The 56,380-nt window shown below is 71.6% G+C and carries 63 protein-coding genes and 1 pseudogene (1 of these 64 running past the window's edge); 41 read left to right on the top strand and 23 right to left on the bottom strand.

Annotated elements, in window-relative coordinates; all coding sequences use genetic code 11:
- Positions 1-145: the beginning of a 2,3,4,5-tetrahydropyridine-2,6-dicarboxylate N-succinyltransferase gene (dapD, locus tag ADK67_RS10950; RefSeq protein ID WP_053716312.1), read on the bottom strand. It extends 827 nt beyond the left edge of the window; 145 of the gene's 972 nt are visible here — the first part of the coding sequence; it begins with the start codon at positions 143-145; its stop codon lies beyond the left edge, outside the window.
- 25 nt (positions 146-170) lie between these two features.
- On the opposite strand from dapD, the gene dapE reads away from it, so the two are divergent.
- From dapE to ADK67_RS10935, 3 genes are read left to right on the top strand one after another with little or no spacing between them, the layout of a single operon-like run.
- The gene (dapE, locus tag ADK67_RS10945) at positions 171-1,250 is read left to right on the top strand and encodes a succinyl-diaminopimelate desuccinylase (RefSeq protein ID WP_053716288.1); all 1,080 of its coding nucleotides are present in this window, start codon (positions 171-173) and stop codon (positions 1,248-1,250) included.
- A 10-nt stretch (positions 1,251-1,260) separates the two neighbouring features.
- Positions 1,261-2,025, top strand: a complete 765-nt coding sequence (locus ADK67_RS10940; RefSeq protein WP_053716287.1) for a TIGR00730 family Rossman fold protein — start codon at positions 1,261-1,263, stop codon at positions 2,023-2,025.
- Positions 2,022-2,558, top strand: a complete 537-nt coding sequence (locus tag ADK67_RS10935; protein WP_231648118.1) for a TIGR00730 family Rossman fold protein — start codon at positions 2,022-2,024, stop codon at positions 2,556-2,558. The genes ADK67_RS10940 and ADK67_RS10935 overlap by 4 nt, the downstream gene beginning before the upstream one ends.
- 6 nt (positions 2,559-2,564) lie before the next feature.
- Here ADK67_RS10935 and ADK67_RS10930 read toward each other — a convergent pair whose 3' ends face one another.
- Together ADK67_RS10930 and ADK67_RS10925 are read right to left on the bottom strand one after the other, a co-directional pair.
- The gene (locus ADK67_RS10930) at positions 2,565-3,608 is read right to left on the bottom strand and encodes a DNA glycosylase AlkZ-like family protein (protein WP_063797562.1); all 1,044 of its coding nucleotides are present in this window, start codon (positions 3,606-3,608) and stop codon (positions 2,565-2,567) included.
- Complete coding sequence (locus ADK67_RS10925) at positions 3,601-3,972, bottom strand: DUF3224 domain-containing protein (RefSeq protein ID WP_053716285.1); 372 nt, start codon at positions 3,970-3,972, stop codon at positions 3,601-3,603. Before ADK67_RS10925 ends, ADK67_RS10930 begins: the two co-directional genes overlap by 8 nt.
- A gap of 294 nt (positions 3,973-4,266) precedes the next feature.
- On the opposite strand from ADK67_RS10925, the gene ADK67_RS10915 reads away from it, so the two are divergent.
- The gene (locus tag ADK67_RS10915) at positions 4,267-4,929 is read left to right on the top strand and encodes a hypothetical protein (protein WP_157620108.1); all 663 of its coding nucleotides are present in this window, start codon (positions 4,267-4,269) and stop codon (positions 4,927-4,929) included.
- A gap of 59 nt (positions 4,930-4,988) precedes the next feature.
- Here ADK67_RS10915 and ADK67_RS10910 read toward each other — a convergent pair whose 3' ends face one another.
- Entirely contained in the window at positions 4,989-6,482 is a 1,494-nt protein-coding gene (locus ADK67_RS10910) for a CocE/NonD family hydrolase (RefSeq protein ID WP_053716310.1), read from the bottom strand.
- Positions 6,483-6,609: 127 nt separating this feature from the next.
- Here ADK67_RS10910 and folP point away from each other — a divergent pair, with 127 nt between their 5' ends.
- The gene (gene folP, locus ADK67_RS10905) at positions 6,610-7,470 is read left to right on the top strand and encodes a dihydropteroate synthase (protein ID WP_053716282.1); all 861 of its coding nucleotides are present in this window, start codon (positions 6,610-6,612) and stop codon (positions 7,468-7,470) included.
- Positions 7,470-8,372 (top strand): glucosyl-3-phosphoglycerate synthase, encoded by a 903-nt coding sequence (locus tag ADK67_RS48870; RefSeq protein WP_082403375.1) that lies wholly within the window; start codon positions 7,470-7,472, stop codon positions 8,370-8,372. Before folP ends, ADK67_RS48870 begins: the two co-directional genes overlap by 1 nt.
- Positions 8,373-8,569: 197 nt before the next feature.
- On the opposite strand, the pseudogene ADK67_RS10900 reads toward ADK67_RS48870, so the two are convergent.
- The 4 genes and pseudogenes from ADK67_RS10900 to ADK67_RS10885 all read right to left on the bottom strand — a co-directional run.
- Positions 8,570-9,694, bottom strand: a pseudogene (locus ADK67_RS10900) (ATP-binding cassette domain-containing protein); the annotation flags it as partial.
- Positions 9,695-9,753: 59 nt separating this feature from the next.
- Complete coding sequence (locus ADK67_RS53505; protein ID WP_053716280.1) at positions 9,754-11,541, bottom strand: ABC transporter ATP-binding protein/permease; 1,788 nt, start codon at positions 11,539-11,541, stop codon at positions 9,754-9,756.
- On the bottom strand, positions 11,528-12,373 hold the full coding sequence (locus ADK67_RS10890; protein ID WP_053716279.1) for a cytochrome d ubiquinol oxidase subunit II: 846 nt from the start codon (positions 12,371-12,373) through the stop codon (positions 11,528-11,530). Before ADK67_RS10890 ends, ADK67_RS53505 begins: the two co-directional genes overlap by 14 nt.
- A gap of 10 nt (positions 12,374-12,383) precedes the next feature.
- Complete coding sequence (locus ADK67_RS10885; protein WP_053716278.1) at positions 12,384-13,550, bottom strand: cytochrome ubiquinol oxidase subunit I; 1,167 nt, start codon at positions 13,548-13,550, stop codon at positions 12,384-12,386.
- A gap of 89 nt (positions 13,551-13,639) precedes the next feature.
- Here ADK67_RS10885 and ADK67_RS10880 point away from each other — a divergent pair, with 89 nt between their 5' ends.
- From ADK67_RS10880 to ADK67_RS10860, 5 genes are read left to right on the top strand one after another with little or no spacing between them, the layout of a single operon-like run.
- Positions 13,640-13,978 carry a PadR family transcriptional regulator gene (locus tag ADK67_RS10880; protein WP_053716277.1) on the top strand — a complete coding sequence of 113 codons (339 nt, stop codon included), beginning with the start codon at positions 13,640-13,642 and terminating at the stop codon, positions 13,976-13,978.
- The gene (locus tag ADK67_RS10875) at positions 13,960-14,637 is read left to right on the top strand and encodes a permease prefix domain 1-containing protein (RefSeq protein ID WP_053716276.1); all 678 of its coding nucleotides are present in this window, start codon (positions 13,960-13,962) and stop codon (positions 14,635-14,637) included. The genes ADK67_RS10880 and ADK67_RS10875 overlap by 19 nt, the downstream gene beginning before the upstream one ends.
- A gap of 28 nt (positions 14,638-14,665) precedes the next feature.
- Entirely contained in the window at positions 14,666-15,013 is a 348-nt protein-coding gene (locus ADK67_RS10870; RefSeq protein ID WP_053716275.1) for a DivIVA domain-containing protein, read from the top strand.
- Positions 15,000-15,413: an SRPBCC family protein gene (locus ADK67_RS10865; RefSeq protein WP_053716274.1), complete on the top strand. Its 414-nt coding sequence runs from the start codon at positions 15,000-15,002 to the stop codon at positions 15,411-15,413. Before ADK67_RS10870 ends, ADK67_RS10865 begins: the two co-directional genes overlap by 14 nt.
- Positions 15,414-15,418: 5 nt before the next feature.
- Positions 15,419-15,958, top strand: a complete 540-nt coding sequence (locus tag ADK67_RS10860) for a DNA-3-methyladenine glycosylase I (protein ID WP_442974125.1) — start codon at positions 15,419-15,421, stop codon at positions 15,956-15,958.
- A 3-nt stretch (positions 15,959-15,961) separates the two neighbouring features.
- On the opposite strand, the gene ADK67_RS10855 is transcribed toward ADK67_RS10860, so the two are convergent.
- On the bottom strand, positions 15,962-16,741 hold the full coding sequence (locus ADK67_RS10855) for an enoyl-CoA hydratase-related protein (RefSeq protein WP_053716272.1): 780 nt from the start codon (positions 16,739-16,741) through the stop codon (positions 15,962-15,964).
- 15 nt (positions 16,742-16,756) lie between these two features.
- On the bottom strand, positions 16,757-17,536 hold the full coding sequence (locus ADK67_RS10850; RefSeq protein WP_053716271.1) for a PaaX family transcriptional regulator: 780 nt from the start codon (positions 17,534-17,536) through the stop codon (positions 16,757-16,759).
- Between the two features lie 262 nt (positions 17,537-17,798).
- Between ADK67_RS10850 and ADK67_RS48865 the strand changes: the two genes are divergently transcribed.
- Entirely contained in the window at positions 17,799-17,966 is a 168-nt protein-coding gene (locus tag ADK67_RS48865; protein ID WP_012783412.1) for a DUF3117 domain-containing protein, read from the top strand.
- A gap of 191 nt (positions 17,967-18,157) precedes the next feature.
- Positions 18,158-19,615 (top strand): leucyl aminopeptidase family protein, encoded by a 1,458-nt coding sequence (locus tag ADK67_RS10845; RefSeq protein WP_053716270.1) that lies wholly within the window; start codon positions 18,158-18,160, stop codon positions 19,613-19,615.
- Between the two features lie 161 nt (positions 19,616-19,776).
- Here ADK67_RS10845 and ADK67_RS10840 read toward each other — a convergent pair whose 3' ends face one another.
- Entirely contained in the window at positions 19,777-20,643 is an 867-nt protein-coding gene (locus ADK67_RS10840) for a LysR family transcriptional regulator (protein WP_231648123.1), read from the bottom strand.
- A gap of 56 nt (positions 20,644-20,699) precedes the next feature.
- Between ADK67_RS10840 and ADK67_RS10835 the strand changes: the two genes are divergently transcribed.
- Positions 20,700-21,998 (top strand): MFS transporter, encoded by a 1,299-nt coding sequence (locus ADK67_RS10835; RefSeq protein ID WP_053716268.1) that lies wholly within the window; start codon positions 20,700-20,702, stop codon positions 21,996-21,998.
- Between the two features lie 1,292 nt (positions 21,999-23,290).
- On the opposite strand, the gene glgA is transcribed toward ADK67_RS10835, so the two are convergent.
- On the bottom strand, positions 23,291-24,454 hold the full coding sequence (gene glgA, locus ADK67_RS10830; protein ID WP_053716267.1) for a glycogen synthase: 1,164 nt from the start codon (positions 24,452-24,454) through the stop codon (positions 23,291-23,293).
- A gap of 104 nt (positions 24,455-24,558) precedes the next feature.
- On the opposite strand from glgA, the gene glgC reads away from it, so the two are divergent.
- The gene (gene glgC / locus ADK67_RS10825) at positions 24,559-25,773 is read left to right on the top strand and encodes a glucose-1-phosphate adenylyltransferase (protein ID WP_053716266.1); all 1,215 of its coding nucleotides are present in this window, start codon (positions 24,559-24,561) and stop codon (positions 25,771-25,773) included.
- Between the two features lie 113 nt (positions 25,774-25,886).
- Here glgC and ADK67_RS10820 read toward each other — a convergent pair whose 3' ends face one another.
- Positions 25,887-26,513 carry an O-methyltransferase gene (locus ADK67_RS10820; RefSeq protein ID WP_053716265.1) on the bottom strand — a complete coding sequence of 209 codons (627 nt, stop codon included), beginning with the start codon at positions 26,511-26,513 and terminating at the stop codon, positions 25,887-25,889.
- 217 nt (positions 26,514-26,730) lie between these two features.
- Here ADK67_RS10820 and sigE point away from each other — a divergent pair, with 217 nt between their 5' ends.
- The 7 genes from sigE (at position 26,731) to ADK67_RS10785 (ending at position 31,126) form a co-directional block, all read left to right on the top strand.
- Positions 26,731-27,321, top strand: a complete 591-nt coding sequence (sigE, locus tag ADK67_RS10815) for an RNA polymerase sigma factor SigE (RefSeq protein WP_053716264.1) — start codon at positions 26,731-26,733, stop codon at positions 27,319-27,321.
- On the top strand, positions 27,318-27,941 hold the full coding sequence (locus ADK67_RS10810) for an anti-sigma factor family protein (RefSeq protein ID WP_053716263.1): 624 nt from the start codon (positions 27,318-27,320) through the stop codon (positions 27,939-27,941). Before sigE ends, ADK67_RS10810 begins: the two co-directional genes overlap by 4 nt.
- 81 nt (positions 27,942-28,022) lie before the next feature.
- Entirely contained in the window at positions 28,023-29,549 is a 1,527-nt protein-coding gene (locus ADK67_RS10805) for a S1C family serine protease (protein ID WP_053716262.1), read from the top strand.
- 49 nt (positions 29,550-29,598) lie between these two features.
- Positions 29,599-29,979, top strand: coding sequence for a Sec-independent protein translocase protein TatB (tatB, locus tag ADK67_RS10800; RefSeq protein WP_053716261.1), 381 nt, complete (start codon positions 29,599-29,601; stop codon positions 29,977-29,979).
- Positions 29,980-30,084: 105 nt separating this feature from the next.
- A complete protein-coding gene (locus ADK67_RS10795; protein WP_157620105.1) occupies positions 30,085-30,396 on the top strand; it encodes a PadR family transcriptional regulator in 312 nt (103 codons plus the stop codon).
- A gap of 5 nt (positions 30,397-30,401) precedes the next feature.
- Positions 30,402-30,848, top strand: coding sequence for a hypothetical protein (locus tag ADK67_RS10790; RefSeq protein WP_157620102.1), 447 nt, complete (start codon positions 30,402-30,404; stop codon positions 30,846-30,848).
- Entirely contained in the window at positions 30,845-31,126 is a 282-nt protein-coding gene (locus tag ADK67_RS10785) for a hypothetical protein (protein ID WP_157620099.1), read from the top strand. Before ADK67_RS10790 ends, ADK67_RS10785 begins: the two co-directional genes overlap by 4 nt.
- 10 nt (positions 31,127-31,136) lie before the next feature.
- Here ADK67_RS10785 and ADK67_RS10780 read toward each other — a convergent pair whose 3' ends face one another.
- A complete protein-coding gene (locus ADK67_RS10780) occupies positions 31,137-32,270 on the bottom strand; it encodes an Mrp/NBP35 family ATP-binding protein (RefSeq protein ID WP_053716257.1) in 1,134 nt (377 codons plus the stop codon).
- Between the two features lie 132 nt (positions 32,271-32,402).
- Between ADK67_RS10780 and ADK67_RS10775 the strand changes: the two genes are divergently transcribed.
- Positions 32,403-32,864: a MarR family transcriptional regulator gene (locus tag ADK67_RS10775; protein ID WP_053716256.1), complete on the top strand. Its 462-nt coding sequence runs from the start codon at positions 32,403-32,405 to the stop codon at positions 32,862-32,864.
- A 3-nt stretch (positions 32,865-32,867) separates the two neighbouring features.
- Here the strand turns inward: ADK67_RS10775 and ADK67_RS10770 are convergent, their stop codons facing one another.
- Genes ADK67_RS10770 through ADK67_RS10755 form a run of 4 tightly spaced genes read right to left on the bottom strand, consistent with a single transcriptional unit; the run spans position 32,868 to position 35,873 of the window.
- Entirely contained in the window at positions 32,868-33,380 is a 513-nt protein-coding gene (locus tag ADK67_RS10770; RefSeq protein WP_053716255.1) for a DUF1003 domain-containing protein, read from the bottom strand.
- Positions 33,373-34,626, bottom strand: a complete 1,254-nt coding sequence (locus tag ADK67_RS10765; RefSeq protein ID WP_157620097.1) for a magnesium transporter MgtE N-terminal domain-containing protein — start codon at positions 34,624-34,626, stop codon at positions 33,373-33,375. Before ADK67_RS10765 ends, ADK67_RS10770 begins: the two co-directional genes overlap by 8 nt.
- A gap of 57 nt (positions 34,627-34,683) precedes the next feature.
- Positions 34,684-35,541: an aminoglycoside phosphotransferase family protein gene (locus ADK67_RS10760; RefSeq protein WP_053716254.1), complete on the bottom strand. Its 858-nt coding sequence runs from the start codon at positions 35,539-35,541 to the stop codon at positions 34,684-34,686.
- Entirely contained in the window at positions 35,538-35,873 is a 336-nt protein-coding gene (locus ADK67_RS10755; RefSeq protein ID WP_231648117.1) for a hypothetical protein, read from the bottom strand. The genes ADK67_RS10760 and ADK67_RS10755 overlap by 4 nt, the downstream gene beginning before the upstream one ends.
- A gap of 114 nt (positions 35,874-35,987) precedes the next feature.
- On the opposite strand from ADK67_RS10755, the gene ADK67_RS10750 reads away from it, so the two are divergent.
- From ADK67_RS10750 to ADK67_RS10740, 4 genes are all read left to right on the top strand, one after another.
- On the top strand, positions 35,988-36,947 hold the full coding sequence (locus ADK67_RS10750; protein WP_053716253.1) for an HpcH/HpaI aldolase/citrate lyase family protein: 960 nt from the start codon (positions 35,988-35,990) through the stop codon (positions 36,945-36,947).
- A 43-nt stretch (positions 36,948-36,990) separates the two neighbouring features.
- Positions 36,991-38,043 (top strand): AAA family ATPase, encoded by a 1,053-nt coding sequence (locus tag ADK67_RS10745; protein WP_053716252.1) that lies wholly within the window; start codon positions 36,991-36,993, stop codon positions 38,041-38,043.
- Between the two features lie 28 nt (positions 38,044-38,071).
- Entirely contained in the window at positions 38,072-38,239 is a 168-nt protein-coding gene (locus ADK67_RS48860; RefSeq protein ID WP_231648116.1) for a DUF4276 family protein, read from the top strand.
- Positions 38,240-38,337: 98 nt separating this feature from the next.
- Complete coding sequence (locus tag ADK67_RS10740; protein WP_157620094.1) at positions 38,338-38,499, top strand: hypothetical protein; 162 nt, start codon at positions 38,338-38,340, stop codon at positions 38,497-38,499.
- Positions 38,500-38,506: 7 nt separating this feature from the next.
- On the opposite strand, the gene ADK67_RS10735 is transcribed toward ADK67_RS10740, so the two are convergent.
- On the bottom strand, positions 38,507-38,809 hold the full coding sequence (locus ADK67_RS10735) for a DUF4190 domain-containing protein (RefSeq protein WP_053716250.1): 303 nt from the start codon (positions 38,807-38,809) through the stop codon (positions 38,507-38,509).
- A 143-nt stretch (positions 38,810-38,952) separates the two neighbouring features.
- Between ADK67_RS10735 and ADK67_RS10730 the strand changes: the two genes are divergently transcribed.
- From ADK67_RS10730 to ADK67_RS10695, 8 genes are all read left to right on the top strand, one after another.
- Complete coding sequence (locus ADK67_RS10730; protein ID WP_053716249.1) at positions 38,953-40,149, top strand: acyl-CoA dehydrogenase family protein; 1,197 nt, start codon at positions 38,953-38,955, stop codon at positions 40,147-40,149.
- Between the two features lie 848 nt (positions 40,150-40,997).
- Positions 40,998-41,543, top strand: a complete 546-nt coding sequence (locus ADK67_RS10725) for a general stress protein (RefSeq protein WP_442974124.1) — start codon at positions 40,998-41,000, stop codon at positions 41,541-41,543.
- A gap of 184 nt (positions 41,544-41,727) precedes the next feature.
- A complete protein-coding gene (locus ADK67_RS10720; protein WP_053716248.1) occupies positions 41,728-42,984 on the top strand; it encodes an ABC transporter substrate-binding protein in 1,257 nt (418 codons plus the stop codon).
- Positions 42,981-43,919 (top strand): carbohydrate ABC transporter permease, encoded by a 939-nt coding sequence (locus ADK67_RS10715; protein WP_053716247.1) that lies wholly within the window; start codon positions 42,981-42,983, stop codon positions 43,917-43,919. The genes ADK67_RS10720 and ADK67_RS10715 overlap by 4 nt, the downstream gene beginning before the upstream one ends.
- Complete coding sequence (locus ADK67_RS10710; RefSeq protein WP_053716246.1) at positions 43,919-44,764, top strand: carbohydrate ABC transporter permease; 846 nt, start codon at positions 43,919-43,921, stop codon at positions 44,762-44,764. The genes ADK67_RS10715 and ADK67_RS10710 overlap by 1 nt, the downstream gene beginning before the upstream one ends.
- A gap of 4 nt (positions 44,765-44,768) precedes the next feature.
- A complete protein-coding gene (locus tag ADK67_RS10705; RefSeq protein WP_053716245.1) occupies positions 44,769-45,950 on the top strand; it encodes an ABC transporter ATP-binding protein in 1,182 nt (393 codons plus the stop codon).
- A 285-nt stretch (positions 45,951-46,235) separates the two neighbouring features.
- Positions 46,236-47,123 (top strand): SDR family NAD(P)-dependent oxidoreductase, encoded by an 888-nt coding sequence (locus ADK67_RS10700; protein WP_053716244.1) that lies wholly within the window; start codon positions 46,236-46,238, stop codon positions 47,121-47,123.
- A 154-nt stretch (positions 47,124-47,277) separates the two neighbouring features.
- Complete coding sequence (locus ADK67_RS10695; RefSeq protein ID WP_053716306.1) at positions 47,278-48,249, top strand: hypothetical protein; 972 nt, start codon at positions 47,278-47,280, stop codon at positions 48,247-48,249.
- A 49-nt stretch (positions 48,250-48,298) separates the two neighbouring features.
- Here ADK67_RS10695 and ADK67_RS10690 read toward each other — a convergent pair whose 3' ends face one another.
- Entirely contained in the window at positions 48,299-49,138 is an 840-nt protein-coding gene (locus tag ADK67_RS10690; protein WP_053716243.1) for a hypothetical protein, read from the bottom strand.
- A 12-nt stretch (positions 49,139-49,150) separates the two neighbouring features.
- The gene (locus ADK67_RS10685; protein WP_053716242.1) at positions 49,151-49,807 is read right to left on the bottom strand and encodes a metallophosphoesterase family protein; all 657 of its coding nucleotides are present in this window, start codon (positions 49,805-49,807) and stop codon (positions 49,151-49,153) included.
- Positions 49,808-49,913: 106 nt separating this feature from the next.
- Between ADK67_RS10685 and ADK67_RS10680 the strand changes: the two genes are divergently transcribed.
- Positions 49,914-50,999 carry a DUF2332 domain-containing protein gene (locus tag ADK67_RS10680; RefSeq protein ID WP_053716241.1) on the top strand — a complete coding sequence of 362 codons (1,086 nt, stop codon included), beginning with the start codon at positions 49,914-49,916 and terminating at the stop codon, positions 50,997-50,999.
- A 140-nt stretch (positions 51,000-51,139) separates the two neighbouring features.
- On the opposite strand, the gene corA is transcribed toward ADK67_RS10680, so the two are convergent.
- On the bottom strand, positions 51,140-52,216 hold the full coding sequence (corA, locus tag ADK67_RS10675) for a magnesium/cobalt transporter CorA (protein ID WP_053716240.1): 1,077 nt from the start codon (positions 52,214-52,216) through the stop codon (positions 51,140-51,142).
- A gap of 296 nt (positions 52,217-52,512) precedes the next feature.
- On the opposite strand from corA, the gene ADK67_RS10670 reads away from it, so the two are divergent.
- Positions 52,513-53,016, top strand: coding sequence for a MaoC family dehydratase (locus tag ADK67_RS10670; RefSeq protein WP_053716239.1), 504 nt, complete (start codon positions 52,513-52,515; stop codon positions 53,014-53,016).
- Position 53,017: 1 nt separating this feature from the next.
- Positions 53,018-54,103 (top strand): DUF2332 domain-containing protein, encoded by a 1,086-nt coding sequence (locus ADK67_RS10665; RefSeq protein ID WP_053716238.1) that lies wholly within the window; start codon positions 53,018-53,020, stop codon positions 54,101-54,103.
- Positions 54,104-54,116: 13 nt separating this feature from the next.
- Here the strand turns inward: ADK67_RS10665 and ADK67_RS10660 are convergent, their stop codons facing one another.
- Positions 54,117-54,530 (bottom strand): NUDIX hydrolase, encoded by a 414-nt coding sequence (locus ADK67_RS10660; RefSeq protein ID WP_053716237.1) that lies wholly within the window; start codon positions 54,528-54,530, stop codon positions 54,117-54,119.
- A gap of 142 nt (positions 54,531-54,672) precedes the next feature.
- Here ADK67_RS10660 and ADK67_RS52395 point away from each other — a divergent pair, with 142 nt between their 5' ends.
- From ADK67_RS52395 to ADK67_RS10650, 3 genes are read left to right on the top strand one after another with little or no spacing between them, the layout of a single operon-like run.
- Positions 54,673-54,831: a hypothetical protein gene (locus ADK67_RS52395; RefSeq protein ID WP_170185132.1), complete on the top strand. Its 159-nt coding sequence runs from the start codon at positions 54,673-54,675 to the stop codon at positions 54,829-54,831.
- A 39-nt stretch (positions 54,832-54,870) separates the two neighbouring features.
- Positions 54,871-55,431 carry a PH domain-containing protein gene (locus ADK67_RS10655; RefSeq protein ID WP_053716236.1) on the top strand — a complete coding sequence of 187 codons (561 nt, stop codon included), beginning with the start codon at positions 54,871-54,873 and terminating at the stop codon, positions 55,429-55,431.
- Positions 55,432-55,462: 31 nt separating this feature from the next.
- Positions 55,463-56,320, top strand: a complete 858-nt coding sequence (locus ADK67_RS10650) for a PHP domain-containing protein (protein ID WP_082403371.1) — start codon at positions 55,463-55,465, stop codon at positions 56,318-56,320.
- The last annotated feature ends 60 nt before the right edge of the window (positions 56,321-56,380 follow it).

Below are 56,380 nucleotides of genomic sequence, written 5' to 3'. Positions count from 1 at the left end.
AGACCTCCGCGGACGACAGCAGCGCCACACCGGGCTCCGCGGTCCCGAGCGACGGCGACGGGAACCACGTGTCCAGCACAGCGCCGGTAGGGGTGACGGTGGCGAGTCCGACGCCGTACGCGCCGGTGGGGTTTGCGGTGCTCACGGGTGTCAACGGTAACGTGCCGCGGGTGGCCGACACCTTGCACCTCGCCGCCGACCCCGTCGAGCTGACCGCCGCGCTGGTCGACACGCCCAGCGTCTCCGAAGACGAGGCCCGCCTCGCCGACCTCGTCGAACGGTCCCTCGAAGACCAGACCGCGCTCGAGGTCACGAGGTCCGGCAACGCCGTGCTGGCCCGCACGAACCTCGGCCGCCCGTCCCGCGTCGTGCTCGCCGGCCACCTCGACACCGTGCCGATCAACGACAACCTGCCGTCCCGCCTGGAGAACGGCATCCTGCACGGCTGCGGCACCGTCGACATGAAGGGCGGCGACGCGGTGATGCTGCACCTCGCCGCCACGGTCGCCGACCCGCGCCACGACCTCACGTTCATCTTCTACGACTGCGAGGAGATCGAGGCCGTCCGCAACGGCCTCGGCCGCATCGAGCGCGAGCTGCCCGAGTGGCTGCGCGGCGACCTGGCGATCGTGTGCGAGCCGTCCAACGGCGTCATCGAGGCCGGCTGCCAGGGCACGATGCGCATCGAGCTCCGCACGAAGGGCGCCCGCGCCCACACCGCGCGCGGCTGGATGGGCGTGAACGCGATCCACGCCATCGGCGAGGCCCTGCGCCGCCTGGAGGCGTACGTGCCGCGCCAGGTCGAGATCGACGGCTGCCTGTACCGCGAGGGCCTGCAGGCCGTGAGGATCAGCGGCGGCGTCGCGGGCAACGTCGTGCCGGACGAGGCCGTGCTGACGGTCAACCACCGCTTCGCCCCCGACCGCACCCCCGAGCAGGCCGAACTGCACCTGCGCGAGGTGTTCGAGGGCTACGACGTCACGGTCACCGACAGCTCGGCGGGCGCCCTGCCCGGCCTGGCCGCGCCGACCACCCGTGAACTGGTCGAGGCCGCCGGCGGCACCCCCGTCGCCAAGCTCGGTTGGACGGACGTGGCTCGTTTCGCCGCCCTCGGCATGCCGGCGGTGAACTTCGGACCTGGCGACCCCACGCTCGCGCACACGCAGCAGGAGAACGTCCCGGTGCACCAGATCCACCACTGCGTCGACGTGCTGCGCCGCTTCCTGAGCCACGACGCGGCGCGCCACTAGACTCCGGCCAATGACGGACAGCGTGGACGAGCACCCCAAGGAGAAGCAGCGCGGACCGGTCGTCCTGCGCCGCGGGCGCCGCGACGAGCTGACCACCACCGACCAGCGGCTGCTGGACTCGCGCGGCCCGAGCGACTGGGTGCACACCGACCCGTGGCGCGTGCTGCGCATCCAGGCGGAGTTCGTCGAGGGCTTCGGCGCGCTGGCCGAGGTGCCGAGCGCGGTGACCGTGTTCGGCTCCGCCCGCACCGGCCGCGACCACCCCGAGTACGAGACGGGCCGCAAGCTGGGCGGCGCGCTGGCCGAGGCCGGGTTCGCGGTCATCACCGGCGGCGGCCCGGGCTCGATGGAGGCGGTGAACCGGGGCTGCTCGGAGGCGGGCGGGTTCTCCATCGGCCTCGGCATCGAGCTGCCGTTCGAGCAGGGCCTGAACCCGTGGGTCGACCTCGGCGTGAACTTCCGCTACTTCTTCGTGCGCAAGACCATGTTCATCAAGTACTCGCAGGCGTTCATCTGCCTGCCGGGCGGGTTCGGCACGCTGGACGAGCTGTTCGAGGCGTTGACGCTCGTGCAGACGAAGAAGGTCACCAAGTTCCCGGTGGTCCTGTTCGGCAAGGCCTACTGGCAGGGCCTGTACGACTGGGTGCGCGACTCGGTGCTGGCCAGCGGCAAGGTGAGCGAGAAGGACCTCGACCTGCTGTACCTGACCGACGACATCGACGACGCGGTGCGCGTGGTGAACGACGCGCACAAGGCCTGGGCGGACGCGCATTGACCACGGTCACCGTCTACTGCGGGTCGTTGAAGACCGTCCCGGACAGCTACCTGGACCTGGCGGCCGAGGTGGGCACGCGCATCGCGGCGCGCGGCTGGTCGCTGACGTGGGGCGGCGGTCGCACGTCGATGATGGGCGCGGTGGCGCGGGCGGCCCGCGAGGGCGGCGCCCGCACCACCGGCGTGATCCCGCGCGGCCTGGTGGACCGCGAGATCGCCGACTCCGACGCCGACGACCTGCTGGTCGTGGACACCATGCGCGACCGCAAGGCGTTGATGGAGGCGCACGGCGACGCGTTCCTGGCGCTGCCCGGCGGCATCGGCACGTGCGAGGAGCTGTTCGAGGTCTGGACGTCCCGCGTCCTGGCGATGCACGCCAAGCCGGTGGTCCTGCTGGACGTCGACGGCCACTACCGGGGCCTCATCTCGTGGCTGGAGGAGCTGCGCGAACGCGGTTTCGTCTCCCGGTTCGCGCTCGACTCCCTCGTCGTCACCGACGACGTGGACCAAGCCCTGGACGCCTGCGGCGCCTGACCCGCGCTAGGCGACCCGGGCCTCCTCCAGACCTCGGGCGACGGCCAACCGCGTCGCCTCCTCCGCGAACATCCCGACGTCCAACGGCACGAACGGCGACACCTTCACGTCCAGCCGGGACCCCGTCGCCTTCGCCTGCCAGGTGCCCAGGATCTCGCCGTCCACGAGCAGCGCGCCCCGCCGACCCAGGATGCGCCACACCTGCTTCTGGTGCGCCTTGTCGGGCACGAGCAGGTCGCGGTCGCGGGCGTTCAGGTAGGGGTCCAACGGCGGCAGCAGCCGCACCACCTCGGGCTCCGGCGGGTTCTCGAACGCCGCCATCCGGTCGGCGGGCAACCACGCCCGCTTGGACACCGCGACCAGGTCGTCCGGCCACACGTCCTTCACCTCCCGCACCGGCGCGCCGAAGTAGTGCGCCACCTCCGACGGCCCGGCGGGACCGTGCAGCCGCAGGTAGTCCGCGATCAACGCCTCGAACCCCGCGGTCTCCCGGGGCACCTCGCGCCTGCCCTCCAACGGCACGAACGTCACCGTCTTCTCCGCCGGGTCGAACCGCAGCCCGGCGGGCAGCACGGCGAGCCGGAAGATCGGGTCCAGCACGTGCGTCGCATCGCAGCCCCGACACCAGCCGCTGACCTCCGCGCGCACCTTCGCCGTGAGCCGCGACGACGCCTCGCCCTTCGTCATCGGCCCCGTCACCACCTCGCGCAGCGCCGACGCCACCTCGTGCAGCACCTCGCGCCCGTGCTCCACCGGCGGCCGGTTCATCCGGGCCACCGCGTCGGCGTCGCTCAACGGCCACAGCCGTGCCGCCAACGACGGCACCTCGTCGTCCCGGTGCCAGTGCGGCGCACCCCGCACGCTCCACGTGAGGGTGAACGCGTCCAGCTCGGGCACCTGCTCCAACCGCGCCGCCAACGCGGGCACCGCCGACCGTTCCGAATCCTGGAGCCCGAGGTCGAACACCCGCAGCCCGGACGCCTCGGTGACGGACCGGTCGAACTGGTGCGCGGCGACCCGGTAGGCGATCACCCGCTCGCGGTCAGCCAAGGTCGGCGTCCAGGGTGATCAGCTCGTGCTCCAGCCGGGCCGTGCCGGAGATGCCCGCCAGCTCGCCGGTGCCCGAGCCCGGCACGATGTGACCCCAGAACTGCGCGTCGTCACCGGACATGACCGCGCCGTGCTGCAGGACGAACGTCCCGACCTTGCCGTCGAGCGTGCCGACGAACCTCTCGGTGCCCACGTACCCGGCGGCACCGTCCGACGGCTGGCACATCGTCAGCTCGGCCGTGCTGGTGCCCTCCATGACGCCGCTGTAGGCCTTGTCCACGAGCGCCCGGCCCAGCTGCGGCTCCGCCTCGTCGTAGACGGTCTGGTCCCACCGGGTGATCTTGAACGTCGACTTGGATTCCATGCGGGGAATCCTGTCAGGCATTCCTGTCACCCGCTGTCAGGGTCAGCCTCGGCTCACCGATCCAGCGGTCACCGCGGAGGTGCGCCATGATGGCGCAGTGTCTGATGACGTCACTGACCGTGATGAGGGCTCCGGCTCGGGATCGTCTGGCGACGACACGTCGAGGGTCACCCAGTCGGCGCAGGTGACCGGTCGGCACAACGTGGTCCTGCAAGTGACCCGCGACGTCATCATCGTCGTCGTGCCGGCGACAGGGCCCGGGTCGACGTCGAAGTGCGCTTCAGCGACCGACCCGTGAAGCAAGGCCCGTCGACCACGAACCGGGTGGGCGCGATCGACGTCGTGGCGTGGCCCGCGGAAAGCGAACGGTGCGCGCGCACCTTGAGGCTGCCCGACGGCGCCGACCGCCCGACCGTCGTCGTCAGCGCGGACTACGCGGACGATCCCGGCACGGCACCGCTGTGCGAGATCGCCGACTCGGCCGCCACCACCGCCGCCACCGTCCTCGACCAGGCCTACTGGGAGGGGCAGCGGATCACCCGACGACCGCCCTTTCACCCGGACTCACTGGCGAACCTCGACGCCTGCGCCGTGCTCGACGCCGAAGCGCTGACCGCCTCCGTGCCCGGCATCGACGCCACCCACCCCCAGGTCGGCTACGGGCGGTGGGAGTGCGGCTGGTCCGGCACGGCCGACCGGGTCGAGGTGGACGTGCGCTTCGACCAGTCGACCACGCCGAACGCGGGCGACGGCCGTCCCACCCGGCTGGGCGACCGGGACGCGTTCGTCACGCCCGGCAACGACCGCTGCACGGTTCACGTCGTGCACCGGCCCGGACGACCGGCCGAGCTGCTGCAACTGTCGGTCCGCGAGTACGAGGCCGGCGAGGGCCTCCCCGTCTGCGCCATCGCCACCACGCTGAGCGAGGCCGCCGTCACCACCCTGCCGAAGGTCTAGCGGGACACCGCGGCTCGATCACGCGCCATCCCGGAGGAAGGGCTTCGGGTCATCGCGGCTCACCCCCGTGGCACCGCCAACCACGAATCCGCACCGAACGCCACCGACGACCCGAGCGCACTCGACCCCTTGTACCGGGCGTCCACGGTGTCCACGACCAGCACCAGCCGGTTGCCCGCCGCCACGTTCCACACCACCGGTTCGAGGTCGACGTCCAGCACCCGCGGCCCGCCCCCGTCCACCGTCACCGGCTTGTGCGTGACCAAAGCGCCCAACCCCAGCCCGTTCACCTCGTACAAGTACGCGTACAGCGTCGTCCGGGCCGCACTCGCCGTCACCGTCAGGCGCACTCTCGGCGTGCCGCTCACCGTCGAACCGCTCCACTCCACCGGTCCACGCCACACCGCCGCCGCACCCCGGTCGATCAACGGCGTCGACACGCCGACCGGCAGCCGCAGGAACCCCTGCAACGCCCCCGACACCAGCACCGTCCCGCTCTCCGCGATGGTGGGCCACCCGGCGCCGATCCGGTCCGCGCTCAACGCCACCGTGCTCGTCCGCGCGGTCACCGCCGCCCACGACGGGTACGACCGCCAGGCGCCCCCGTTGTTCGGCTTGACCTGCACGGGCAGCTCACGCTCGATCCCGTTCGCCGCGCCCTTGAGGTGGTGGTCGAACCATCGCCCGACCGAGGCCCAGATCTCGTTGGGCAACCCCGCCGCGCCGAACAGCTCGGCCGTCGCGTGATCACCCGGCGAGAGCATCAACCGCTTCGGCCCGGTCAGCGCGCCGAAGAAGTCCGTGATCTGGCTCGGCGCGAACAGCCCGTCGTTCCACGCGTTGCCGATCATCACCGCGGCCTTGATGGACGACGCGTACGTCGCCGGCGAGCGCGGCGGCGAGATCGGCAGCACGTCCTCGAACCGGTTCTCCCGGTAAGCGGCTTCCGCCTCGCGCAGCACCGCCCCCGGCCGGCCGGTCAGCTTCCCGGCCGCCAGCAGCAGCTCGACCGCCTGCGCGCTCACGGTCTCGTTCGGGTACAGCGAGCGCGCCAGGTCGGTCCACGTGCTCAGCGCCGCCACCGCCTTGATCCGCGGGTCGCGCGCCGCGGCGAGCAGGGACTGGCCCGCGCCGTAGGAGATACCGCCGACGCCGATCCGCGCCGGGTCGCCGCCGGCGTGCGCGAGACCCCAGTCGATCACCCGGCTGACGTCCGCGACGGTGTCCGGCCCGGCCACGTCGATCTCGCCCGCCGAGTCGTAGAACCCGCGCGAGGTGTAGCTGATCACCGAGTACCCGGACTCGTAGGCCATCCTGGCCGCCGCGCCGACGTACTCGATGTTGTTCACGCCCCAGCTCGACGGCAGCACGATCAACGGGAACGGCCCGCTCCCGCGCCCGGTCGGCGTGACGACGAAGGCCTTGAGCGGCGTGCCGCCCTCACCGGGAATGGTCTGGTAGGCCACCGCGAAACCGGGCGACGCGGCGGCAGAGGGCGGTGCCACCGCGAGTGCCACCACAGCGGCGAGCAGCAGGGGAAGTGATCGGCGCACGAGGTCCTCCTTGACCGTGACCGGGATCACGCAGGGTGTTACCGGCGAGTAAACACTGAACCTACTCGTCAGTAGCAGAGGTCTGTGACGCAGCTCACTTCGTGAGTGGACGTGGCACGATGCCGTCATGCGGTTCGGTTCACGGGAAGTCGCCGGAGATCGCGCGCTGGTGATGGCGATCGTCAACCGGACGCGCGACTCGTTCTACGACCGCGGCGCGACGTTCTCCGACGCCGCCGCGATGGCCGCGGTCGACCGGGCGGTCGCCGAGGGCGCGGACATCGTCGACATCGGCGGGGTCAAGGCGGGCTCCAAGGGCGAGGTGGTGGACGCCACCGAGGAGGCGCGGCGGGTCGTGCCGTTCGTCGCGGCCGTCCGGGAACGGCACCCCGACCTGGTGATCAGCGTCGACACGTGGCGGCACGAGGTGGGTCGCGCGGTGTGCGAGGTGGGCGCGGACCTGATCAACGACACGTGGGCGGGCGCGGACCCGGCGTTGGCCGAGGTGGCGGCGGAGTTCGGCGTCGGCATCGTCTGCTCGCACACCGGCGGCCTCGAACCGCGCACCGACCCGCACCGCGTCCGGTACGCCGACGTGGTGGCGTCCGTGGTCGCGGAGCTGGTCGGGCGGGCCGAGCGGATGGTGGCGCTGGGCGTGCCCGCCGAGGGCGTGCTGATCGACCCGACCCACGACTTCGGCAAGAACACCTGGCACGGCCTGGAGCTGCTGCGGCGGCTCGACGAGCTGGTGGCCACGGGCTGGCCGGTGCTGATGGCGTTGTCGAACAAGGACTTCGTCGGCGAGACCCTGGGCGTGGAGCTGGAGGACCGGGTCGACGGCACGCTGGCCGCGACCTCCGTGGCCGCGTGGGCCGGCGCGAAGGTGTTCCGGGCGCACCAGGTGCGGCAGACCCGGCGGGTGGTGGAGATGGTGGCGAGCATCGCGGGCACGCGGCCGCCGGCGCGCGTCCTCCGAGCGCTGGCCTGATGACCGACTGGTTCGCGGCCAACACGTGGCAACGTCCACAGTGGACCGCCCCAGAACTCCTCGCCCACAAGGGGAACCGCACGGTCAGCGTCGTCCTCCCGGCCCTGAACGAAGAGGAGACGGTGGCCGACGTCGTCGCCGTGGTCCGCCCGCTCCTGGGCACTCTCGTGGACGAACTCGTGGTCGTCGACTCCGGCTCCACCGACGACACGGCCGCCCGCGCGGCCGCCGCCGGGGCACGGGTCGTGCACCGGACCGACGTGCTGCCGGACCTGGCGCCCCGGCCCGGCAAGGGCGAGGTCCTCTGGCGTTCGCTGGCCGCCACCACCGGCGACCTGGTCGTGTTCCTCGACTCCGACCTGGTCGACCCCGATCCGGACTTCGTGCCCGCCCTCCTCGGCCCGCTGCTCACCCGTGACGACGTGCACCTGGTCAAGGGCTTCTACCGGCGGCCGTTGCGGCTGGAGAGCACCGGCGGCGGCCGGGTCACCGAGTTGGCGGCCCGGCCGCTGCTCAACGCCCTGCGGCCCGAGCTGGCGGGCGTCGTGCAGCCGTTGGGCGGCGAGTACGCGGGCACGCGCGAGTTCCTGGAGTCGGTGCCGTTCGCGCCCGGTTACGGCGTGGAGATCGGCCTGCTGCTCGACGCGCACACCCGGTACGGCCTGGCCGGGATCGCGCAGGTCAACCTGGGTGTGCGCAAGCACCGCAACCGGGACCTGCGGCAGCTCGGGCCGATGGCGGCTCAGATCGCGGTCACCGCGCTGCGCCGGTGCGGCGTGCCGGTGGCGTCGTCGACGTTGACGCAGTTCGTGCCGTTCGACGGCGAGTGGCTGCCGTCGCCGGTGGACGTGCCCGCCGAGGACCGGCCCGCCATGCGCTCGGTGCTCCAGCGGTCGCGGTAGTAGCCGGGGGTCCGCACCAGTTCGGCGTGCGTGCCGTCCTGGGTGATGTGGCCGTCCTCGAACACCACGATCCGGTCGAAGTCGACCAGCGGCGCGAGCCGGTGCGTGACCAGCACGACGGTGCCTCGGGCGTGGTCGAGCACGCGGCGCAGCACGGCGTCACCGTGTTCGACGGCCAGACCCTCCACCGGCTCGTCCAGCAGCAGCACGTCCGGGTCGGCCAGCAGGGCACGTGCCAGCAGCAGGCGTTGCCGCTGACCGCCGGACAACGCGTCGCCGTCCTCGCCGACGACGGTGTCCCACGGCACGTCCAAGTCCACCAACTCGGCCACCCGGTCCAACTCCTCCCGTGACGCCTCCGGCCGGGCGAGCCGCACGTTCGCCTCCACGGTGGCGTGGAAGACGTGCGCGTCGTCCAGCACCCCCTTGGCGACGCCGGGGTGCGCGGCGGCCAACGCCCGCAGAAAAGTGCTCTTCCCCGCCCCGCTCGCACCCACCACGCCAACCCTCCCTGCGGGCAGCTCCACGTCCGGCACCGGCGCCTCCACCGCCCGCAACGCCTCCCGCACCCGTCCGACCGACCCCCGCACCTCCGCCCACCGCTGAGCCGCCGCCGCCAACGGCACCGTCACCTCCAGCACCGCCACCGAGCCGAGCACGACGTGCGCCGGCGCACCGGACCGCAGGAACGCCAACGCCACCCCGAACTGCACGACCACGGCCAACGCCGCCAACGCCGCCGCGCCGAGCCCGCCCCGCCGTTCCCGCTCCGCCAGCGCGTCGACCACCCGGCCGGTCGCGTCCAGTTCACGGTCCAAGGCGCCGAAAGCCGTCAGCTCCGCGGCACCGTCCAGCAGCACGACGGTCCGTTCCGCCAACTCCGACCGCAACGGCGCGAGCACCCTCAAGTGCCGCACCGCCACCGCGTGAGCGGCCCACGGGATGACGCACACCGTGACCACCAACCCGACCGCCAACGGCCACGCGAAGCCCGTCGCGACCAACGCCACCACGCCCACCACGACCGCCACCGCACCCGGCAGCGCGCACCGCAGCCACGCGTCCTGCACAGCGTCCACATCGGACACGAGCCGGGTGAGCGCGTCACCTCTGGCGAGCGGGCGGCGCAGCAACGCGTCGTACACCCGGCCGCGCACCTCCGCCAGGTGCCGCAGCACGGCCGAGTGCCCGGCCAGCCGCTCGGCGTACCGCAGACCGCCGCGCGCCAGGGCCAGCGTCCGCACCGCCACGATCGCGACCGTCAACGCCGACAGCGGCGGCTGCCCGGCGGCACGCGTGATGAGCCACACGGCGGTGGTCATGAGCCCGATCCCGGCGAGTTCGGCGGCCACCCCGGCGGCCACCGCGAGCACCAGTCGCCTCATCCGAACGCCACCACCCGGTCGACCTCGCCGAGCACCACGGGCCGGTGCGCCACGACGACCGCCGTCCGCCCGGACGCGAGCCGCCGCGTCGCCCGCAGCACCGCGTCCTCGGTGCCGGCGTCCAGCCGGGACGTCGGCTCGTCCAGCAGCAGCATCCGCGCGTCGTCCCGCACCAGCGCGCGTGCCAACGCGACCCGCTGCCGTTCACCGGAGGACAGCGGGTGCTCGGCGTCGACCAGGTGCGCCAACCCCATCTCGGCCGCGGCGGCGCGCACGTCACCGGTCGAGCCGAGCGCGATGTTCTCGCCGACCGTGCCGGGGAACAGCGTCGGCCGCTGCGGCACCCACGCGAGCTGCCGCAACCACGAATCGCGGTCGATCTCGCGCAGGTCCACCCCGCCGACCAGCACCCGCCCCGACGCGGGCGTCACGAACCCCATCAGCACGGCCAACAACGTGCTCTTCCCGACCCCGCTGGGCCCTGCCAACGCCACCCTCTCGCCGGCCGCGATCCGCAACGACATGCCGCCCAACGCCTCCCGCCCCGGGTACCGGACCACGACCCGTTCCACCACGATCTCGGCGGTCCGCAGATCGGGTGCCCGCACCGCACCCACCACCACACCGCTCACCGACACCCCGCCCACCACCGCACCGGACCGCTCGCCGAGTTGTCCACAGGCCGCGTTCGACGACCCCTTTTCGTCGGTCCTCCCTGGCAGTATCGAAACCGGGGATCCCCCCGGCGGGGACCCCTGCGCAGCCACAGCCGGGGACCCTTGCACGGCCACAGCCGGGGATCCCTGCGCAGGCGCGGTCGGGGACCCTTGCACAGCCGCAGCCGGGGATCCCTGCACAGGCGCGGTCGGGGACCCTTGCGCAGGCGCAGGCGGGGATCCCTGCGTAGCCGCGGCCGGGGACCCTTGCGCGGCGACGGCGTCCAGCACGGCCAGCCCTTCGGCCGACGCGTGGAACTGCGAGCCCGCCGACCGCAGCGGCAGGTACGCCTCCGGCGCCAGCAGCAGCACCAGCAGCGCCACCTGCAACGTCACCCCGCCGTGCAGCAGCCGCAACCCCACCGGCACCGCCACCAGCGCCACCGACAACGTCGCCACCAGCTCCAGCACCAGCGCCGACAGGAACGCGACCCGCAGCGTCCGCATCGTCGCCGCCGCGTGCGCCCCCGCCATCGACCGCACGGTCGCCGCCTGCGCCGCCGCCCGCCCGAACACCTTCAACGTGCCCAACCCGCGCACCACGTCCAGGAAGTGCCCGCCGACCACCGCCAGCCCCTCCCACTGCGCCCGCGTCCGGTCCCGGGTGTGCAGGCCGACCAGCGCGGCGAACACCGGCACCAGCGGCAACGTCACCAGCACCACCACCGCCGACGTCAGGTCCGCGAACGACAACCGCACCACCACCGCGACCGGCACCACAGCCGCCACCACGACTTGCGGCAGGTACCCGGCGAAGTACGGCTCCACCGCGTCCAACCCCTTCACCACGAGCGTGATCACGGACCCCGAAGTCCCGGAAGACCCCGTGGATCCGCGCAACACGCGCTTGCGCAACGAAGCCTTCATCGACGCCGCACAGCGCTGCGTCACGACCCGCCCGCCCCACACCACGCCCGCGCGCACCAGGACCACCGCCACCAACCACCACGCGGACCAAGCGCCACCCAGCACCGCCGCCAACACCTCGGCCTGCGCCAACACCACCACCGCCGTCAGCACCGCCAACACGGCCAGGACGACGACGTACCCCCGGTCAACGTGCCGCACGGGACATCCGCCAAGTCGCCCACTGGAACACCAGCACCAACGGCACCACCACGACCGCCGCCCACGTCAGCACCCGCAACGTCGACACGTCCGCCATCACCGACACCGTCACCACCGACCGCGCCCCGAACACGCCCACCACCGGCAACGCGCACAGCAGCGCGCTGCACCCGAAAGCCACCCGATGCCGCCCCGCCCGCAACGCCACCCAAACACCACCCAACAACCCCAGAGCCACCACCGCCGTCACCCCGAACGCGGGCACCGGCACGGACCCGGCCGTCACCACCGCCGCCACCACGAAACCCGCACCGGGCAGCACCAGCAGACCCGCGATCCGCGACGCCCGCTCCCGCAGCTCACCCGACAACCGCCAAGCCAGGAACACCGCCCCGTGCAACGAGAACAGCACCACCATCCCCGCGCCCCACAGCCACACCGGCCCGCCGAGCACGCGCCCCAGCAGCACGCCCCACCCGACCGCGACCACGACCGCGCCGCCCACCAACAGGAAGTCCCACCCGGGCGACCGCAGCTGCACCGCGACCGTGAAGCACACCAACCCGGACAACAGCACCGCGAACACCGTGTGCTGCGACGACAGCAACTCGCCCTCCAGCCGGGGGAACGCGCCGAACAGCACACCCACCGCCGCGACCAGCCACACCTCGTTGCCGAGGAAGAACGGCGTCACCGCCCGCAACACCGCCCGCCGAGACCGCTCGTCCCGCCCGACCAGCCGCAACAGCACCCCGACCCCGTAGTCGAACCCGGCCAACGCGAAGTAACCGCAGGTCAGGAACGCCAGCAGGACAACCCAGACACCTTCCACGACACACCCCTCACAGAGCCGGGACGAGGGGCGACACCGGCGCCTCGTCCGAGGAAACCGGTCCACGCCGCGCCAACCGGGCGATCAGCACCCAGTCGGCGACCGCGAGCACCGCGAACACCGCCGTGAACGCGATGAACGACACGAGCATCTGGTCCGCGCTCACGTGCGACATCGCGTCCCGCGTCGTCAGCACCCCTTGGACCAGCCACGGCTGCCGCCCGATCTCGCGGAACAGCCACCCGCCGATCGCCGCGACGAACGGCAGCGGGATGCCGAGCACCATCAGGTACAGCGGGAACCGCAGCCGCACCACCCAGTCGCGGAACAGCAGCGGCACGGTCGCCCAGCTCACCAGCAGCAGCACGAACCCGATCTGGATCATGAACCCGAGGCCGGCGCCGTCCAGCCCGCCGACCGTGTCGAACTTCTCCGGCTGGTGGCGCTCCACGATCGGGAACTGCCCGAACCCGAAGCCGATCAGCATGGGCGTGGCCAGCGCGGTCAGCACCACGCCCAGCCGCAGCGACCGGCGGAAGAAGTCGACCTCCGTCGTGCGGCGGATGAAGTGGTAGGCGCTCACGCCGGTCAGGAACACCCCGCCGACGGTCAGCGACGCGAAGCACACGTGCAGGAACGCCGTGCCGAACGTCGGGTTGGCCAACAACGCCGAGAAGTCGACCATCCGCAGCACGCCGTCGCGCAGCTCGTGCCCGGCGGGGTTCTGCAGGAACGCGTTCGCCACCATGATCCAGAACGCGGAGGCGAACGCGGTCAGCGCCACCAGCCAGATCAGCGCCAGGTGCGCCCACTTGTTCAGCCGGTCCCAACCGAAGATCCACAGGCCGAGGAACGTCGACTCCAGGAAGAACGCCACCAGCGTCTCCAGCGCGAGCGGCGCGCCGAACACGTCGCCGGCGAACGTCGACAGGCCCGACCAGTTCAGCCCGAACTGGAACTCCATCACGATGCCGGTCGCGATGCCGAGCGCGTAGTTCACCACGTAGAGCCGACCCCAGAAGCGCGTCATGCGGGCGTGCACGGGGTCGGCGGAGAGCGTGGCCCGGGTCTGCATCACCGCCACCGACGTCACCAGTCCGAGCGTCAGCAGCACGAACAGGAAGTGGAACGACGTCGTGGTGGCGAACTGGAGCCGGGCCAGTCCGAGAGCATCCATGAGTAGGGACGGTATATGTAGGCAGACAACTCAACATCGGGGATGTCCCGGATTCCCACCCCGGTCCTGGATCCGTAGAGTGCCTACCCATGAAGTCCGACGCGTTGCGGGGGCATCTGGACGCGCTACTGCTGGCCACGCTCGACGGCGGCCGGCTGCACGGCTACGCCATCATCGAGGCGTTGCAGCGGCGCAGCGGCGGCGCCCTCGACCTGCCCACCGGCACCGTCTACCCGGCCCTGCGCCGGCTGGAGACCGCCGGCCTGGTGACCAGCGAGTGGAGCACCGTCGGCGGCCGGCAGCGCCGCACGTACCGGCTCACGAAGGCCGGCCAGCGCGCCCTCGCCGCCGAGCGCACCGCGTGGCGCGAGTTCACCACCGCCATCGAGGGCGTGCTGGGAGGTGGGCCGTGGCCGGCGCAGGCGTGATCGACGACTACGTGACCGCCCTGGACCGGCGGCTGCGCGGACCGGACCCGGTCAAGGACGACCTGCTCGCCGAGGCCAGGGACAGCCTCCACGACGCCGCCGCCGCGCACCTCGACCGCGGGCTCGGCGAGGAGGACGCGCAACGCCGCGCCGTCGCCGAGTTCGGCCCGGTCACCGCCATCGCCCGCGAGTACCAGGGCCTGCTCGGCCTCGCCTACGGCGCGCGCACGCTGCGGTCGGTGATGCTGGTCATCCCCCTCGCCTACGTCATGTGGGAGCTGAACCGGAGGTTCTGGATCGGCGCCTGGGACGACTTCAGCGCCCCGCCGCCCGACTGGTACCTCACCGTCGCCCGGCTCAACGACACGTCGGCGTGGTTCGCGGCGGGCGCGGCGGTGCTCGCGCTGCTCATCGGACGGCGGCTGGCCCGCACGGCGGTCAGCACAGTGACCCTGGCCAGGCTCGGCGGCGCGGTCGCCGTCGCCGCGGTCGGCCTGTCCCTGCTCAGCAACGTGGCGATCCTGGCCGCCACCGCCTACCTGGACGTGGCGCGGCTGTTCCTGTCGCCCCCGGTGACCGCCGCGACCGTCGTGTCGATCGCCATCGCGCTGCGGCTCGCCGTCCTCGCCCGGCGCTGTGTGGTGTTCTCGTCGGTCTGACCCGAGGGGCATGTGTCACGATCGTCACGTGACCTCAGCGCTCATCTACATCGTCGTCATGGCGCTCGTCGCGGCCGTGGTCTTCCTGCTGGCCGCGTTGGTGTTCGGGCGTGGCGAGGAACTGGCGCCGCTGCCGCCGGGCGCGTCGCCGACCCGCCTGCCGTCCGACGACGTGACCCCGGACGACGTGCGCGACCTGAAGTTCCAGCAGGTCCTGCGCGGCTACAAGATGACCGAGGTGGACTGGGCGCTCGACCGCCTGGCCGACGAGGTCGAACGGCTGCGCGACCGCGTCGCGGAACTGGAGGCCGAGCTGGGCGTCGACCACGAGCAGGCGCCCGAACCCGACCGGGAGCCGGAGCATGACCCGGCTTGACCTGCGCGTCGCCGTCGAGGCGCCGGCCGGGACCACCTGGGCGGCGCTGACCGACTGGGCCAGGCAGGGCGAGTGGATGCTCGGCACCACCGTCCGCGTGACCAGCGGCGACGGCGCCGGCGAGGGCAGCGGGCTGGCGGCGTTCACCGGCCTCGGCCCGCTCGGGTTCACCGACACCATGCGCATCACCGCGTGGGAGCCGCCGGTGCGCTGCGCGGTCGAGCACACCGGCCGCCTCGTGCGCGGCACCGGCGAGTTCGTCGTCGTCCCCCGCGGTGACGCGCGCAGCGAACTGGTCTGGTCCGAGGACATCGCCCTGCCGCTCACCCTGGCCTTCGCGCCGGGTGTGAAATGGTCGCTGCGCCGCTTCGCCGCTTTCGCCCGGAGGTATGCCCCGTGATTGATGTGGTCCGCTGCCCGTGGGGCAACAGCACGCCCGACTACGTCGCCTACCACGACACCGAGTGGGGCGTCGAGCTGCGCGGCGAGGCGGCGATGTTCGAGCGGATGTCGCTCGAGTCGTTCCAGTCCGGCCTGTCCTGGATCACCATCCTGCGCAAGCGCGAGAACTTCCGGGCCGCCTTCGCCGGCTTCAAGCCCGCGGTCGTCGCCGAGTTCGGGCCCGCCGACTTCGACCGGCTGATGGCCGACGCGGGCATCGTCCGCAACCGCGCCAAGATCAACGCGACGATCACCAACGCCCGCGCCGTCGCCGAGCTGGACGTGCCGCTGGACGACCTGCTGTGGTCGTTCGCGCCCGAGCACCACGAACGGCCCGCCACGATCGCCGACGTGCCCGCCGTCACGCCCGAGTCCAAGGCGATGGCCAAGGAGCTCAAACGCCGCGGCTTCGCGTTCCTCGGCCCCACCACCTGCTACGCGCTGATGCAGGCCACCGGCATGGTCGACGACCACATCGCGGCCTGCTTCCGCGCCGGTTCCTGACCGCTACTTACCGGTGAACGTCGGCTTCCGCTTGGCCACGAACGCGGCCACCGCCTCGCGGTGGTCGGCCGTCGCGCCCGCCTCCGCCTGCGTGCGCGCCTCCACCTCCAGCGCCGCCGCCAGCTCACCGGAGAACGCCATCGCCTCCTTGATCTTGGCGTAGGCCGTGGTCGGCCCGGCGGCCAGCTTGCGGGCCAGCGCCTGCGCCGTCGACAGCACCTCGCCGTCCGGCACGACCTGGCCCACCATGCCGATCCGCAACGCCTCCTCGGCGCCGACCGGCTGCGCCAACAACATCATCTCCATCGCCCGGCCGTGCCCGATCAGCCGCGGCAACGTCCACGACGCGCCCGAGTCCGCCGTCAACCCCACGTTCGCGAACGCCATCAGGAACTTCGCCCCGACCCCCGCCACCCGCAGGTCGCACGCGTACGCCAGCGACGCCCCCGCGCCCGCCGCCGTCCCGTTCACCGCCGCGATGACCGGCTTCGGCATGCCGACGATCGCCTTGATCAGCGGGTTGTAGTGCCGCTCCACCGTCTCCAACGGCGCCGGGTCGCCCGCCTCCAGCAGCGCGACGTGCTCCTTCAGGTCCTGACCGGCGCAGAACGCCTTCCCCGCCCCGGTGACGACCACCGCCCGCACGGCGTCGTCCGCGGCGGTCTCCACCACGGCCTCCAGGAACCGCTCCTTCAACGCCACCGTGAACGAGTTGAACGACTCGGGCCGGTTGAGCGTGAAGGTGCGCACGCCGTCAGCGTCGTCGATGAGGAGTTCGGACACGGGGTGACCTCCGGGTTAGTGGTGTGCGAGGCAGTCGTCGACGAACTTGGCCACCGCGGGCGCGAGGCGGTTCGTGTGCCGGTCGAAGAACTCGGCCGCCTCCGCGCCCGGCCAGTCGGCGGGCAGCAGCTCGCGCGGCAGGCCGGGGTCGCGGAACAGGAACTTGCGCCAGGCGTGCAGGAACCGCTGCGACGCCGCGAACGCCGCCGACGGCGACGTACCGTCCACAGCGGACATCACCGGCTCCCACTCGGCCACGAACCGCGCGTAGTCCCGCCCCAGCGTGGCCAGGTCCCACGCGCGGGCCGCCAGCTCCGCCGGGTCGCCCTCGTGCTCGCCGTGGAACGTGCTGCCGAGGACGTGCTCCGCGGTGAGCACGTCCGCCAGCTCCGGCGACGGCCGCGGCGCGATCCACGTCACCGGGCCCAGCGCGCCGTAGCCGAGCAATTGCAGGGAGGAAGCGAGCCGTTCGCGCGCCTCCCGCGCCGGCAGCTCCTCCAGCACCACCACGTGCCAGCGACCGTCCCAGGTGGACGGCCGGGTGCGGTAGATGCGGGCCGCCGCCTCGTCGAGCCGCCGTTCCGCGCGAGGTGTCATCGCGTAGCCGGGGCCGTCCGGCAGGCGGACGGGTTCCAGCCAGCCCTGCCGCACGGTGCGCGAGACGGCCGTGCGCACGGCGGGGGCCGCGAAGTCCAGCGGCTCCAGCAACCGGACCAGGGCGGCGATCGTCGCCGCGCCACCCCGCTCGCGGAGGTGGCCGCCGTAGACGTCGAAGAGCGCGGAACGGGCTCGCACGAGAGCCGAGTCTGTCAGGGCGACCCCGCGACACGCCACAGAGCCGTGCGCGGTCACGACCAGGTGACGGCCGGCGGCCGGCGCGGAAGTCGTTGCGGCACGGCGATCCTGGCCCTGATCTGCGGCTTGGTGAAGATCGTCAAACGGTCGCCGGACGGCCGGAAAGATCGGTTCGGTTTCGCTGCCGAGTCCGCATAGGGGAGAATGGCCGGAGTATCCGGCCCTGGTCGGACGGGGAAGATGTTGACGGAGGGAGCACGCGATGGCGGCCATGAAGCCCCGGACCGGCGACGGTCCCCTCGAGGTGACCAAGGAGGGGCGCGGCATCGTGATGCGCGTTCCGCTCGAGGGTGGTGGGCGCCTCGTCGTCGAGATGTCGGCGGATGAGGCCAACGCCCTGGGCGACGCCCTCAAGGCAGCCGCCGGCTGACCAGCCGGAGAAGAGAATGCGTCGACGCCCCGGTTTCCACTGTGGAACCGGGGCATCGCTACGTCGTGCCGCGCCGGTGGCGTCCCGTGCGCTGACGACGTCGCAGCGGAGGCCCATCTGCGGCTTCACCTGCGGCTTTAGCTGCGGCGCCACCGGTTCCACCGCCTGTCGGCCCTATCGGAGGTCCCCCCGTGCGAGCACCCCTGCCCACCCCGCTGGTCACCGTCGAGGTGGCCGACACCCTCCGGCGAGGTGTGCCCGCGGTGCTCGTCGCGTTCCCCGGCGACCCGGTGCGGTTGGGGCCCGGTGGCGAGGGCGTGGACGACGTCGGTGACGTGAGCGGCGCGGCCGGTGCGACGTCCAGGCAGGGTCGGACGTGGGTCGTCGGCGTCGGCGACGGCGGGCCGGGCGACTGGCGCAAGGCGGGCGCGTCGCTGGTGCGGGCGCTGCACGCGGACGCCGAGAAGGCGGGCGGGACGACGTTCGACGTGCGGCTGCCCGCTGACGTGGCGGCCGAGGCGGTGGCGGCGTTCACGCTGGGCGCGGCGGTCGGCGGCTACCGGTTCAAGGTGACCGCGTCGGAGGCCCCGCCGAGGGTGAAGTCGTTGCGCCTGGTCACCGGGGTGGTGGGGCTGGCGGACGTCGTGCGGAAGGCGAACGCGCTGGCCGCCGCGACGTCGTTGGCGCGCGACCTGGCGAACATGCCGTCAAATGTGAAGGATCCGTCCTGGCTGGCCGCCGCGGCGGTGAAGGCCGCCCGCGCCGTGCCCGGTCTCCAGGTCGAGGTCCGGGACGAGAAGTGGCTGGCCGAGCAGGGGTTCGGCGGTGTGCTGGCGGTTGGCGGCGGCTCGTCCCGGCCGCCGAGGTTCATCGAGCTGACGTGGCCGGGCGTCGACGCCGGCGCGGACGGGCCGCACCTGGTGCTGGTCGGCAAGGGCATCACGTTCGACACCGGCGGTGTCTCGATCAAGCCCGCCGAGGGCATGCACCTGATGCGCACGGACATGTCCGGCGGTGCGGCGGTCGTGGCGGCCCTGGTGGGGATCGCGCGGCAGAGCCTGCCCGTCCGGGTGACCGGTCTCGTGCCGGCCGCCGAGAACCACGTGTCGGGTTCGGCCTACCGACCGGGTGACGTGATCACCCAGTACGGGGGCACGACGACCGAGGTGACGAACACGGACGCGGAGGGCAGGCTCGTGCTGGCCGACGCGCTGGCCTACGCGGTGCGGAACCTGCGGCCGGACGTGCTCGTGGACGTCGCGACCCTGACCGGCGCGATGAAGGTGAGCCTCGGCCTGCGCACCGGTGGGCTCTTCGCCACGGACGACGACCTGGCCGCGCGCGTGGCCGAGTCCGGCGCGCGGGTCGGCGAGTCGTGGTGGCGGATGCCGCTGCTGGAGGACTTGGCGGAGGACGTCCGGAGCGACATCGCCGACGTCCGCCAGTGCCCGCCCGGCCCCGGCGGCATCACCGCGGCGCTGTTCCTCAAGGAGTTCACGGGTGGCCTCCCGTGGGCCCACCTGGACATCGCCGGCCCCGCGCGAGCCGACAAGGTCTACGACGAGGTGGTCGCGGGAGCCACCGGCTTCGCCGCCCGAACCCTGATCGAACTGGCCGAGACCTACACCCGACCGCACACGATCGGGTGATCATGGCCGGAAAATGTACGGAAACACCGTTACCGCACCTCGGTTGAATCGAGGAACCGCAACCACCCCGACCACCACCTGAAGCGGACGGTGGGGGAGGAGCGGTACGGCGGAAAGGCGGACGGGCCGTGGCGGGCAGGGCGGTGGGGCGGTGAGCGGGATCACGGGGCCAGCGCGTGCTCCCGGAACGCCTGGACGGCCGGCGGGAGCGGCACGTCGGTCAGCCAGACCAGCGCGATCTCCCGCCCCGCCCGCGGGGTGAGCGGGATCTCCGGCAGGCCTGACGGCGAGTCGGCGTGCGGCAGCAGCGCGACGCCCAGGCCCGCCGCGACCAGCCCCCGGACGGTTTCGGTCTCCTGGCCCTCGAACGCCAGCGCGGGCACGAAACCGGCCGCGGCGCACAGGTCGTCGGTGATCTGCCGCAGGCCGTAGCCCGGCTCCAGCCCGACGAACTCCTCGCCCGCCAGCTCGGCGACCCGCACCGACCGGCGGCCGGCCAGGTGGTGGCCCGGTGGGACGACGAGGATCAGCTCCTCCTCGCGCACGACGGCGTGCGTGAACGCGGGGTCGGTCGGCGGCGGCGAGACGAGGGTCAGGTCGAGGACGCCGTCGGCCAGCTGGGTGAGGATGTCCTGGCGCGAGTTCTGGACCAGGCGGAATCGCACGGACGGGTGATGTTCGCGGAAGCGGCTGACCAGGGTCGGGACGACCGACCTGCCCAGGAGGTGGAGGAAGCCGAGCGCGACCTGGCCACGTTCGGGTGAAACTTCCTCGGTCGCGGCGCGGTGGCCGGCTTCCAGGGCGGTCAGGGCGCGGTCGGCGGCTTCGCACAGTAGGCGGCCTGCCCTGGTCAGGCGGACTCGGCGACCCGATCGTATGACGACCGGCGCGCCGAGTGACGTGCCCAGGGCGGCCAGCCAGCGGCTCACGGTCGGTTGGGGCACGCCGACGGCTTCGGCGGCGTGGGTGACGTGCTCGTCCGCGGCCAACGCGCGGAGAACGGCCAGTCGCGGCACCAATTCATCCATCACCGCATGGATTATCGCAAACTGCCGCATTGGACGCATGGATTAGCGTCGAAGACGTGCCCAGCCGCCTCACCACCGCCGTCGCCGCCACCGGCCTGGCCACGTTCGCGCTGCTCTACGCGCCGCAATCGGTCCTGCCCGACATCGCCCGCGAGTTCCGCCTCACGCCGGCCGAAGCGTCCCTCGCCGTCAGCGCCGCGACCGGCGCCCTGGCCCTCGCGATCATCCCGATGGCCGCCGTCGCCGACCGGGTCGGCCGACGCCGCGTCATCGTCTGGTCCGTCCTCACCGCCGCCGCCCTCGGCCTGCTCCTCCCGCTCGCCCCGACCTACGAAACCCTCCTCGCCGCCCGAGCCCTGCAAGGCGTCGCCACCGCGGGCGTCCCCGCGAGCGCCATGGCGTTCCTCGCCCAGGAAGCACCCAAGACGCACGTCGGCGCGGCCATCGGAGCCCTGGTCGCGGGCAACAGCGCCGGCGGCATGCTCGGCCGCCTCATCACCGGCTTCACCACCGACGGCACGTCGTGGCGCACCGCCCTGGCCCTCGCCGGCGCGTTCGGCGCGGCCTGCGCGATCACCGCCGCCCTCCTGCTGCCCAAGGGCCACCACGCCGAACGCCGCCCGAGCGCGCTCCGGGACGCCCTCACCGACCGGGTCCTGCTCTGCCAGTACGCGATCGCGATCCTCTCGGTGGCGGCGTTCATCTCGGTCTTCAACGTCATCGGCTTCCGACTCACCACCGACCTGGGCCTGCCCACCGGCCTCGCGACCCTCGTCTACCTCGCCTACGCGGCGGGCGGCGGCACGTCCGCCGCCGCGGGCCGCCTGGCCGACCGCCACGGCCGCGCCCGCGTCGCCCTCGCCGGCCTCGCGCTGACCGCCGCCGGCGCCGCGATCACCCTCCCCGACCACGTGGCCGCGATCGCCGTCGGCCTCACCCTGTTCACCGGCGGCTTCTTCGCCGCCCACGCGGTGGCGAGCGGCTGGGTCGGCGCCCACGCCCCCGACCACGTCCGCGGCCAGGCCTCGGGCGTCTACCTGTTCGCGTACTACGTCGGCAGCAGCACCGGCGGCACGGCGGGCAGCGCCGCCTACCAGGCCCACGGCTGGCCGGGACTGACCGTGCTGATCACGGTGTGGCTGGCGCTGGCGGCCGTCGCGGTCGGCGCCGCCCACAAGGCACAGGCGCACCGACCTCAGAAGTCCAGCGGCACCTCGACCGCCGCGCCACCGGTCACCGCGACCTCGCCCAGCTGCGGCAACGCCACCGTCCCCGCGGCCACCGAGAACGTCGCCGCCCGCACGTCCTCCGGCACCTCGTACACGACCGCCACCGGCAGGGTGTCCCCGCCGTAACGCGCGCCGACCTGCCGCGCCGCCTGCCCGCCCGGCAACGTCAACGTCAACAGCGACGCCGTCCGCCCCGCGCCGACCACGCTCGGCAGCCCGTGCCCGACCAGCCGCAACTCCACCAACGCCGTCCCGGCGCCCGCCGTCGCCAACTCGTACTGCCCGTTCGCCGACACCGGCCGCTGCCGACCCAGCCGGGCCCGCACGACCTCCACCGAACCGGCCGTCGCGCCCAGCGAGATCGGCGTCGACACCGAGATCGCCTCCGGCCCCGGCGCGCGCCGCAGCACCTTCGGCGCCTCGCCGACGACCACCCCGGTCGGCACCTCGACCCGCTGTTGCAGCGACTTCGCCCCCACCGTGTCGAGCACCAGCGACTCCTGCCCGCCGGCGACCGGCACCGTGTAGACGATCAGCGCCGACCCGTTGTCCGGCAGCCGGTCGGCGGGCAGCCGGTGGCGTCGGCCCGGCACGTCCAGCGACAGCTCCGGCGGCTGCGGCAGCCACCCGCGCCACGGCGTCTGCCCGAACGCCGAGTCGACCTCCGCGTGCCGCGTCACCCGCACCCGCAGCACCCGCAACGCCACCCCGTGCTCGGCCCGCAGGTCACCTTCCGCGGTCGGCCACACGGTCGGCGACGAGTACCCCGTCACGTTCACCTCGAGCTGGTCGTCGCGCACCATCGCGGACGCCGCGTCGAGCACCTGCCCGTCGTCGGGCAGCACGGCCAGGAAGTCCGGCCCCGCCTGGCCGACGCCCTGGTCGGCGTCGGTCTCCCGCCCGTCGGTGCGCACCAGCTTCCCCACCGGTGTGCTGCGGGCGCCCTGCGCGGGCACCTGCGGCGGCTGCACCTCCAGCCGGATCCCGGAGGCGTTGCTCTCGACCTTCTTCAACGGCACCGGCACCCAGTCGGTGGTCGCGGCCGTGCCGGGCACCTGCACGGGGCCGCACCACAGCCGCGTGTCGACCTCGAACGCCTCACCGGTGCGCGCGAACCAGCAGCTCACCGCGTCCTGGCCGGTCCGGGCCACGTACCCGAACGACAGCGTGTAGCTCAGCTCCGCCTCGGCCCGCGACTGCAGGCCGGGCGCGTCCAGCACCGCCTCTCCCTCGATGGTCAACCTGACCTGCTCCGCGCTGAACGCGGGCGTGGCGCACCCGCCGGCCACCAGCGCGAGCAGGAGCACAAGCCACCGCATAACGCCCCCAGTAGTCGCCCCTACTGGTTAAAGGCGGTCGGCGCCCCATACCGTTGCATCGCGGCCGAGTGGCGCACGTCACAGTGCGGGGTCAGCTGATCACGGGGAGCCCTTCAGCGCCGCCGAGTACACCGCCACGGTCTGCTCGGCGACCGTCGCCCACGAGAACTCCTCGATCGCCCGCGCGCGCCCCGCCTCGCCGAACGCCGCCGCCCTCGCCGGGTCGCCGAGCACCTCGTTCACCGCGTCGGCCAACGCCACCCGGTACGCCTCGACGTCCTTCTCGTCGTAGTGCACCAGCAGCCCGGTCCGCCCGTGGTCGACGACCTCCGGGATGCCGCCCACGTCGGACGCCACCACGGCCGTGCCGCACGCCATCGCCTCCAGGTTCACGATGCCCAGCGGCTCGTACACCGACGGGCACACGAACACCGTCGAGTGGCTCAGGATCTGCCGCACCTCGGCCGGCTGGAGCATCTGCTGGATCCAGAACACCCCCGGCCGCGACGCCGCCAGCTCCGCCACCGCGAGCCGCGTCTCCTCGGCGATCTCCGGCGTGTCCGGCGCGCCCGCGCACAGCACGACCTGCGCGTCCGGCGAGATCCGGTGCGCGGCGGCGACCAGGTGCCCGACGCCCTTCTGCCGGGTGATCCGCCCCACGAACGTCACGATCGGCCGCGCCGGGTCGATGCCGTGCCGGAGCAGGGCGTCGGTGTCGGAAACGGGGTGGTAAGCGGTCGTGTCGATCCCGTTGCGCACGACGTGCACCCGGGCCGGGTCCAACGCCGGGTAGCAGTCCAGCACGTCGGCGCGCATGCCCTCGCTGACCGCGATCACCGCGTCCGCCGCCTCGTACGCGGTCCGCTCCACCCACGACGACACCCGGTAGCCGCCGCCCAGCTGCTCGGCCTTCCACGGCCGGCGCGGCTCCAGCGAGTGCGCGGTCACCACGTGCGGGATGCCGTGCAGCAGTTTCGCCAGGTGACCGGCCATGTTGGCGTACCAGGTGTGCGAGTGCGCGAGCTGCGCGTCGCCCAGCGCGGCGGCCATCTCCAGGTCGACCGACAACGTGGCCAGCGCGGCGTTCGCCTGCTCCAGGCCGTGCGCGGGGTTGTGCGCCCTGGCGTCCGCGCGCGGCCCGCCGAAGGCGTGCACGTCCACGTCGACCAGTTCGCGCAACCTCGGCACCAGGAAGCCGACGTGCACCCCAGCGCCGCCGTAGACCTCCGGCGGGTACTCCCGTGTGAGCAGTCCAATTCGCACGGGGCTCACCGTAACCCCGTGGCCGGGGGCAGCCGGGTGAACGAGCGGAGTTTGCGTTACTTCGCCGTTGGTGGGCCGGTGGTCACCCGGTTAGGGTCGTTGCTGTGAAAGGGCAACCGCACGTTCTAGGAATTGTCCTCGCCGGTGGCGAAGGCAAACGGTTGTGGCCGTTGACCGCCGACCGGGCAAAGCCGGCGGTGCCCTTCGGCGGTAACTACCGGTTGGTGGACTTCGTCCTGTCCAACCTGGTGAACGCGGGTTTCGTCAAGCTCTGCGTGCTCACCCAGTACAAATCCCATTCCCTGGACCGGCACATCTCCACGACGTGGCGACTGTCCAATGTGCTCGGCCAGTACGTCACGCCGGTGCCGGCGCAGCAGCGGCTCGGGCCGCGCTGGTACACCGGCAGCGCGGACGCCATCTTCCAGTCGTTGAACCTCGTCAACGACGAGAAACCCGAGCACGTGATCATCTTCGGGGCCGACCACGTCTACCGGATGGACCCCGGCCAGATGGTGGAGCAGCACGTGGAGACCGGGGCGGGCGTCACCGTCGCGGGCATCCGGGTGCCGCGGGCGGAGGCCAAGGCGTTCGGCTGCATCGACTCCGACGCGACCGGGCTGATCACCCGGTTCCTGGAGAAGCCCGCCGAGCCGCCGCACGTGCCGGACGACCCCGAGGTCACCTTCGCGTCGATGGGCAACTACGTGTTCACCACGGAGGCGCTGATCGACGCGTTGCGGGCGGACGCGTCGAACCCCGACTCCGACCACGACATGGGCGGCGACATCATCCCGATGCTCGTCGACCAGGGGCAGGCGCACGTCTACGACTTCGCCGACAACAAGGTGCCGGGCGAGACCGACCGCGACCGGGGCTACTGGCGCGACGTGGGGACCATCGACGCCTACTACGAGGCGCACATGGACCTGGTGTCGGTGCGGCCGGTGTTCAACCTCTACAACCAGGCGTGGCCGATCCGGACGGCGACCCCGCCGCTCCCGCCCGCGAAGTTCATCGCGGGAGGCAGCGCCGAGGACTCGATGGTGGGGCCGGGTTCGATCATCTCGGGGACCATCCACGGGTCGGTGATCAGCTCGGACGTGGTCGTGGAGTCCGGGTCGGTGGTGCAGGGGAGCGTGCTGCTGCCGGGCGTGCGGATCGGGCGCGGCGCGGTGGTGCGGCGGGCGATCCTGGACAAGAACGTCGTCGTGCCCGACGGCGCGTTGATCGGCGTGGACCCGGCGACGGACCGGCAGCGCTACACCGTGTCGTCAGGCGGGGTGACGGTGCTCGGGAAGGGCGTCACGGCCCACTGATGGTGTGAGGTGCGGTCGGGGACCTCCTCCGCGGCGGTCCCCGACACCGCGCCGACCTGCCGTGATTTCACCCACACGGGTGACCCCGGCGGGGTGAGGTCAGCCGGGTGAGGTCAGCCGACCTTCGCCGCGACCAGCAGGCCGTCGCCGAGCGGCAGGATCACCGGGACCAGGCGGTCGTCCTCGCGGACCGACCGCGCCACCTCCCGCATCGCCGTCGTGTCCGGGTCGCGGTGCGACGGGTCGACCACCCGGCCGTGCCACAGCACGTTGTCGAACGCGATCACGCCGCCCGGCCGCAGCAGCCGCACGCCCTCCGCCAGGTACTTCGGGTACTCCGACTTCGCCGCGTCCACGAACACCAGGTCGTACGCGCCGTCGGTGAGCCTCGGCAGCACGTCCAGCGCCTGACCCATGATCAACCGGGTCCGCGACACCGCGACCCCCGCCTCCGCGAACGCCACCCGGGCCGCCCGCTGGTGCTCCGGCGCCACGTCGATCGACGTGAGCACGCCGGCCGCGGGCATGCCGCCGAGCAGGTACAACGCGCCGACACCGGCCCCGGTGCCGATCTCCACCACGGCCTTGGCCTGCAACGCCGCGGCGAGGAACCGCAGCGCCGCCCCGCCGCCGGACCCGATCGGCACGCACCCCAACTCGGCGCCACGAGCCCTGGCGGCCGTGATCACGGCGTCCTCGGGCAGGTAGCGCTCCACGTACTCGCGCGTCGGCGCATCCACAGCACGAAGGCTAACGCCGCCGGCGTCGGTTCGGGTGAATCTCGCCGACAACCCGGATTCTCAGCATGCTCTCAGCCGTCTCTCACGATGGTTATAAGGGAAGACGTCAAGCTGACCCCAACGCATGACGAGCAGGACCAACGGGAACACGTCAGGGGAGCCGAGCGTTGACCCGTGCAGCAGGGCAGCCAGCCCAGTGGAGGTGCTTAACCGCCCGATGCCAAAGCAGCCGACCGCCGCACCGACGGCGCCCGCACTGACCGCGCCCATCGAGGACGCGGACTGGATCGCGCCCTCGTGGGACCAAGTGGTCCGCGACCACGCCGACCGGGTGTACCGGCTGGCCTACCGCCTGTCCGGCAACCAGCACGACGCCGAGGACCTCACCCAGGAGACGTTCATCCGGGTGTTCCGCTCGCTGGCGTCGTACAAGCCCGGCACGTTCGAGGGCTGGCTGCACCGCATCACCACGAACCTCTTCCTCGACATGGCCCGCCGCCGCTCCCGCGTGCGCATGGAGGCCCTGCCCGAGGAGACCGACCGCATCCCGGGCGACGACCCGACGCCCGAGGAGATCTACGACGACACGCACCTCGACCCGGAGCTGCAGGCCGCGCTGGACGAGCTGCCGCCCGAGTTCCGCGCCGCCGTCGTGCTGTGTGACGTGGAAGGACTCTCCTACGAGGAGATCGGCGCCACCCTCGGCGTCAAACTCGGTACCGTGAGGAGCAGGATCCACCGGGGCCGCCAGGCCCTGCGGGTCGCACTGGAACGCCGTCGGGGTCTGGCTCAGGAGGACTCTGCATGACCGACCTGCGAGGTTGGCAACTGCCCGAGCAGCACCTGCTGCCCGACGCGGTCGTCGCCTTCGTCGACGGCGAGCTGTCCGCCTCGGCGCACAACAGGGCGTCCGCGCACCTGCAGCGCTGCCCGTTCTGCGCGGCCGAGGCGTACTCGCAGCAGCAGGCCCGGTCGGCCGTGCGCGCCGCCGACGCGCCGTGCGCGCCCGCGAGCCTGCTGGCCAGGCTGGGCGCGATCCCGCAGGAAGTGGAGCTGCCCAGCGCCCCGGACGGCCTCGCGGTCACCGAGGACGGCCAGCTCGTCACGGTCCAGCGGCCCGACCGGGTCGCGTTCGGCAACGGTCCCGTGCTGGGGTCCGGCCGCCCTTTCGGAACCGGCGGCGGTAGCCGCTTCGGTGCCGGTCTCTTCGGGGGTCGACGTGCGCGCCAAGGCGCCGGCGTCGTCGTCTCCGGTCTCATGCTCGGCGCGCTCGCCCTGGTCGCACCGGGCAGCGAGGACAACGCGCCGCCGCCCGCCCAGGGCAACTCGCCGCAGCCCTCGCCCGTGGTCGCGCCGTCGTTGACCGACGAACGCGAGCCCGTCGGCGTGCTGCGCCCCGCCGCGGACACCGGCCTGCTGGGTCGCTGACCAGCCCGCTGACGGCAACTTCACCGGTCACCCGGCACGATTGCCCCGCGACAACCATGGTGTGACGACGTGCGGGGAGCGATGAGCGAGCCAGAGCAGGGCAACGGGACTCCCAGGTCGGGCGTTGACGACGGGGCGCACCGCAGGCTCGCACCCCGTCCGCTGAACCGCCCGGCCGTCGACCCCGGTCAACAGGCCGTGTTCGGCCGGCCGCAGGGCGTGGCGGGCGCGTTCTCCGCCGACCGCCCGAGCCCCAACGGCAACTCGTTCGTCCAGCTCGCGCCACCGCCACCGGAAGCGCTGTCCACGGCGTTCGGCCGGCCGCGCGGCGACGCCGAGACCCGCTTGCAGCGCCCGCCGGTCGACCCGAACGGCGAGCCCGAGGTGGAGCCCGTCTTCTGGGAGGGCAAGCCGGCGGGCGACTCGTGGCGCGACCCGGGCGCGTCGGCCGTCATCGGCCCGCCCGCCGTCACCGAGCAGCCCGACACCGGACCCAAGCCGGAACCCGAGCCCGGACCGCAGCTCAGCGTGCCCGAACTGCTGTTCGGGCGGCGCGTCAAGCCGATGGCCCTGGTGCTGCTCATGGTGGCCGCGCTGGTGATCGGCGCGGGCGGCGGCGTGGTCGGCTGGCTGCTCGGTCGCGTCGGCAACCCGCTCACCGACGGCGGCGTCACGCTCGCCGAGGTCAAGCCCGGCAAGGAACGCCCGGTCGGGTCGGTCGCCGACATCGCCAAGCGGGTCACGCCCAGCGTCGTGTCGATCGAGTTCAAGGGCGCGAACGTGGCCGGCGTCGGCTCCGGTGTGGTCATCGACGGCGAGGGCTACGTGCTGACCAACGACCACGTGGTCGCCCCGGCGGCGCAGGACACGTCGGCGAAGCTGACCGTGGTCTTCACCGACGGCAAGCGGGCCGTCGCGCAGGTCGTCGGCCGTGACTCCAAGACCGACCTCGCGGTGATCAAGGTCGAGGTGGACAACCCGACCGTGCTGCAGTTCGGCGACTCCGACGAGCTGGCGGTGGGCGACACCGTGCTCGCGATCGGCTCGCCGCTGTCGCTGTCGAACACCGTGACCGAGGGCATCGTCAGCGCCCTGCACCGGCCCGTGACGGCGGCCGGCGAGAACGGCGGGCCGCAGGTCACCTACGACGCGATCCAGACCGACGCGGCCATCAACCCGGGCAACTCCGGTGGCGCGCTGGTCGACTCGTCCGGCGCGCTGGTCGGCATCAACTCGTCGATCCGCACCGAGACCGGCGGCTCGGTCGGCCTCGGGTTCGCGATCTCCGGCAACTACGCGCGCAAGGTGTCGCAGGCGTTGATCCGCGACGGCGAGGTCAAGCACGCCGACATGAACATCAACGTGCGGTCGGCGTCGGCGGAGACGGCGGAGGGCGCGCAGGTGCAGAACGTGCCCGAGGGCGGCGCGGCCGACGCGGCGGGCATCGAGGAAGGCGACGTGATCACCCGGGTCGGCGACCGGATGGTGCGCAACGCCGCGGAGCTGACCGTTGCGGTAAGGGACCATGAAATCGGCGAGACGGTGCCGGTCGTGCTGGCCAGGCAGGGCCGGGAGCTGACCGTGCAGGTGACTTTGCGGTCCGATTGACGGTTACGCTGGCAGCCAGGGCTTGGGCGCGGAAGGTGGGGGCACGAGGGTGTTCGACAGCATCGGGTGGCTTGAGATCCTCGTCATCGTCGTGGCGGGGCTGTTCATCCTCGGCCCGGAACGACTGCCCGACGCGGCCGCGTGGGTCGGCAAGACGGTGCGCAAGGTCCGCGACTACGCGACCGGCGCCCGGGAGCAGCTGAAGCAGGAGATGGGGCCCGAGTTCGAGCAGCTGCGCAAGCCCCTCGAGGACCTGCGGGAACTGCGGAACTTCGACCCCAAGCGCGCGATCACGAAGCACCTGTGGGACGACGAGCCCAGCGAGAAGCCGAACGGCCACCCCGCCGTGCCACCGGCCCGCGACACGACGATCCGGGACCGTCCGCTGGAGAGCGGCGAGCGCCCCCCGTACGACCCGGACGCCACCTGAGCTCACCATCAGGCGTCATGGCCTCCGACAGGGCAGGCTCTTATCTCTAGCTAGGTAGCGTCAGAAAGTCTAGTTAGGTAGAGTTGAATGGTGGCCGGGCCTCGGATGACACCGCAGACGATCGAGGTGCTTCGGGCGCTGCTGGACGATCCCGCGACGCCCCGCTACGGGCTCGATATCGCCCGGCAGACCGGGTTGAAGACTGGGACGCTGCACCCGATCCTGGCCCGTCTTCAGCGGATCGGGCTGGTCGAGAGCTTCTGGGAAGACCCGGCCGAGCACGAGGACCAAGGCCGGCCGCGGCGGCGTTACTACCGCCTCACCGGCCTCGGGGCGGCTCAGGCCCACCAGGTCGTGGCCCGGACCGAGGCGTCCACCGGCCGCCTGTCGGCACTGCGTCCGCGACTCGGGCACTGAGGCGGGTGGACGAAGTGTCACGAAAGCAGCAGCGCGGCCGCTGGCTCCTCCTCGTCGTGGGCGCTCCGATCGCCACTGTCGCAGCCCTCGCCGCGTTCACCGCGGCCGGTCTTTCCGCCGCTTCGGGCGTTCTCGACGACGCCGCCGGCGGCATCCTCGCCTTCGCTCTCGCCATCCTCGTCATCGCACTCCTTCTCGCAGGGGAGGGCATCACGAACCCCATCGAAATCGGCCCGTGGTCCGATGACGTGATTGCGGGCGCCAGTCGGCTGTTACCCGCTGATGCCAGGCGCGAGTACCGCGAGGAATGGGCGGCGTGGATGATCGACCTGCGCGCTGACGGGACACCTCGCGTTCGGCGGTGGATCGAGCTGCTCAGCATCATCCTGGTCGCCGCACCCCGGCTCGCGATCACGCTGCGGACGACTGCACGTCGGGCGGTGGACCGATGAGGCGACGTGCGATGGGCTTGGCCGGAGGCATCGGAGCGGCCGGAGGCATCGGCGGTGGGGTGGCTGCGGCTCTGGCGGCGGGCTGGATTGGTGTGATCCTGCTGATCGTCGCGATTGTCGTGCCCATCCTCGCGATCTGCTGGATCGTCGCCGACTCCGACCGCCCCCAACGGCTCGCCCTGCTGGTCGCGACGTGGCGAGACGGCACCACACCGCCTCGTCGAGCCGTGGGCGCGAGGTCCCGCGGCGCGATCGACGAGCCACGGGCCACGCGCTGACGGCTCGGTCTCAGCGGCCGGCCGGGGTGACGTTCAGCAGGCGTCCGGCCAGGCCGCGCGACCGCGTCGACAGCTTGCCCGCCGCGGCCGTCAGCACCTGTCCGGCGACCGACTCGGGGTGCGCCAGCACGATCGGCGTGCCCGAGTCGCCCTGCTCGCGCAGGCGCGGGTCGAGCGGGACCTGGCCCAGCAGTGGCACGTCCGCGCCGACCGCCTGCGTCAGCGAGTCGGCCACGGCCTGGCCGCCGCCCTCGCCGAACACCTCCATGCGCGTGCCGTCCGGCAGCTCCAGCCACGACATGTTCTCGATCACGCCGGCGATCCGCTGCCGCGTCTGCAACGCGATGGAACCCGCCCGCTCGGCCACCTCGGCCGCGGCCTGCTGCGGCGTCGTCACGACCAGGATCTCGGCGTTCGGCACGAGCTGCGCCACCGAGATGGCGATGTCGCCGGTGCCCGGCGGCAGGTCGAGCAGCAGCACGTCCAGGTCGCCCCAGAACACGTCGGCCAGGAACTGCTGCAACGCCCGGTGCAGCATCGGGCCGCGCCACACGACCGGCGTGTTGCCCGACGTGAACATGCCGATCGAGATGAGCTTCACACCGTGCGACTGCGGCGGCATGATCATCTTCTCGACCTGGGTGGGCTTCGCGTCCGTGCCCAGCATCCGCGGGATGGAGTGGCCGTAGATGTCGGCGTCCACCACGCCGACGGACAGCCCGCGCGCGGCCATCGCGACGGCCAGGTTCACCGTCACCGACGACTTGCCGACACCGCCCTTGCCGGACGCCACGCAGTACACCCGCGTCAACGACCCGGGCTGGGCGAACGGGATCACCGGTTCCTCGACGCCGCCGCGCAGCGTCTTGCGCAGCTCGGTGCGCTGGGAGTCGCTCATCACGTCCAGCTCGACGCGGACACCGGTCACGCCGTCGAGCGCGGACACGGCGGACGTCACGTCGGCGGTGATCTTGTCGCGCAGCGGGCAGCCGGACACGGTCAGGAACACCGCCACGTCCACGACACCGTCGTCGCCGACCACGACGCCCTTGACCATGCCGAGGTCGGTGATCGGACGCCGGATCTCCGGGTCCTGGACACCGGCCAACGCCTTCTGCACGTCGTCAACGGTAGGAAGAGTCACGGGAACGCCTTCGGGAGAGGTGGTGGGACCGCCATGCTACGGCGGGCCGTGCACCTCCAAGCTACCGGTTGGTCACCTCCGTTCCGGGGGCAGCGCGCAGCCGTTTGCGTGCTTTCCGTAACATTGGTATCCGTGCCGGAAACCGGATCTGCCCGGTTGCCCACCCGTACCGAGCTGGGGGTGTGGCGATCCTTCCTCCGGGCGCACGCGAGGCTCACTCGGATCCTGGAAGCCGAACTGATCGCCGAGCAACGCCTGTCGCTCGCGGCCTACGACGTCCTGGTCCAGCTCGCCGAGGCGCCGCAGCACCGATTGCGGATGACCGAGCTGGCCGACGCGGTGCTGCTGTCCCGCTCCGGCGTGACCAGACTCGTCGACCGCCTGGAACGCGCGGGCCTGGTGCTGCGGGAACGTGCCGACGGCGACGGCCGCGGCGTGGTGGCGGTGCTCACCGCGCAGGGCCTCGACCGGCTCCGGGTGGCGTCCGGCACGCACCTCGCGGGCGTGGTGCGGCACTTCGCGGAGGTGTTCGACCACGCCGAGCTGGAGGCGTTCGGCCGCACGTGCGACCGGCTGGGCGCCGACGAACCGTGAGCCTCACGACGACGGCACGTCGTCCTTCGCGTCCCTGACGTCCTTGGCGGGCCGCTTGCGCTCCCGGAACACCCGTTCCAGCTCGCTGCGCAGGTAGTCGCGGGTCACCACCTCGCCGACGGCGAGCCGCAGCGCGGCCAGCTCGCGGGCCAGGTACTCGGTGTCGGCCTTCGTCTGCGCGGCGCGGGCCCGGTCCTCCTCCAGCGACACCCGGTCGCGGTCGTCCTGCCGGTTCTGCGCGAGCAGGATCAGCGGCGCGGCGTACGCGGCCTGCGTGGAGAACGCCAGGTTGAGCAGGATGAACGGGTACGGGTCCCAGCGCAGCGTCACCGCGAACAGGTTCAGCGTGATCCACACGATCACCAGCAGCGTCTGCCAGAACAGGAACTTGCCGGTGCCGAGGAACCGGGCCAGGCGCTCGGAGAACCGGCCGAACGCCTCCGGGTCGAGCGACAGCCGGAACCGGTTCTCCGTGCGCGGCTGGTCGAGCCGTCGACGCGGCAGCAGCTCAGGCATGGGACAGCCCCGTCTCGCGCCAGTTGGCCGGCAGCAGGTGGTCCAGCACGTCGTCCACGGTGACCGCGCCGAGCAGGTGGTCGCTCTCGTCCACCACCGGCCCGCACACCAGGTTGTAGGCGGCGAAGTAGCGGGTCACGTCGCTGAGCGACGCGGTCGGCGACAACGTCGCCAGGTCCGTGTCCAGCACGCCCGCGACCAGGTCGGACGGCGGTTCGCGCAGCAGCCGCTGGATGTGCACGCAGCCCAGGTAGCGGCCGGTCGGCGTGGCCGTCGGCGCGCGGCACACGAACACCATGCTGGCCAGCGCGGGCGTCAGGTCCGGGTTGCGCACGTGCGCCAGTGCCTCGGCCACGGTCGCGTCCGGCGCGAGCACCACCGGTTCCGGCGTCATCAGGCCGCCCGCGGTGTCGAAGCTGTACTCCAGCAGCCGCCGCACCGGTTCGGACTCCTCCGGCTCCATCAGCCCCAGCAGCCGGTCCTGCTCGCCCTTCGGCAGCTCGGCCAGCAGGTCGGCGGCGTCGTCGGGGTTCATGGCCTCCAGGATGTCCGCGGCGCGCTCGTCGTCCAAGTGCCCCAGCAGGTCCTTCTGGTCCTCCTCGGCCATCTCCTCGATGACGTCGGCGAGCCGTTCGTCGTCCAGCGCCTCGGCCACCTCGTAGCGCCGCTTGAACGGCAGGCTGTGCAGGGCCAGCGCCACGTCCGCGGCGCGCATCGTCTCGAAGATCGCCACCAGGTGCTGCGCGCCCTGCGGCTGGCCCGCCAGCTCGGTCACCGTCAGCCCGCTCAGATCCTCCCAGCGCAGCACCTGCACCGGGCCGCGGCGGGCCAGCCGACCGGTGCGCTCCCGGACCGCGACCCGCGTCATCCGCCAGTCACGCGTGCGGCTGGGCTCCATCGCCGCGTCGACCAGCACCGCCGCCGCGCCGGAGTCGAGCGTCACGCGGGCGTCGAGCAGCTCGCCGACGACCAGCACCTCGTTGGCGCGCTGGTGGAACTGGCGCAGGTTGACCGAGCCGGTGGCGAGCGTGACGGCGTTCGGCTCGATCGACGTGACCCGCAGCATCGGCACGAAGATGCGCCGCCGGGTGGCCAGCTCCAGTACCAGGCCGAGCACGCGGGGCGGCTGGCGGTCCACCCGCAGGCCGATGACCAGGTCGCGGACCTTGCCGATCGACTCGCCGTCCGGCCCGAACACGGGCATGCCGGCGAGCTGGGCGGCGAAGACGCGGTTCACGGCGACCACGTGATCAGGTTAGTCCGCCCGGTGCGCCGCCGCTGCGTTCCACTGTGGACGGCGCGGTCACGGGCGGAAGGTGCGCGCGATCGCCTCGACCACGGTCGCCATCTCGTCCAACTCCTCGTCCAGGCACCACAGCCAGGTGTCGACGGCGCGGCAGAACGTCCAGGCGCGGGCCCGGTCGGCGTCCAGTTCGCCGATGTCGCACAGCGCGGCGAACCGGTCGCGCAGCCCGCGTTCGCCGTCCAGCTCGCCGAACCTGTTCCACAGCAACGGGATCACGCCGATCTCGCGGTCGCCGGACAGCGGTTTCGGGTCGATCAGCACCCACGGCTCCCGGTCGCCGCGCAGCACGTTCTCGTAGTGCAGGTCCTGGTTGACGAGCGTGGTCCCGGCGGTCGCGGTGAGCTCCGCGCCGAGCACGTCGGCGTGGCGGACGAGGTCGACGGGCAGCGGTCCGCCCCGGTCGGCGTTCCGCTCGGTCAGGTCCGGGAACTCGTGGCGGCGGAACTCCGGTCCGGCGGGGGTGCGCAGCCTGCGCAGCAGCCCGCCGGTGACGGCCAGCGCCTCCTCGATCGGTGCGTCGCCCAGCGACCGGGTGTGGTCCAGGCGTTCCAGGAGCAGCGCGCCCTGCTCGTCGTCGTGGTCGAGCAGGTCCACCACGCCTTGGCCGCGCCAGGCCCGCAGCGCCATCGGCTCCTGCCGGTTCTCGTCGTCCAGCCAGGTCAGCTTGAGCACGGCCGGGTGGCCGTCGGCGCGGCGCACCGGCAGGACCACGGCGGTGTGGCCGGTGAGCAGCGAGCCGTCCGGGGTGAGCCGCCAGCGGGCGCAGAACTTCGTGGCCAGGGTGGGCAGGTTCGCGCGCCACTCCCGCGATTCCTCGCCGAGGATCCGGCCGAAGTCGTCCGGGACGGTGATCACGCGAGCTCCAAGCGGTAGACCGAGTCCCACTGCGGCCTGCTGTTGAGCCGGGCGGCCCGCAGCGCCGCCGCGGTGTCGTCGTCCGGCTCGGTCAGGTGGGCGGTCGCGGCGGCGTCGACCAGGTGGGAGTGCGTGGTGGGGGAGCGGACGGTGACGGTGCACGTGACGCCGTCGGCCAGGCCCGGCACCTCCTGCTCCGTGCCGCCGACCACCACCAGGAGCGTCCCGTCGCGCCACAGCGCCCACACCAGTCGCGGCTCGTGGCCGTCCGGTCGGATCCACACCGCGGCGGCCTTGCGCAGCGCGTTGTCCAGCACCTGCTCGATCTCCACCGGTTCAGCCTGCCACGGGCCTGTGAGTCGTGACTCACGAAATAGCGGGCGCCAGGCGTGCGTGCCACCCTTCGCACAACAGGAGTTACCGGCCGGTACGAGGAGGTACCCACAGTGGTCGACCAGCAGCGTCCCCGTCGCTCGTGTCTGGCCGTGCCCGGCTCGAGCCAGAAGATGATCGACAAGGCTCGCACGCTGCCCGCGGACCAGGTGTTCCTCGACCTGGAGGACGCGTGCGCGCCGCTGGCCAAGCCGGACGCGCGCAAGACCATCGTGGCGTCGCTGAACGAGGGCGGCTGGGGCTCCCGCGCGCGGGTGGTCCGGGTGAACGACTGGACCACCGAGTGGACGTACCGCGACGTCACCGAGGTCGTCGAGGGCGCGGGCGCCAACCTGGACTGCATCATGCTGCCCAAGGTGCAGACCGCGGAGCAGGTGCACGCGCTGGACCTGCTGCTCACCCAGATCGAGAAGACCATGGGCTACGAGGTCGGGCGGATCGGCATCGAGGCGCAGATCGAGAACGCGCTGGGCCTGATCAACGTCAACGCCATCGCGACGGCCTCGCCGCGGGTGGAGACGATCATCTTCGGCCCGGCCGACTTCATGGCGTCGATCAACATGAAGTCGCTGGTCGTCGGCGAGCAGCCGCCCGGCTACGACGTGGGCGACGCCTACCACTACATCCTGATGCAGATCCTCATGGCCGCCCGCGCGCACGACAAGCAGGCCATCGACGGGCCGTACCTGCAGATCCGGGACGTCGACGGCTTCCGCCGCGTGGCGGGTCGTTCGGCCGCCCTCGGCTTCGACGGCAAGTGGGTCCTGCACCCGGGCCAGATCGACGCGGCGAACGAGGTGTACAGCCCGAAGCAGGAGGACTACGACCACGCCGAGAACATCCTCGACGCGTACGACTACTTCACGTCCGAGCAGGGCGGCAAGCGTGGCGCCGTGATGCTCGGCGACGAGATGATCGACGAGGCCTCGCGCAAGATGGCGCTGGTCATCTCGTCCAAGGGCCGTGCCGCGGGCATGGCGCGCACGAACGTGTGGTCGCCGCCGGAGGACTGAGCTGTCGCCGTTCCCGGTCGGCGCGTGGTCGTAGAGTGATCGCGTGGCCGACCGGGAGCTGAAGTCGATCGAGGTGGAGGGGTACGCCTCGATCCGCTCGGCGCGGGTCGACCTCGGCCGGCTGAACGTCCTGATCGGCGCGAACGGCGCGGGCAAGAGCAACTTCATCCGCGTGTTCGAACTGCTCGGTCGCCTGGTCGAGGAAGACCTGCGCTACTTCGTCGGCCTGAACGGCGGGGCTTCGGCGCTGCGCCACACCGATGCCGCCCACCTTCGCACGAAGATCGTCGCGTCATCCGGCGAGTACGAAGCCGTGCTGGAGCCGGCCGGCAACGATGAATTCATCTTCGCCCACGAGTCGGTCGGCTGGTCGGTCCCGGTCGAGATCGGTCGGGGGAACCGGGAGACGCGGCTCCACGAGACTGCTCGCACCGGCGTCAACGCGGCCGCATCGGGCATGATCGAAATGCTGCGCGGTTGCCGCGTCTACCACTTCCACGACACCAGCCGGAACGCCCCGGTCAAGCAGTTGGTGGCCACGGCGGACAACCTGTTGCTGCGCAGCGACGCGGGCAATCTCGCGTCTGTCCTGCTGACGCTCTCCGACAGCGACGACCAGGCCGACCAGTCGGCTTACCGGCGGATCGTGGGCGCGGTCCGGCAGGTCGCGCCCTTCTTCCGGGACTTCGTGCTTCAACCGGAGAAGGGCGACCGGCTGCGGTTGCGTTGGCGGCAACAGGACTCCGATGCCGTGTTCTCGGCCGACCAGATGTCGGACGGCACACTTCGGTTCATCTGCCTGGCGACTCTGCTCCTGCACCCTCGGCTGCCCTCGCTCGTGGTCTTGGACGAGCCGGAACTGGGGCTGCACCCCTACGCCGTCGTCCAGTTGGCCGGGCTCCTTCGGCAGGCGTCGACGCGCAGCCAGGTTCTCGTCGCCACGCAGTCGGTCACCCTGGTGAACCAGTTCGAGCTGGACGACCTGATCGTGGTCGAGCGGGTCGACGGCGCTTCCACGTTCACCCGTCCCGACCGCGAACGGCTCGGCGCGTGGCTCGAGGAGTACTCGCACCGGACTCGCCGACCGGCTGCGTGAGGACGTCCGGGTCGCCGGAGGAGCCGAGGTGGTCAACGACGGGCCCGCTACCGCGCCGTCGAAGCGGCTGCTCGACTACTGCCCCGGCTACGTCAAGACGGTCGACGGGCCGCTGGCGATCCAGGGGCTGGGCCTGGCACGCCTGCGCGCCGGGTGTCCGCACCTCGACGGCTGGCTGCGCACGTTCGAACAGTGACCGGACGCGCACGGAACGCTGACCCCACCGGTGAGCATGGCCACAACGCGTGGTGCGGATTGGCGATCATGGGGTGCTGCCTGTGCATGGTGGTCGTCGTGTCCAGACATCGAACCCCGCGCAGGCCGTTGTTCCGCCGTCGCCGTGACGACCTGCTCGAGCGCAGCTTCCGGCCCTGCCCGGCCTGCTCGCACGACGTCCACGTGTTCGCCGAGGTGTGCCGCCACTGCGGCGGGTCGTTGGAGTTGACCCGGGCCTGACCAGTGGTCAGCGCGGCGTCGGGGTCGGCAGGTTCCCGACCTCGCGGTACAGCCACACCACCAGCACGACCCACAGCACGACCGCCAGCACCCACAGCACGGTCAGCACCACGCCGATGATGAGGCCGGCCGTCGCCATGCCCCAGCCCTGCTCACCGGTCCGCCGGATCTGCTTGCGCGCCACGATGCCCAGCACGATGCCCGCCGGCGAGAACAGGAACGCCGTGATCAGCGCGGCGATCGCCATCCCGTTGGTCTGCGTGGCCGGCGGCGGGTAGTAGCCCGGTTGCGGCTGGTACGGCTGCGACATGTGGATCCCCCTGCGATTCGTGCGGGCGCACAGGCTAACCCGCTGTTTCGGTTCAGCGCGTGGCGATGAGCACCTTTGTCGCGCGAACGTGCGTTAACCCCGCCATACTCGCCGGTAACCCGAGAGCTACGAAGGGAAACGCGATGGCGCGCCTGGCCCGGACCGCAGGACTGACCGACGTCCAGGAGGAGATCCTGTCGACGGTCCGCACCTTCGTGGACAAGGAGATCATCCCGCACGCCCAGGCGCTGGAGCACGGCGACACGTACCCGGCCGACATCGTCGAGGGCATGAAGGAGATGGGCCTGTTCGGGCTCACCATCCCGGAGGAGTTCGGCGGGCTCGGCGAGTCGCTGCTGACCTACGCCCTGGTCGTCGAGCAGATCGCGCGCGGCTGGATGTCCGTGTCCGGCGTGATCAACACGCACTTCATCGTGGCGCACATGCTCAAGCAGCACGGCACGCCCGAGCAGCAGCGGAAGTACCTGCCGCGGATGGCGACCGGCGAGGTGCGCGGCTCGTTCTCCATGTCCGAGCCCGAGTTGGGCTCCGACGTGGCGGCGATCCGCACGCGGGCCGTGCGTGAGGGCGACGACTTCGTCATCAACGGCCAGAAGATGTGGCTGACCAACGGCGGCACGTCCAACCTCACCGCCGTGCTGGTGAAGACCGACGAGGGCGCGGAGAAGGCGCACCAGAACCTGACCACGTTCCTGGTGGAGAAGCCCGAGGGCTACGGCGAGGTCGTGCCCGGCCTCACCATCCCCGGCAAGATCGACAAGATGGGCTACAAGGGCGTCGACACCACCGAGATGGTGTTCGACGGCTTCCGCATCCCGGCCGAGCAGGTGCTGGGCGGCCAGACCGGGCGCGGGTTCCGGCACATGATGGACGGCGTCGAGGTCGGCCGGGTCAACGTCGCGGCTCGGGCGTGCGGCATCGCGTTGCGGTCGTTCGAGCTGGCGATCGAGTACGCGCAGCAGCGCAAGACGTTCGGCAAGCCGATCGTCGAGCACCAGGCCATCGCGTTCAAGCTGGCCGAGATGGCGACCAAGGTCGAGGCCGCCCACCTGATGATGGTGAACGCGGCGCGGCTGAAGGACTCGGGCGCGCGCAACGACGTCGAGGCGGGCATGGCCAAGCTCATCGCGTCGGAGTACTGCGCCGAGGTGACGCAGGAGGCGTTCCGGATCCATGGTGGCTATGGGTACTCCAAGGAGTACGAGATCGAGCGCCTGATGCGCGAGGCGCCGTTCCTGCTGATCGGTGAGGGCACCAGCGAGATCCAGAAGACCATCATCAGTCGGGGGCTGTTGCGCGACTACCAGTCGCGGGGGTGACGGCTGAGGGGGCGGTAGGCCTTCTTCCGGCCCTTTAAAAGCTTAAAAGCATGTCCTCGCCGGACGGGCAGATCAGCAGGATGACCCCACTGCCTGGTTCTGTGCCGGTCTCGTCGTTGGTCCGGGCTCCGTGTCATCCCACCGACCTCCACAAGGGCTACCACACGTATCAAGGGGGGCGCAGCCCACAGTCGATGCCGTCAGGCATTGGTGGACAGGCGCCCCCCTTGACACGTGCGGTAGGGCTGCGCCAGGTCGGCGGGATGACACGAAGCCCTACTTTTGATCAAAGAGCTGCCAGTGGAGTGGTTCGGGGGTCGCCGGTCGGGCGCGGTGCCGGGCCCGACACGCGGTGCGGCCGCCGACGCCCTTCTCCCCCACAGAGGGAGGGCTTCGTGTCATCCCGCCGACCTGGCTTTGCCCTACCGCGCGTGTCAAGGGGGCCTGTTCACCATTGCCTGACCAGTGCTTCTGTTGGCTGCCCCCTTGATACGTGTGGTAGCCCGGAGGGAGGTCGGTGGGATGACACGAAACCCGCACCAACAACGGACCCGGCACAGAACCAGGGCAGTGGGGTCATCCTGCTGATCTGCCCGTCCGGCGAGGACATGCTTTTAAGCTTTTGATCTTGTCAAGTCCCGACGGCAGCGCACCGACCCCGCACCGACCCCGCCCGGACCACCATCGGACCACCATCGGGTCGCCGCCGGTCGGTACCACGGTCGGGTGACCTGGTCAGCACCACGACCGGGCGGTCCGGTCAGGTCACGTTTCGCACCCTTCCCCGCAACCTGTTTCGCGCCGCCCGCCCGGTGTTGGCAGGATGGGGAGATCAGCACCGCGAAGAGGTGGTCACCGTGACGAGTTCCTTCTCCGGCCAGAACCGACCCGGGGTGCCTCCCCGGCTGCCCACCCCACCCACCGGTTGGCCCATCGGCTCGTACGGCACCTACGAGGAGGCGCAGCGCGCCGTCGACTTCCTCGCCGACGACGACTTCCCCGTCCAGGAGGTCACGATCGTGGGTGTCGACCTGATGCTCGTCGAACGGGTCACCGGTCGCCTCACCTGGGGCCGCGTGCTCGGCACCGGCGCGGCGTCGGGGGCCTGGTTCGGCCTGTTCGTCGGCGTCCTGCTCAGCCTGTTCAACACCACCCCGGGCTCCAGCCTCGGCCCGATCGTCGCGGGTCTGGTGGTCGGCATCGCGTTCGGCCTGATCTTCGCCGCCGTCGGCTACGGCTCGGCGCGTGGGAAGCGCGACTTCCAGAGCGCCAGCCAGCTCGTCGCGGGCCGTTACGACGTGCTCTGCCAGCCCCGTTCCGCCGAACGGGGCCGCGACCTGCTCGCCAAGCTCGCCATGCGCCCCTCCGACGCGGGCAAGGCCGGCAAGGACTGACGTAGAAGACAGAGGTTTACCGCACCGCCGGACCGGGTAAGGCCGTTCCGGGCTCCGGTGGTCGCGGCACCTGATCACCTGGCCCACGTTCGTTCCACCGGTCGGCCCCAGCCGGCCGGTGGGCACGACGAGGTGCCGGGCGCTGCGGTCTGGCTCCTCCGTTGTCGGGAAGGAGGCAGGACCGATGAGGGGCAAGGGTCATCGGTTGGCCGCCGCAGGGGGCGCCGCGCTGATCGCGACGTCCGCGCTGGCGGGCTGTGGTTCGGGTGACGGCGGGATCACCATCAACGTCTACAAGTACCCGCAGGAGAACTTCCAGCAGATCGTCGACAACTGCAACGACCGGGCCGCCGGCTACGAGATCGTCTACCACAAGCTGCCGCGCGAGGCGGACGGCCAGCGCGAGCAGATGGTCCGCCGGCTCGCCGCGGGCGACGACGACATGGACGTGCTGGCGCTCGACGTCACGTGGACCGCCGAACTGGCCAAGGCGGGCTGGATCAAGGAGTTCACCGGCCAGGCCAAGGCGCAGGTCGAGGACGGCACGCTGGAGACGCCGCTGGAGACCGCCCGCTACGCGGGCAGGCTGTACGGGGCGCCGGACAACACGAACGTCCAACTCCTCTGGTACCGCGGCGACCTCGTGCCCACGCCGCCGAAGACGTGGTCCGAGATGATCGAGATGGGCGCACGGCTCGAAGCGGACGGCGACGACAAGACCCCGGGCCTGGTCGCCGCCCAGGGCAAGCAGTACGAGGGCCTCGTCGTCCTCTACAACACGCTGGTCAACACCGCCGGCGGGCAGATCCTGGACGAGAGCGGCACCAAGGCCGTCGTGGACGACGGTGCGGTCAAGGCGCTCGAAGTGCTCAAGCAGTTCGCCACCTCGAAGGTCGTCGACCCGTCGTTCTCCAACGCCGCCGAGGACGACGCCCGGCTGGCCATGGAGAACGGCAAGGCCGCGTTCCAGCTGAACTGGCCGTACATCTACGCCGCCGCCCAGGCCGTGCCCGACCTCGCCCCGAACCTGAAGTGGGCGCCCTACCCGTCGATCGACGGCGACCCGGCCGAGGTCACCGTCGGCGGCATCAACTACGCGGTCAGCGCCTTCTCCCGGCACCCCGACGAGTCGTTCGACGCCGTCTCGTGCCTGCGCAGCGCGGAGAACCAGAAGTTCGCCGCCATCAACGACGGCGTGCCGCCCACCATCGAGTCCGTCTACGACGACCCGGAGATGGCCGAGCCGTACCCGATGAAGGAAGCGATCCTGGAGACGCTGAAGAACGCGAGCGCCCGCCCGCGCACCCCCGCCTACCAGAACGTCTCGACCGTCATCTCCACGATCCTGTCGCCACCGGGGGGCATCGACCCGGAGCGCACGGCCGAACGGCTGCGCAGCGAGCTCCAGGACGCGCTCGACTCGAAGGGGGTGCTGCCGTGAGCCACGCGCTGGACGCCGAGCCCCGGCTGTCGCCCAAGGCCAAGGCGGCGCTCAGCGAGGGCAAGAAGGCCGAACGACGCCTCGGCCTGCTGCTGTGCGCGCCCGCGATCCTCATCATGGCCGCCGTCGCGGGCTGGCCGATCCTCTACTCCCTCTGGCTGTCGCTGCAGCGCTACGACCTGAAGTTCCCCGACCGCACCGAGTTCGTCGGCCTCGACAACTACGTCACCGTGCTGACCAACCCCTACTGGTGGAACGCCATGTGGGTGACGGTGCTGATCACGGTGGTGTCCGTGGCGGTCGAGCTGGTGCTCGGCATGGCGCTGGCCCTGATCATGCACCGCACCCTGGTCGGCCGGGGCATCGTGCGCACGTCCACGCTCATCCCGTACGGCATCGTCACGGTCGTCGCCGCGTTCTCCTGGCGCTACGCCTGGACGCCCGGCACCGGCTACCTGGCCGAGACGGTCGCGGGCGGCGACCCGGTGCTCACCGAGAAGATCCCGGCGATCATGGTCGTGACGCTGGCCGAGATCTGGAAGACCACGCCGTTCATGGCGCTGCTGCTGATGGCGGGCCTGGCCCTGGTGCCGGACGACCTGCTCAAGGCCGCCGCGATGGACGGCGCGAGCGCGTGGCAGCGGTTCACCAAGGTCATGGTGCCGGTGATGAAGCCCGCCATCCTGGTGGCGCTGCTGTTCCGCACGCTCGACGCGTTCCGCATCTTCGACAACCTGTTCGTGCTCACGGCGGGCTCGCAGGGCACGTCGTCGGTGTCGATGCTGACCTACAACAACCTGATCAAGGGCCTGAACCTGGGCATCGGCTCCACCATGTCGGTGCTGATCTTCATCGCGGTGGCGGTCATCGCGTTCGTGTTCGTGAAGCTGTTCGGCACCGCCGCGCCCGGCGGCGACGGCGGGGGGAGGCGCTGATGGCGGGCATCGGCGGAGCGGTGACGACGGGCCGCAAGGCGCGCTGGACCGTGCTCAACGTCCTGGTGGTGGCGTACGCGCTGGTCCCGGTGCTGTGGATCGTGTCGTTGTCGTTCAAGACCAAGGAGACCTTGGGCGACGGCAACTTCATCCCGCGCGCCTGGACGTTCGACAACTACAAGGCGATCTTCGCCACCACGGAGTTCGTCCGCGCGCTGGTGAACTCGATCGGCATCGCGCTGATCGCCACGGCCGTCGCGGTCGTGTTCGGCACGATGGCCGCCTACGCGATCGCCCGGCTCGACTTCCCCGGCAAGCGGCTGCTGGTCGGGGTGTCGCTGCTGATCGCGATGTTCCCGCAGATCTCGCTGGTCTCGCCGCTGTTCGAGATCGAGCGGACGCTCGGGCTGTTCGACACGTGGCCCGGCCTGATCCTGCCGTACATCACGTTCGCGCTGCCGTTGGCGATCTACACGCTGTCGGCGTTCTTCCGCGAGATCCCGTGGGAGCTGGAGAAGGCCGCGAAGATGGACGGCGCGACGCCCGGCCAGGCGTTCCGCCGGGTCATCGCGCCGCTGGCCGCGCCCGGCGTGTTCACCACCGCGATCCTGGTGTTCATCTTCTGCTGGAACGACTTCCTGTTCGCGATCTCGCTGACCTCCACCGAGAGCTCGCGCACGGTGCCGGTCGCGCTGTCGTTCTTCACCGGCAGCTCGCAGTTCGAGGACCCGACCGGGTCGATCGCCGCCGCCGCCGTGGTGATCACCATCCCGATCATCCTCTTCGTGTTGTTCTTCCAGCGTCGGATCGTCGCCGGGTTGACCTCCGGCGCCGTCAAGGGGTGAAGCAATGGCCGAGATCGTTCTGGACAACGTGACCAAGCAGTACCCCGACGGCGCGGTGGCCGTGCGGGACGTGGACATCGAGGTCGCCGACGGCGAGTTCATCATCCTGGTCGGCCCGTCCGGCTGCGGGAAGTCCACGACCCTCAACATGATCGCGGGCCTGGAGGACATCACGTCCGGCGAGCTGCGCATCGGCGGCGAACGGGTCAACGAGCGCGCGCCCAAGGACCGCGACATCGCGATGGTGTTCCAGTCCTACGCGCTCTACCCGCACATGACGGTGAAGGAGAACATGGCCTTCCCGCTGCGGCTGGCCAAGGTGGACGACGCCACCGTGGAGAAGAAGGTCCGGGACGCCGCCGAGATCCTCGACCTGACCCACCACCTGGACCGCAAGCCGGCGAACCTGTCGGGCGGGCAGCGGCAGCGGGTCGCGATGGGGCGGGCGATCGTGCGCAGCCCCAAGGCGTTCCTGATGGACGAGCCGCTGTCGAACCTCGACGCCAAGCTGCGCGTGCAGATGCGCACGTCGGTGTCGCGGCTGCAGAAGCAGCTCGGCACCACCACCGTGTACGTCACGCACGACCAGACCGAGGCGATGACCCTCGGCGACCGGGTCGTGGTGATGCGCGGCGGCGCGGTGCAGCAGGTCGGCGCGCCGCAGTTCCTCTACGACAACCCGGCCAACCTGTTCGTCGCCGGGTTCATCGGCTCGCCCGCGATGAACTTCGTGCCCGCCGCGCTGGAGCACGGCGTGCTGCGGTCGGCGCTCGGCGACGTGCCGCTCACCGACCGGGTGCGCGGGCTGCTGGAAGTCGCCGAGGCGCCCCGCGAGGTGATCATGGGGTTGCGGCCCGAGCACTTCGAGGACGCCCGACTGGTGGACGACGCCGTTCGCTCGAACGGGGTCACGTTCACCAACCACGTGGACGTGCTGGAGTCGATGGGCTCCGACAAGTTCGCCTACTTCAGCCTCCAGGGTGAACAGGCGACGTCGGCGGAGCTGGCCGAGCTCGCGGCCGACGCGGGCTCGGCCGACGTGCCCGGCGGCGGCGTGTCGCTGGTCGCCCGGATCGCCGCGACGTCCACCGCGGTGGAGGGCGAGCCGGCCGACATCTGGTTCGACGCGGACAAGGTGCAGCTGTTCGACCCCGGCAACGGCCGCAACCTCACCTACCGCGGCTGAACCCCGCGCGTCGGAAGGCCGTCCCCGTTCACTCGACGGGGACGGCCTTTCACACTTTCCGGCGAAGCTCAACGGGAGGTTTCCGGTGGTCACGGGCCGTTGCCGACCAGTCCGGACCATCGGCAGGGACGAACTCCATAGGCCATTCAGCGCAGCAAACACACACCTCGTCGCATTTGTGGCGCTTCGGGTGCCGCCGATCCCCACGCTGGTCGAAGGCGGAAACGACTCCGGCCGTAAAGGGCCGGGGCAGGGGAGTCCGCCGAGCACAGAGAAGAGCGCGAGATGGGGATTCTTGACGGCAAAGCAGTCGTGATCACCGGGGCGGGACGAGGGTTGGGCGAGGCCTACGCGATGCACGCCGCGCAGGCCGGCGCGGCGGTCGTGGTCAACGACATCGACGCTGACCAGGCCGAACAGGTCGCTCAACACATCAGGGCGTACGGCGGGCGCGCGGTGGCGAGCACGGCGTCGGTGGCCGATCCCAGCGAGGCCGAGAAGATCGTGGGAATGTGCCAGGCCGAGTTCGGCCGGGTCGACGGCCTGGTGAACAACGCTGGGCTCAACTACGAGGCGCTGCCGTGGGAGGACGAGCCGGAATCCATCCGGCGGATCGTCGAGGTCAACCTCCTGGGAGTCATATACACCGGAATGGCCGCGATGCGCGTGATGCGCGAGCAGGGCCACGGCTCGATCGTGAACATTTCGTCAGGCGCGTTTCTCGGCCAGCGGAAACTCGCCACCTACTCGGCCACCAAAGGCGCGGTGGCGTCGCTCAGCTCGTCGTGGGCCCTCGACCTGGAAGGGGACAACATCCGGGTCAACGCCGTCTGCCCGGTCGCGCACACCCGGATGGTGTGGAAGTCGGAGCGCTCGCTGCGGGCCATCCCCGCCGACCGCACCCCCGGCAAGGTCGCGCCGCTCGTGCTGTTCCTGCTCAGCGACGCCGCCGACGGCATCACGGGCCAGATCGTGCGGTGCAACGGCAGGCAGCTGCACCTCGTCGGCCACCCGTACTTCAAGCAGCCGATCCTGGAGAGCGACACGTGGGACACCGCGTCGGTGAAGCGGGCGTTCGACGGCGTCCTCCAGGCCCACCTGGAACCGTTCGGCCTGGAGAAGCGCATGCCGCCGCGCCTGCGTGAACTGGTCGAGCCCGGCCGCACGGCCTGAGGCGGGCGGGGAGGTGCCGTCGGCGCTTCCCCGCTCCTCGGCACGGGTCCGCCCGAGTTCACCTGATTGCCGGCGCTCTGAATCGGATCTTCCCCGTTGGTCACACCTTCGGGTGATCGCCTGATAGGTGGACCTTGCTGCGACGATGCTGGACATGGGCACGCGCACTCCCCGGGTCACGGACTGGCGGCTGGTGGTGCAGTCGCGGCTGGACCGCGTGCGCGCCGACCTCGCCGCCCTCGGACCCCCGGATCCGCTCGACCAGGAGAGCCAACAGTGGCGCGGGGTGGCGGAGCAGGAGGCCGCCGTCGTCGAGGACATGGTCACGCGGGCCGAGTCGCGGTGGCGGACGGTGGCGTCGTGGTGGTCCGGGTGGCACATCGAGCGGGCCTGGCGGTCGTTGCACGAGGCCGAGATCGCGGTCGTGGCGGCGGACAGCGGGTTCCTCGGGCGGTTACCCGGCCTGAAGGCCAGGGTCGCGGAGAACCTCGACGAGCACGACCCGCGGCGGGTCGCGCTGGAGGAGCTGCGGCCCGGCGAGTTCCCGCTCGCGGTGGAGCGGGAGATCGTGGTGGACGCGCTGCGGGCGGCGTTCGACGCGTCCGACTTCGCCCACGCCGGGTCGCGGGCGCTGCGCAACAAGCTCATCGCCACGTCCGTGGTGCTGTTCGTGGTGAACACCGCGCTCGGCGTGATCGGCCTGCTCGAACCGGGCTTCGTGCCGATGTGCGTCAGCGCGGAGAAGCTGCCGACGGTGTGCCCGTCGGGCAAGTCGGCGACCGGCGCGGACGTGTGGCTGATCCAGCTGTTCGGCGCGTTCGGGGCGGTGCTCTCGGCCGTCGTCCTGCTCCTGCGCCGTCGCCCCAGCCTCTCGCCGTACGTGATGGTCGGCTACCAGGCGATGATCAAGGTCCTGCTGGGCGCGGCGCTCGCCGTGGTCGGCATCCTGGCCCTCGGCGCGGGCGTCACGACCGGCCTGATCGGGGTGGCGTCCCAGGCCGCCCTGCTGCTCTGGGCCGTCATCCTCGGGTACGGCCAGCAGGTCGCGACCCGGCTGCTCGACAGCTACACGGACCGGGTGATGGACCAGGCCCGCCCGCTGCCCAGGCTCGAAGGCCAGCGGTAGCCCCGCGAATGCCCACGGCCCCCAGCCCGCAGCCCCGCCGCGGGACGGCTCACCGGCGCGACCGCAGGGTCGAGATGACGTCGGAGTCCCACCGGTGCGTGCGGATCAGCCGGTACCGCTCGGCCGCCACCCACAGGTACGCCTCGGTCTCCGTGCGGTCGCCCACCAGGTCCGCCTGCCGCAGCAGCTCCACCACCGGCCGGTACTCCTCGGCGTGCCAGCGCCCGGCGACCGTGACCCGGTCCAGGAACACGCCCTCGTCCTGCATCAGCCGGAACCCCCACGCCTCCACGTGCTCGCCCAGCGCGGCGTACTCCCACGGGTCCGACAGCAGCACCTCCGCCCGCGCCTGCCCGCCCAGCGGCACCCGCTCCAGGAACAGCCGCCGGTAGTCCTTCACGATCAGGTCGCCCCGGTGCCGGATGCCGTGCGCCGCGATCCGCGTCACGACCTCCGTCACGTACGCGTCGATCACCTCCAGCCCCAACGCGTGCGCGACCGACACCCGGTGGTGCCCGTCCTGGACGAAGTGCAGGTCACCCACCCGGTACACCTCGATCGGCGGCACCGCCTCGCCGCGCCGCTGCGCCAGCGCCAGCCGCTGCCACCGCTCCCGCACCCGCGCCGACGTCGGCCGGAACCGCCGGTCGAAGTCACGGGTCCGGTCCACGCTGCCGACGATCGAGTCCAGCCGGATCGTCCGCAGCCCCAGCCGCCGCTCGCTGAGCATCCCCAGCGACTCCACCACCTCGTGGAACGGCAGCATGATGTTCACGTCGTCCGGCTCGCGGCGCAGCCACGCGGCCAGCCGCGACATCACCTGGCGACGGCGGGCGCGCAGGAAGTCGTTCTCCGCGTCGGCCCGCGGGAAACCGGTGTCACGGGGCACGGGGGTTCCTCCTCAGGGCACTGGGACGTCCAACACCTGGTAGCCGACCACGTTGACGACCCGGGTCGGGCCGAGCACGCGGTCCTCCTTCACCTGGCCGTGCGGGTGGATGTGCCCGTGCAGCATGACCGCGGGCCGTAACCGCCGCACGGCCTCGTGCAGGCACGCGAACCCCCGGTGCGGCGGGTCCGGCTCGTCACCGCAGTCCAGCGGCGGCGAGTGGGTGAGCAGCACGTCCACCCCGCGCCCGTCGCGCAGCCGCCGCCACCGGGCCGCCCGCAGCACCCGCCGCAACCGCCGCGCCTGCTGCCGCTCGGTCCACTGGTTCGGCCCGCCGCTGTACCGGACGGACCCGCCCAGCCCGGCGATCCGCAGCCCGGCGACGTCCACCACCCGCTCGTCGGCGTTCACCCCGCCCGCCGGACCGGGCCAGCGCGTCGGGATGCCCGCCTTCGTCCACAGGCCCCGGACGTTCGCGTACCCGGTGAGGTCGGCGTCGTGGTTGCCGGGCACGAACACGCACGGCCGGTCCAATGCGCCGGCCAGGAACTCCAGGTACTCGAACGGCAGGTCACCGGCCGCGACGACCAGGTCGACGTCGTGCCGCCGCACCCGGTCGGTCCACAGCCCCTCGACCACCTCGTCGGCCACCGCGAGCACCCTCGGCATCCACCGAGCCTAAGCGCTGCCGCCACCGACGACAGATCGCCGGTGAAAGGGTGAACAACGCGTTCCTCCCCCTGCCGCACAAGGGAAATCGGGTTAACGTCACAGGGTGCTCGCCGAGCTGTTCCTCGACGCGTCCCGCGCCTGCGAAGTCCACAGCCCGCTCACCCGCACCCTGCTGGTGGCGGCGGCGGACGACCTGGCCCGCGGCGGCATCACCGCGCGGGTGATGGCGGGCGCCGAGTGCGACCGGCACGGCACCGTGCCCGGCCTGCGGTTCGCGGGCGCGCTGCACCGGCTCGTCCTGGAGGGCCGCGCGCCGACGCTGGCCAAGCACTACCCGACGGTCGGCGGCAAACCCGACCTCGACACCCTCTGGGACGACGCGCTGACCGTGCTGCACGAGCACACCGACGAGCTGCACGCCCTGGTCACGTCCACGGTCGTGCAGACCAACGAGCCGGGCCGCAGCGCGCCCCTGTTCGGCGGCCTGCAGACCGCGACCCACCTGGCCGCGGACGAGGCGGGCCGGCGCGCCACGTTCCCGATCCGCCTGCTGGAGGTCGGCGCGTCCGGCGGCCTGAACCTGCGCCCGCACCGCGTCGCCTACCGGGTCGACGGCGTGACGTTCGGCGACCCGGGCAGCCCGTTCGCCCTCGACCCGCGGTGGACCGGCAGGCCGCCCGTCGACCTGCGCCACAACCTGCGCCTGGTCCGGCGCGCGGGCTGCGACCTCAACCCCGTCGACGTGTCCACAGAGGACGGGCGGCTGCACCTGTCGTCGTTCGTCTGGGCCGACCAGCAGGCCCGCTTCGACCGCCTCCAGGCCGCCGTGGAGCTGGCCAGGCTCGACCCCGTGCCGGTGCGGCGGGCCACCGGCCCCGAGTGGCTGGCCGAGCAGCTCGCCCGCCCGGAGCGCGACGTGCTGACCGTCGTCTGGCACTCGGTCGTCTGGCAGTACGTGTCACCGGCCGACCGCGCCATGGGCCGCGCGATCCTGGCCGACGCCGCCTCCCGGGCCACCCGGATGGCGCCGCTGGCGCTGCTGGTCTACGAGCCGCGCCGCACGCACGCCGCGGGCACGTACGAGTTCCGGCTGCTGCTCAAGCTGTGGCCGGCGGGCGTCTCGCTGCGCCTGGGCACGGGCGTGGGGCACGGCATCCCGTTCACGTGGGACACCGCGCCCTGGAACTGAGGGTCTAGGCGCCGTTGGCGATCAGCACGGTCACCGTGGTGAGCCAGCCGATCAGGAACGTGAGCACCCAGAACCGCGGGTTGGTGAACATTCTGGACATGTGAGGACATCCCGTCGCGGGCAGGGGAGGGGGAGGGGGCTCAGAGCCACTGGTTGCGACGGAATATTCGGTACAGCGTGAGGCAGACCACCAGGATCACCGAGATCACCATGGGGTAGCCGTACTTCCAGTGCGTCTCCGGCATGTAGTCGAAGTTCATGCCGTACACGCCGACGACCATGGTCGGCACGGAGATGATCGCCACCCACGCGGCGAGCTTGCGCATGTCCGAGTTCTGCTGGAGCGTGATCTTCGCCAGCACGGCGTTGACCAGCGTGGTCAGCAACTCGTCGAAGTTGATCACGCGTTCGGACACCTCGGTGAGGTGGTCGTCCACGTCGCGGAAGTACGAGCGCACCTGCTCGGGGATCAGCGGGGTGTAGCCCTCCGCCAACCGCCGCAGCGGCACGGCCAGCGGCATCACCGCCCGGCGCAGCTCCAGCACCTCGCGCTTCATCAGGTAGATCTGGTCGGCGCTGACCCGGCTGCGCGGCTGGAAGACCAGCGCCTCCATCTGGTCGATGTCGTCCTCGATGTGGTCGGTCACGTCGAGGTAGTTGTCGACCACGTGGTCGGCGATGGAGTACAGCACCGCGGCGGGCCCCGAGCGCAGCCGGTCCGGCTCCTCCTCCAGCTCGCGCCGCACCGCCGCCAGCCCCGAGTGGTTGCCGTGCCGGACCGTCACCACGAAGTCGCGCCCCAGGAACACCATGATCTCGCCGCTCTCGACGATCTCGTTGGCGGTGTCCGGCGACGAGTTCTGGATGTACCGGACCGTCTTGAGCACCATGAACAGCATGTTGTCGTAGCGCTCGAGCTTGGGCCGCTGGTGCGCGTGCACAGCGTCCTCGACGGCCAGCTCGTGCAGCCCGAACGTCTCCGCGACGCCCTGGATCTGCTCCTCGTCCGGCTCGTGCAGCCCGATCCAGACGAAACCGTCGCCGCGCTTGCGCACCTCCTCGACCGCGTCGACGTGCGACCAGCGGCCGGGCAGGCGCGTGCCGTCGACGTACACGCCGCAGTCCACGACGTACCGCGCCAGCGGCACGGGGATGGGCACCGGGGGTCGATCCTGCGCGCGGCCTCTCAAGCCGCCGAGCGAGGGCAAGCTGGGCACGGGTCCTCCAGGTGGGGAGCGTCGACTCGACGAACGACGACGGCACGTCCCCGACCGGTACCGCTGGGCCTAGCTGTGGACAGCCGGCTCCCCGATGAGGACGCGCGAGGTACTCGCAGGATGGGGGTCGTTACTCATCGGTAGTCCTCACCTCCTCGGGTCGGCCGGCTGCGGCGGTGTAGTCGCTCACAGACCAGTTGCCGAGGGTACTCCCCCGGTGCTCACACTGTCGTCCCGGTCGGAGTGGTCCTCGATCACACCGACCCACACAGGTAGCCGGCCAACGGAGGCGTGCGGTGCAGTTCGGGCGTTACTACGAGGAGTTCGAGGTCGGCGCGGTCTACAAGCACTGGCCCGGGAAGACGGTCACCGAGTACGACGACCACCTGTTCTGCCTGCTCACCATGAACCACCACCCGCTGCACATGGACGCGCACTACGCGGCGGAGACCACCGACTTCGGCAAGAACGTCGTCGTCGGCAACTACGTCTACTCGCTGCTGCTGGGCATGTCGGTGCCCGACGTGTCGGGCAAGGCCATCGCCAACCTGGAGGTGGAGTCGCTCAAGCACGTCAAGCCCACGTTCCACGGCGACACCATCTACGGTGAGACCGAGGTGCTGGACAAGACGCCCTCGAAGTCCAAGGACGACCGCGGCGTGGTCTACGTCGAGACCCGCGGGTACAAACAGGATGGAACGGTCGTCTGCGTGTTCCGCCGGAAGGTCATGGTGCCCAAGCGCTCCTACGGCGAGGCGCGCGGCGGCGAGCAGCCGGGCAGGCCCGAACCCAAGGAGTGACGTGACCTCGCTGGATCTGGTGCGGGAACGACTGGCCCGGTTCGCGAAGAGCGAGGCGCACGGCGTCTCGCCGCTCTACGAGCACCTGGCCTCGCACGCCGCCGACGATCCGGAGGTCGCCGGTCTGCTGACCGCCGCCCCGGAGCGGTTCGCGCACGCGACCCTGCTCCTGGCGGCGGCGCACCGGCTGGTGCAGGCCGAGCCGTTCCACGAGCTGTCGAACTACTACCCGTCGCTCGGCGGCACGTACGGCGCGGACGAGAGCACGTGGCGGCTGTTCCGGGAGTTCGTGCTGGAGCGGGCCGACCGGATGCGCGAGCTGATCGCGAACCGGACCGTGCAGACCAACGAGGTGCGCCGGGCCACGCTGCTGTACCCGGCGCTGGCGAAGGTCAAGGGGCCGGTCGGGCTGCTGGAGGTCGGCTGCTCGGCCGGCCTGCTGCTCGGCCTCGACCAGTACGGCTACCGCTACCAGACCCAGCAGGCCGGGCAGCTCGTCGCCGGGCCCGCCAAGGCGGCGCTCGGGCTGCACTGCGCGCTGGAGCTGGCGCCCGGCGCGGAGCTGCCGAAGATCCCCAAAACGGTGAAGATCGCGGCCAAGGTGGGGTTGGACCGGGCGCCCGCCGACCTGACCGACGAGGACACCTACGCGTGGCTCGAGGCGTGCGTGTGGGCCGACCAGCCGGAGCGGCTGCGGCTGTTCGGCGTGGCCGCGACCGTGCAGCGCAAGTCGCCGCCGGAGTTCGTGGTCGGCGACGCGGTGGCGGACCTCGGCAAGGCCGCCGACCGCGTGCCGGACGACCTGCCGCTGGTGGTCCTGACCAGCAACGTCCTGCCGTACCTGGCGGGTGCGGAGTTCGTGGCCGCGCTGCGCGACCTCGGCCGCCCGGTGTGGTGGCTGAGCCACGAGGGGTACGCGGCGGGCCTCGTCCACGTGCTGCCGGAGCGGGACGACCTGCGGCCCGGCGCGGACGAGCCGGCGTTCGGCGTGATCGGCCTCGTCCGGTTCGAGGGCGGCGAGGTGCGGTCGGCGCAGGCGCTGGCCAAGACCGCGCCGCACGGCCAACGGTTGGTGTGGCTCCCCTGATGGGGGGAGTCGATCACGAACGGGGGAGCTGGCCCCAGGCTTCGAGGGTCTCGCGGAGCATCTCGGTGAGTGGGAGTGTGGCCAAGATCGCAGCGTCCGCCCACCGCGCGTCCACCGCGTCGTCGCCCGGTCGGAGCACGCCGGATCGCACCTGGCAGGCGTAGTCGTGGATCTCGTAGACACCGCGTGGCGCCGGACGGGTGACGCTGCCGATCAACGGCCCGACGGTCACGGAGAGTCCCGTCTCCTCCCGCAGTTCCCGCATAAGTGCGGTCTCGTCGGATTCGCCGGGTTCGACTCGGCCACCTGGTATCGACCACAGTCCCTCACCTGGAGCATTGCCCCTTCTCACGAGTAGCAGTCGCCCGTTCGAGTCATGGACGATGGCGCCTACACAGCGGATCCGGGGCTCACGTTCGGCCGTCACGATTACGAAGCGTAGTCACACCGGGTTGGCGGTGCAGCACGCTGACCCAAGTGCGGTACAAATCTCCCGACGTGTCGCGGAGTGCGGTACAACGGTTTTCACTGGCGCCAAACGGGTGCGGTAGCGAACGGGGTTGATCACCGTGAATCTGAAGAAGATTCTCACTTTCGCCGGGGTCGGCTTGGTCCTGTTCTTCCTCATCGCGGAGCCGCAGCAGGCGGCTCAGCTGGTGCAGAACATCCTGGGCACCCTTCGGGAAGCAGCTGAGGCGCTCATCACCTTCGTGAAACAATTGTTCTGAGTCGGCCCGACTCCTCCCCCACGGCGAGAGGTCGCAGGCATGTTCGCACCACGGGACCCCGACGAGTACCTGCTCCCCACGGAGCGTCGGGTCATCCGGGTACGCAGGCACTGGAGCAGTCTGCTCGGGGATCTGCTGGAGGCAGGCGCGCTGCTGGCCTGCACGATGCTGATCTCGTACCTGCTGCCCGACAACGCGGTCATCATCCAGAACATCCTCTGGTACGCCTCGCTGTTCGTGCTGCTCAGGCTGGCCTACTTCGTCATGGAGTGGTGGGTGGAGCGGATCGTCGTCACCGACAAGAGGTTCATGATCTCCTCGGGGGTCTTCGAGACCAAGGTCGCCATGATGCCGATCAGCAAGGTCACCGACCTCACCTACGAGCGGTCGGTGCTCGGGCGCATGTTCGGCTTCGGCACGCTGGTCGTGGAGTCGGCGGGTCAGATCCAGGCACTCAACCGGATCGAGTACCTGCCCAACCCCGAGGAGGTCTACGACGCCATCTCGGAGCTGACCTTCGGCGACAAGAAGGCCCAGGCGGAGCGCTTCTCGATGATCAAGGCGCAGCGGGCGGCGCGCGGCAAGAAGATGGTGCCGTAGCCCGGACCAGGCCGTGGGGGAGACTGGCAGGGTGCGCATCGACCTGCACACCCACTCGACCGAGTCCGACGGCACCGACACGCCCGCGGAGTTGGTGGCGGCCGCGGCCGCCACCGGCCTGACCGCGGTCGCGCTCACCGACCACGACACCGCAGCCGGCTGGGCGGAGGCGGCCACCGCGCTGCCACCCGGCTTGAAGCTGGTGCGCGGCGCCGAGCTGTCCTGCGCCTCCGACGACGGCCGGGGCCGGGTCATCACCGTCCACCTGCTCGCCTACCTGTACGACCACACCTCGCCCGCGCTGGTCGAGGAGCAGCTGCGGCTGCGCCTGGAACGACGGCACCGGCTGCGCCGGATGGCCGAGCGGATGGTCGCCGACGGGTTTCCCATCGACCCGGACGAGCTGATGGCGGCCATGCCGACCGACGCGCCCGCCGGCCGTCCCCACCTCGCCATGGCGTTGATCCGGGCGGGTGTGGTGTCCACCGTCGACGAGGCGTTCGCCCGGTACCTCACGGGCGGCCGGTACTACGTGCCGCGCACCGACACGCCGGTGGCCCGGGCCATCGAGATGATCACCGAGGCGGGCGGCGTGACCGTCCTGGCCCACCCGTTCGCGATCTCGCGCGGCCCCATCGTGACCGACCAGGTGGTGGCCGACCTGGCTGCTCTGGGCCTGGCCGGCGTCGAGGTCGACCACCCCGACCACGACGTGGAGACGCGGGTGCGGCTGCGCGGCCTGGCCGGGGACCTGGGCCTGCTGACCACCGGGTCCAGCGACTACCACGGCACCAACAAGACCGTGCGGCTCGGCGCGGAGACGACGTCACCCGAGGTGCTGGACGCCCTGGCCGATCGGGCAACCGGGTGCAAGATCCTGGTCGGTTGACGCGGGATCGCCTCGGCTGACCACCCGCTCGCGAGATCGCGTCGGTCGTTCGGGTCCTCA

It is taken from the genome of Saccharothrix sp. NRRL B-16348 (assembly GCF_001280085.1).
Classification (GTDB): Bacteria; Actinomycetota; Actinomycetes; order Mycobacteriales; family Pseudonocardiaceae; genus Actinosynnema.
Note: the sequence above shows the minus strand (reverse complement) of the source record. Positions and strands in the feature narration are given on the sequence as shown.

Coding starts and splice junctions, on each gene's coding strand:
- ADK67_RS10940 (WP_053716287.1), top strand. CDS start 1,261: ATGACGGACAGCGTGGACGAGCACCCCAAGGAGAAGCAGCGCGGACCG.
- ADK67_RS10695 (WP_053716306.1), top strand. CDS start 47,278: ATGGGCACGCGCACTCCCCGGGTCACGGACTGGCGGCTGGTGGTGCAG.
- ADK67_RS48870 (WP_082403375.1), top strand. CDS start 7,470: ATGACCGACTGGTTCGCGGCCAACACGTGGCAACGTCCACAGTGGACC.
- ADK67_RS10785 (WP_157620099.1), top strand. CDS start 30,845: ATGAGGCGACGTGCGATGGGCTTGGCCGGAGGCATCGGAGCGGCCGGA.
- folP (WP_053716282.1), top strand. CDS start 6,610: ATGCGGTTCGGTTCACGGGAAGTCGCCGGAGATCGCGCGCTGGTGATG.
- ADK67_RS10735 (WP_053716250.1), bottom strand. CDS start 38,809: ATGTCGCAGCCGTACCAGCCGCAACCGGGCTACTACCCGCCGCCGGCC.
- ADK67_RS10840 (WP_231648123.1), bottom strand. CDS start 20,643: ATGGATGAATTGGTGCCGCGACTGGCCGTTCTCCGCGCGTTGGCCGCG.
- ADK67_RS10710 (WP_053716246.1), top strand. CDS start 43,919: ATGGCGGGCATCGGCGGAGCGGTGACGACGGGCCGCAAGGCGCGCTGG.
- ADK67_RS10730 (WP_053716249.1), top strand. CDS start 38,953: ATGGCGCGCCTGGCCCGGACCGCAGGACTGACCGACGTCCAGGAGGAG.
- ADK67_RS10795 (WP_157620105.1), top strand. CDS start 30,085: ATGACACCGCAGACGATCGAGGTGCTTCGGGCGCTGCTGGACGATCCC.
- ADK67_RS10810 (WP_053716263.1), top strand. CDS start 27,318: ATGACCGACCTGCGAGGTTGGCAACTGCCCGAGCAGCACCTGCTGCCC.
- ADK67_RS10865 (WP_053716274.1), top strand. CDS start 15,000: ATGACCCGGCTTGACCTGCGCGTCGCCGTCGAGGCGCCGGCCGGGACC.
- ADK67_RS10805 (WP_053716262.1), top strand. CDS start 28,023: ATGAGCGAGCCAGAGCAGGGCAACGGGACTCCCAGGTCGGGCGTTGAC.
- ADK67_RS48865 (WP_012783412.1), top strand. CDS start 17,799: ATGGCGGCCATGAAGCCCCGGACCGGCGACGGTCCCCTCGAGGTGACC.
- ADK67_RS10655 (WP_053716236.1), top strand. CDS start 54,871: ATGTTCGCACCACGGGACCCCGACGAGTACCTGCTCCCCACGGAGCGT.
- ADK67_RS10700 (WP_053716244.1), top strand. CDS start 46,236: ATGGGGATTCTTGACGGCAAAGCAGTCGTGATCACCGGGGCGGGACGA.
- ADK67_RS10880 (WP_053716277.1), top strand. CDS start 13,640: ATGAAGTCCGACGCGTTGCGGGGGCATCTGGACGCGCTACTGCTGGCC.
- ADK67_RS10705 (WP_053716245.1), top strand. CDS start 44,769: ATGGCCGAGATCGTTCTGGACAACGTGACCAAGCAGTACCCCGACGGC.
- ADK67_RS10720 (WP_053716248.1), top strand. CDS start 41,728: ATGAGGGGCAAGGGTCATCGGTTGGCCGCCGCAGGGGGCGCCGCGCTG.
- ADK67_RS10885 (WP_053716278.1), bottom strand. CDS start 13,550: ATGGATGCTCTCGGACTGGCCCGGCTCCAGTTCGCCACCACGACGTCG.
- sigE (WP_053716264.1), top strand. CDS start 26,731: ATGCCAAAGCAGCCGACCGCCGCACCGACGGCGCCCGCACTGACCGCG.
- ADK67_RS10685 (WP_053716242.1), bottom strand. CDS start 49,807: ATGCCGAGGGTGCTCGCGGTGGCCGACGAGGTGGTCGAGGGGCTGTGG.
- ADK67_RS10770 (WP_053716255.1), bottom strand. CDS start 33,380: ATGCCTGAGCTGCTGCCGCGTCGACGGCTCGACCAGCCGCGCACGGAG.
- ADK67_RS10925 (WP_053716285.1), bottom strand. CDS start 3,972: ATGGAATCCAAGTCGACGTTCAAGATCACCCGGTGGGACCAGACCGTC.